This is a genomic window from Streptomyces sp. NPDC031497 (assembly GCF_055580905.1).
This window is the reverse complement of the sequence record NZ_JBVIKO010000034.1, coordinates 56,546-97,752: the sequence shown is the minus strand read 5'-3', so window position 1 is coordinate 97,752 and position 41,207 is coordinate 56,546. Positions and strand designations below refer to the sequence as shown.

Genomic DNA, 41,207 nt, shown 5'->3' with positions numbered 1-41,207 from the left:
GAGGTCGCCCGTGACGCCGAAGATGACCAGACCGGACGGTCCCGCGATACGCGGGAGCCGTCGGTCTGCGGGGTCACGCAGCGGGTTGCTGCTCGACAATTTAGCCCTCCGAGGGGGCCAGGCGCTCCAGCTCCGCCTGGGTCGACTTGAGCAGGTCGTTCCAGGAGGCCTCGAACTTCTCGACGCCCTCGTCCTCCAGAACCTGGACCACGTCGTCGTACGAGATGCCCAGCCGCTCGACGGCGTCGAGGTCGGCGCGGGCCTGCTCGTAGGTACCGGTGATCGTGTCGCCGGTGATGCCGCCGTGGTCCTCGACCGCGAAGAGGGTGGCCTCCGGCATGGTGTTCACGGTGTTCGGCGCGACCAGGTCGTCGACGTACATGGTGTCCTTGTACGACGGGTCCTTCACACCGGTCGACGCCCACAGCGGACGCTGCTTGTTGGCGCCGGCGCTCTCCAGAGCGGTCCAGCGGGGGGTCGAGAAGACCTCCTCGTACGCCTGGTAGGCGAGCCGGGCGTTGGCGACGGCGGCCTTGCCGCGCAGCGCCTTGGCCTCGTCGGTGCCCAGGTCGTTCAGGCGCTTGTCGATCTCGGTGTCCACACGGGACACGAAGAACGACGCCACCGAACGGATGAGCGAGAGGTCCAGGCCGCGCTCCTTGGCCTTCTCCAGGCCGGAGAGGTACGCGTCCATGACCTCGCGGTAGCGCTCCAGCGAGAAGATCAGCGTGACGTTGACGCTGATACCGCGGCCGATGACCTCGGTGATCGCCGGCAGACCCGCCTTGGTGGCCGGGATCTTGATGAGCGTGTTGGGGCGGTCCACCAGCCAGGCCAGCTGCTTGGCCTCGGCGACGGTCGCCTTGGTGTTGTGCGCCAGGCGCGGGTCGACCTCGATCGACACCCGGCCGTCCTGGCCGTCGGTCGCGTCGTACACCGGGCGCAGGATGTCGGCGGCGTCGCGGACGTCCGCCGTGGTGATCATGCGGACGGCCTCTTCGACGGTGACCTTGCGGGCGGCGAGGTCCGACAGCTGCTGGTCGTAGCCGTCGCCCTGCGAGATCGCCTTCTGGAAGATCGTCGGGTTGGTGGTGACGCCCACGACGTGCTGCTGGTCGATCAGCTCGGCGAGGTTGCCGGACGTGATCCGCTTGCGCGACAGGTCGTCCAGCCAGATCGCGACGCCCTCCTCGGAGAGGCGCTTGAGTGCGTCTGTCATGGAATTACATCTCCTACGTGTCGTATATGAGCGTCAGCGCTGGGCGGCGGCGATGGATTCCCGGGCCTTGGCGGCCACGTTCTCGGCAGTGAAGCCGAACTCGCGGAAGAGCACCTTGCCGTCGGCGGAAGCACCGAAGTGCTCCAGGGAAACGATGCGGCCGGCGTCCCCGACGTACTTGTGCCACGTGAGGCCGATACCCGCCTCGACCGACACCCGCGCCCTGACGGACGGCGGCAGCACGCTGTCCCGGTACCCCTGGTCCTGCTCCTCGAACCACTCCACGCACGGCATGGAGACGACCCGGGTGGGCACGCCGTCGGCCTCCAGCTGCTCGCGCGCCTCGACGGCGACGTGCACCTCGGAACCGGTGGCGATGAGGATGACCTCGGGGGTGCCGTTCGACGCCTCGAAGAGGACGTAACCGCCCTTGACCGTGTCCTCGTTGGACTCGTACACCGGCACGCCCTGGCGGGTCAGCGCCAGGCCGTGCGGGGCGCCCTTGCCGAAGACCTTGGTGTAGCGCCGGAGGATCTCGCGCCAGGCGATCGCGGTCTCGTTGGCGTCCGCCGGGCGGACCACGTTCAGACCGGGGATGGCGCGCAGCGAGGCGAGGTGCTCGACCGGCTGGTGCGTCGGGCCGTCCTCGCCGAGACCGATGGAATCGTGCGTCCACACGTACGTCACCGGCAGGTGCATCAGCGCCGACAGCCGCACGGCGTTGCGCATGTAGTCGGAGAAGACGAGGAACGTACCGCCGTAGACACGGGTGTTGCCGTGCAGGGTGATGCCGTTCATCTCCGCGGCCATGGAGTGCTCGCGGATACCGAAGTGGATGGTGCGGCCGTAGGGGTTCGCACCCGGCAGCGGGTTGTCCGCCGGCAGGAACGAGCTGTCCTTGTCGATGGTCGTGTTGTTCGACCCGGCCAGGTCGGCGGAGCCGCCCCACAGCTCGGGGATCACGGCACCGAGCGCCTGGAGCACCTTGCCGGAGGCCGCGCGGGTGGCGACGCCCTTGCCGGGCTCGAAGACCGGGATCTTCTCCTCCCAGCCCTTGGGCAGCTCGGCCGCGGCGATGCGGTCGAACTCGGCGGCCCGCTCGGCGTTGCTGTCACGCCACAGCTGGAACGACTTCTCCCACTCGGCCTTCGCGGCGGCACCGCGCTCACCGGCCGCGCGGGTGTGGGCGAGGACCTCCTCGGCGACGTCGAAGGACTTCTCCGGGTCGAAGCCGAGGACGCGCTTGGTGGCCGCGACCTCGTCCTCGCCGAGCGCCGAGCCGTGGGCGGCCTCGGTGTTCTGCGCGTGCGGGGCGGGCCAGGCGATGATCGAGCGCATCGCGATGAAGGACGGCTTGTCCGTCACCTTCTTCGCGGCCTCGATCGCGTTGTAGATGGCGTGCGGGTCCAGGTCGCCGTCCGGCTTCGGGGCGATGCGCTGCACATGCCAGCCGTACGCCTCGAACCGCTTGACGGTGTCCTCGGAGACGGCCGTCTCGGTGTCGCCCTCGATCGAGATGTGGTTGTCGTCCCACAGCAGGACCAGGTTGCCGAGCTTCTGGTGACCGGCCATCGAGGACGCCTCGGCGGAGATGCCCTCCTGGAGGCAGCCGTCACCGGCGATGCAGTAGATGTAGTGGTCGAAGGGGGACTCGCCCTGCGGCGCGTCCGGGTCGAACAGGCCGCGCTCGTAGCGGGAGGCCATGGCCATGCCGACCGCGTTGGCGACACCCTGGCCGAGCGGTCCCGTGGTGGTCTCCACGCCCCTGGTGTGGCCGTACTCCGGGTGGCCCGGCGTCTTGGAGCCCCAGGTGCGGAAGGCTTCGAGGTCTTCCAGCTCCAGGCCGAAGCCGGCCAGGTAGAGCTGCGTGTAGAGGGTCAGCGACGAGTGACCGGCGGACAGCACGAAACGGTCGCGGCCCACCCAGTCGGGGTCGGACGGGTCGTGCCGCATCACCTTCTGGAAGAGGGTGTACGCGGCCGGCGCCAGGCTCATCGCCGTACCCGGATGGCCGTTGCCGACCTTCTGTACGGCGTCGGCGGCCAGGACGCGGGCGGTGTCGACGGCCCGCTGGTCCAACTCGGTCCAGTCGAGGTCTGTGGTGGTCGGCTTGGTGCTCACCCTGGGTCAGGGCTCCTCTCCACATGTTCGGTTACCGGTCCACGGGCACACGCCCGCACCGGCTGCCGGTGTACTGGGTGCCCACCGGCCGCTGTCGAGCCTACCCCCGTAAGGACGTGCGTTTTTTCGAGTGTTTCCAGACTGCCGGGCCTTGCGGGGATCCGCCTCCCGACTGGCCGGGAAGGCGTGTCGGCACGTGAATCCAGTTGAATACGCAGCCGCTCATCTGACTGCTCAACCGAGCCCCCTCCCGGCTCTCCCGAGACGCCTGCCAACACGACCCCACCCCCGCGAAGGTCGAGGTATGGGCAACGTCTAAAGTGGCGTGGTACGCGCGAGCCTTTACCGGGACTTCACACGGGGAGGCTTGCTGGGATGTCTCTGTCAGGGGTGTGCGTGACGGCCGTCGAATCCCGTCCAGCGGGGGTACTCGGTGCGAGCGAGAGCCCGAGTCACCGGCCGTTCGGGGCCCGTGTCAAAGCTTTCGTGGCGCTGACCAAGCCGCGGATCATCGAGCTGCTGCTCATCACCACCGTTCCGGTGATGTTCCTGGCGCAGCAAGGCGTGCCCGACATGACGCTGGTCCTGCTCACCTGCGTCGGCGGGTACCTCTCCGCGGGCGGCGCCAACGCGCTCAACATGTACATCGACCGGGACATCGACGCGCTGATGGACCGCACCTCGCAGCGGCCCCTGGTGACCGGCATGGTCAGTCCGCGCGAGTGCCTCGCCTTCGGCATCACCCTGGCGGTCGTCTCCACCCTGTTGTTCGGTTTCACCGTCAACTGGCTGAGCGCCTGGCTGTCACTCGGAGCGCTCCTCTTCTACGTCGTCGTCTACACGATGATCCTCAAGCGGCGTACCTCGCAGAACATCGTGTGGGGCGGCATCGCCGGCTGTCTGCCGGTGCTGATCGGCTGGTCGGCCGTCAAGGACTCCATGTCGTGGGCGCCGGTCATCCTCTTCCTCGTCATGTTCTTCTGGACACCGCCGCACTACTGGCCGCTGTCCATGAAGGTGAAGGACGACTACGCGCGCGTGGGCGTGCCGATGCTGCCGGTGGTCGCCTCCAACAAGGTGGTCGCCAAGCAGATCGTCATCTACAGCTGGGTGATGGTCGCGGTGTCGCTGCTCCTCACCCCCCTCGGCTACACCGGCTGGTTCTACACGCTGGTCGCCCTGGTGGCGGGCGGCTGGTGGCTGTGGGAGGCGCACGCGCTCCAGAACCGCGCGAAGGCCGAGGTGACGGGCGGGAAGCTCAAGGAGATGCGCCTGTTCCACTGGTCCATCACCTATGTGTCGCTGCTGTTCGTGGCGGTGGCCGTGGACCCCTTCCTGCGCTGACCGCGCACCGACCCGTGCGGGCCCACGTCACACCGCCCTGCCCTCGCCAGTCGATCTACTCGTGAGTAGCATCCTGCTCATGGCAGACACGCAGCAGGTTGACCAGAAGGCCGAGCGCAAGGTCGCGCGCCTCGCCAAGCAGATCAGCACCTTCGCCAGGGCCCACGGCGGCGCCGAGGGCCAGGTGGCCTACATCGGCGAACGCGGCGCCCGCATCGTCCTCGTCGGCGAGGACGGCGGCTGGGGTGACCTGGTGGCCCCGAGCACCGAGGTCGCCCGGCAGGCGCTGGAGAAGGCGGGCATCACCGTCCACGAGTCCTTCGACGGCGAGTTCGCGGCGAAGGTCCAGACGGGGCCTTACGAGTGGAAGCGGATGGCCGGCATTCAGATCGGCGGCTGAACAGCTGTTCCAGGGGCGCGGGTCCGTATCAGTGTGCGGCTCCGCCGGGTGGGCGCGACCAGCCACATGCGGTCCGCAGTCGCCGTACAGCCGGTACCACCCACCCCCGCCCGCGACCTCCATCCCCGTTCACCCGTTAAGACGGACATGCAGCCGTCCACACGGGAGCCCGGATGATCGAAACGCCGTCCCTGGTGGACCAGTACTGCCACGGAGTGCTGCGTACGGAGCTCGGCCTCGGCACCTTCGAGACCCAGCTCGCCCGCACCGAAGGCCCCCCGGCCGCCGGCACCACCCTCTTCGACACCCAGACCGGTTTCGCGGTACGGCGCTGGTGTCCCCCGCTCCTCGGCCTGGAACCCCACTGCCCGCCCGCCCGCTACCTCGCCCGGCGCCGTGAACTCGGCGTCCTGGAGGCGGGCCGGCGCCTGCTGCGCGGCAGCGGCATCACCACCTACCTCGTCGACACCGGCCTCCCCGGCGACCTCACCGGCCCCGCGGAGCTGGCGTCCACCGGTGCCGCCCAGGCCAGGGAGATCGTCCGGCTGGAGCTGCTGGCCGAGCAGGTCGCCGACACCTCCGGGACCGTCGAGTCCTTCCTCGCCAACCTCGCCGAGTCGGTGCACGGCGCGGCGGCGAACGCGGTCGCCTTCACCTCCGTCGCCGGCCTGCGGCACGGTCTCGCGCTGGCCCCCGAGCCGCCCGGACCCGGTGAGGTGAGAGGCGCCGCGGGCCGTTGGCTGGCGGCCCGCCGGGTCGGCGGCGAGCTGACCGACCCGGTTCTCCTACGGCACCTGCTGTGGATCGCCGTGGCCTCCGGTCTCCCGCTCCAGCTGCACGCGGGCCTCGGCGAGCCCGGCGCCCGGATCGACCGTACCGACCCGGTCCTGCTGACCGACTTCGTCCGGGCCACCGCGGGCCTCGGCACCGACCTGGTCCTGCTGCACGGCTACCCCTACCACCGCCACGCCGCCCACCTGGCCGGCGTCTTCCCGCACGTCTACGCCGACTCGGGCGCGGCCCTGGTGCGCACCGGCGCCCGGGCCGGGACGATCCTCGCCGAGATCCTGGAACTGGCCCCCTTCGGCAAGATCCTCTTCTCCAGCGGCGCCCACGGCCTGCCCGAACTGCACGTCGTCGGCGCCCGCCTCTTCCGCGAGTCCCTCGACCGGGTGCTCGGCACCTGGGTCGCCGAGGGCGCCTGGTCACTCGGCGACGCACAGCGCGTGGCCAAGCTGATCGCGGCGGGGAACGCGAGGCGGGTGTACGGCCTGGACTGAGCCGCAGGGACCGGGCGCGTACCGACCGGCTGCCCGGGATCAGGGCGCCCGCACAGGCCGCCGAGGACATCCGGGCCGTCGCCACGACGACCCCGCGCCGCCCACCGGGGAGCGGACGGCGCGCAGGGCCCGGGGCTACTGGGGGCCGGCCACCGACGCGCTCACGGCGTCGTACGTCTGAGCGGGCACCTCGGCCGTCACCTCGGCGCGCTCCCGCAGCGAGAGCAGGACGCGCAGCACGCCGATCCACACCAGGCAGGAGCCGAACATGTGGAGGCCCACCAGGACCGTGGGCAGATGCGTGAAGTACTGGACGTAACCGATCACGCCCTGGCCGAGCAGGATCAGGAAGAGGTCACGGACGCGGTCCCGCGGTCCCTGGGGCGCGCCGACGCCCTTGAGGAAGAACCACAGGGCGAAGGTCAGTGACACCACGATCCAGGCGAACACCGCGTGCAGCTCGGCGACGCCCGACCAGCTGACGTCGATGCGCTCGACGTCGCCGGAGTCGCCCGGGTGCGGCCCCGCGCCGGTCACCACCGTGCCCGCGGCGATGAGCAGCAGCGTCACGACCACCAGGGCCCACACCAGCTGCTGCACGGCCTTGCCGACCAGCGGGCGCGGCTCACCGTCGCCCTCGCGGGTGCGCTGCCACATCAGGGCGGCGACCGTGATGAGCGCCGTCGCCAGCAGGAAGTGCGCGGCGACGGTGTACGGGTTGAGGCCGACGAGCACCACGATGCCGCCCAGGATCGCGTTGCTCATCACGAGCCAGAACTGCGCCCAGCCCAGCCGGGTCAGGCCGCGCCGGTACGGCTTCTGGGACCGGGCGGCGATGATCGCCCACCCGACCGCCGCGCACAGCACATAGGTCAGCATGCGGTTCGTGAACTCGATGGCGCTGTGGTAGCTCAGCGCGGTCGTCGGGGTCAGCGAGCCGTCGGTGCACTCGGGCCAGGTCGGGCAGCCGAGGCCGGAGCCGGTGAGCCGGACCGCGCCGCCGGTGACCACGATGACCACCGACATCACGAGTGCGGCGAGGGCCGCGCGCCGGACGGTCCGGGGATCCGGGGTCCAGCGGTCGGCGATGAAGGCGAGCGGGTTGCGCACGGCAGCTACGGCATCGGCGGGGGTCAGCTTTGGCACGTCCACCATCGTAGGGCGCCGCTTGTGCACGAATTCACGTGGGTGCCCGCTGTCGCGTTCAGGCCGGTCAGCCGTCGGAGCGTGGCGTCTCCCGCAGGCGCAGCGGGCACGCACGGTGAGGACGTGGTCGGCGCCGTACGACGCTCATTCCCAGCGGAAGAACCGCCCCGCCGCCCCCAGCCCCGCCACCGCCCACACCGCGAGGATCCCCAGGTCCCCCCAGGGCATCCCGGCGCCGTGCTGGAGTACGTCGCGGAGTCCGTCCGACAGGGCGGAGATGGGCAGCAGGCCCAGGATCTCCTGTCCGGTCGAGCCGAACCTGTCCAGCGGGACGATGACCCCGCCGCCCACGAGGAGCAGCAGGAACACCAGGTTGGCGGCGGCCAGGGTCGCCTCCGCCTTCAGGGTGCCCGCCATCAGGAGGCCGAGGCCGGAGAAGGCGGCGGTGCCGAGGACCAGCAGGAGCAGGACGGCGAGGGGGTTGCCGTGCGGGGACCAGCCGAGGGCCAGGGCGATCAGCGTCAGCAGGATCACCTGGAGGATCTCGGTGACCAGGACCGACGCCGTCTTCGCCGTCATCAGGCCCCAGCGCGGCAGCGGGGAGGAGGCGAGGCGCTTCAGGACGCCGTAGCGGCGCTCGAAGCCGGTCGCGATGGCCTGGCCGGTGAAGGCCGTGGACATGACGGCGAGGGCGAGGATGCCGGGGGCGAGGAAGTCGACCGCCTTGCCGGATCCGGTGTCGACGACGTCCACCGAGCTGAAGAGCACGAGGAGGAGGGTGGGGATCACGACCGTCAGCAGGAGCTGCTCGCCGTTGCGGAGCAGCATCCTGGTCTCCAGGGCCGCCTGCGCCGCGATCATGCGGGGGAGCGGGGCGGCACCCGGCTTCGGGGTGTAGGTGCCCGTCGCGGTGGTCATGAGCGCAGCTCCTTGCCGGTCAGCTCCAGGAAGACGTCCTCCAGCGTGTGGCGTTCGACCGAGATGCGGTCCGGCATCACGCCGTGCTGGGCGCACCACGAGGTCACCGTCGCCAGCAGCTGGGGATTGACCTTGCCCATGACCCGGTAGGAACCCGGCGTCAGCTCGGCGGCCGCGGAGTCGGCCGGGAGCGCCTTGAGCAGCGAGCCGACGTCGAGGCCGGGGCGGCCGGTGAACCGCAGGGTGTTCTCGGCGCCGCCCTTGCACAGCTCCTCGGGGGAGCCCTGGGCGATCACCCGGCCGGCGTCGATGATGGCGACGTCGTCGGCGAGCTGCTCGGCCTCTTCCATGTAGTGGGTGGTGAGAATGACCGAAACGCCGTCGGTGCGCAGGTCCCGCACCAGGTCCCAGGTGGCCCGGCGGGCCTGCGGGTCGAGCCCGGCGGTCGGCTCGTCGAGGAAGACCAGTTCCGGGCGTCCGACCACGGCCATGGCGAGCGCCAGGCGCTGCTGCTGGCCGCCGGAGAGCCGGCGGTACGAGGTACGCCCGCAGCCGCCGAGGCCCAGCCGCTCGATCAGCGCGTCCACGTCCAGCGGATCCGCGTGCAGCTTCGCCACGTGCCGCAGCATCTCGTCCGCGCGGGCGCCGGAGTAGACCCCGCCGGACTGGAGCATCACGCCCACTCTGGGGCGCAGCTCGGCGGACTGACGTACGGGGTCGAGGCCGAGGACGCGTACCGAGCCGGAGTCCGGTCTGCGGTATCCCTCGCAGGTCTCGATCGTCGTCGTCTTGCCCGCGCCGTTGGGTCCGAGTACGGCGGTCACACCCGGCCGGGCCACCAGGTCGAGGCCGTCCATGGCGGTTTTCGTGCCGTACCGCTTCACCAGGTCCCGCACCTGGACCACGGGCTCACTTCGCATGGGGACAGAGTCTAGGTACGGCTGCCGTCACCCGGACGGCCGGGTGCTAGATCTCCTCCTCACGGGGTCGATGTACGGCCAGCCATCGCTCGGCGTAGGCCACCGCCTCACGCACCGGGAAGAGCCGCGCCTCGGCCGCGCCGACCGTCCCGCGGACGACGACGGGCCGGTCGCGTTCGAAGTCGTAGCCCAGTTCGTCGAAGCGGTCGGAGGTGATCGACACCTCGGTCACCACCTCCCAGCCGCCGCCCGGGGCGGGCCGGCCGACCGGGACCCGGGGCGAGGGTATGCGGTATTCGGCGAGGTGGAAGCCGGTGCAGGTGGCATAGCCGGTGCCGAGCATGAGCACGCGCGCGTCCAGTTCCTCCAGGCGGGCCAGTGGGCTGCGCTCGCCGAGCCGGCAGTCGGGGGCGTGGCCGTCGACGATCTCGGCGGCGCGGGGACCGACGGCCGCGAAGGAGGTCTGCGGGTGCGCGCTGCGCAGCGCGCCCGGCCAGGTCCGCACGGTCTCCGGGATCACGCCGACCCCGCGCGCGGGGGTGATCCGGGGGTCGTACGGGGGCATGGTCGCCCGGATGTCCGCCCACCACTCCTCCGGTACCGGCGGGTCGCGCCACACCGACGGGTCCGAGAGGTCGCCGGTCTGGGTGGGGACCACCAGGGTGCCGTTCTGGCCGAGCGCGTCGAGAAGACTTTCGACGACCGCCACGGCTCCGCCGTTGACCCAGCCGAGGGAACTGAGCGAGGTGTGCGCGAGGAGGGTTTCGCCGGTCTTGACACCGAGCAGCCGAAGCTGCTTCGCGAGGGTGTCCCGGGTGACAAGAGGGCCGGTCGGAGGGGGTGTGGGCATGGTTGGGGAGTGTTCCGGACGAGGCCGCCGACCGCCAGTGGATTGCGTGCGGGATGATCGATCAAAGATCGTTTGCGCAGGTCGGATTAGGTAAGCCTAAGTGACGCAGGGCACCGTCCGGCGGTCCGGACGCCGCTTGCCTGGTTCTGAGGAATTACGCAACAATGGCGTTGTGAAAAACGTCGGCGAGGCTCGGGAGACCCCCACGGGTACCCCGCAGGAGGAACTCGCGACCGGTGAGCGTTCGACGCGCAACCGGGTCGCGCGGTCGATCCTGGACCACGGCCCGTCGACCGTCACCGAGCTGGCCGGACGCCTGGGCCTGACCCCGGCGGCCGTACGCCGGCACCTGGACGCCCTGGTCGCCGACGATGTCGTGGAGGCGCGCGAGCAGCGGGTGTACGGCGCGCGGACCCGCGGCCGTCCCGCCAAGGTCTTCGCTCTCACCGACTGCGGCCGCGACGCCTTCGACCAGTCCTACGACACGCTGGCCGCCGACGCGCTGCGCTGGATCGCCGAGCAGGGGGGCGGTCAGGAGGCGGTCGCCGCCTTCGCGCGGGCCCGGATCGCCGCACAGGCGAGCGGCTACCGCAAGGCGATCGAGGCCGTGAGCCCCGACGACCGCACGGAAGCGCTGGCCAAGGCCCTGAGCAGGGACGGGTACGCTGCAACGGCGCGCAGCGCACCGGTCGGCGAACAGCTGTGCCAGCACCACTGCCCGGTCGCCCACGTCGCGGAGCAGTTCCCGCAGCTGTGCGAGGCGGAGACGGAGATCTTCGCCGAACTGCTCGGAACGCACGTCCAGCGACTGGCGACCATCGCGCACGGCGACGGCGTCTGCACGACGTTCATCCCCAAGATTTCCACTGACGCATCTGCTAGCACGGCCGGGAGGAACCCCGCATGACTCTCCCCACGGAGACTGCCCACCCCGAACTCGAGGGCCTGGGCAAGTACGAATACGGCTGGGCCGACTCCGACACGGCCGGCGCCTCCGCCAAGCGCGGCATCAACGAGGACGTCGTCCGGGACATCTCCGAGAAGAAGTCCGAGCCGGAGTGGATGACCAAGCTCCGTCTCAAGGGCCTGCGCCTCTTCGAGAAGAAGCCGATGCCGAACTGGGGTTCCGACCTGTCGGGAATCGACTTCGACAACATCAAGTACTTCGTGCGCTCCACGGAGAAGCAGGCGGAGTCCTGGGAGGACCTGCCCGAGGACATCAAGAACACCTACGACAAGCTGGGCATCCCGGAGGCGGAGAAGCAGCGCCTGGTCGCCGGTGTCGCCGCCCAGTACGAGTCCGAGGTCGTCTACCACCAGATCCGCGAGGACCTGGAGGAGCAGGGCGTCATCTTCCTCGACACCGACACCGCGCTGAAGGAGCACCCGGAGCTCTTCAAGGAGTACTTCGGGACCGTCATCCCGGTCGGTGACAACAAGTTCGCCTCCCTGAACACGGCCGTGTGGTCGGGCGGCTCCTTCATCTACGTGCCGAAGGGCGTGCACGTCGAGATCCCGCTCCAGGCCTACTTCCGGATCAACACCGAGAACATGGGCCAGTTCGAGCGGACCCTGATCATCGTCGACGAGGGTGCCTACGTGCACTACGTCGAGGGCTGCACCGCCCCGATCTACAAGTCGGACTCGCTGCACTCCGCGGTCGTCGAGATCATCGTCAAGAAGAACGCCCGCTGCCGCTACACGACCATCCAGAACTGGTCGAACAACGTCTACAACCTGGTCACCAAGCGCGCCGTCGCCTACGAGGGCGCGACCATGGAGTGGATCGACGGCAACATCGGCTCCAAGGTGACGATGAAGTACCCGGCCGTCTACCTGATGGGCGAGCACGCCAAGGGCGAGACCCTCTCCATCGCCTTCGCGGGCGAGGGCCAGCACCAGGACGCCGGCTCCAAGATGGTCCACATGGCGCCGAACACGTCGTCCAACATCGTGTCCAAGTCCGTGGCGCGCGGCGGCGGCCGTACCTCCTACCGCGGCCTGGTCGAGATCGGCGAAGGCGCCCACGGCTCCAAGTCGAACGTGCTGTGCGACGCGCTGCTCGTCGACACCATCTCCCGTTCCGACACGTACCCGTACGTCGACGTCCGCGAGGACGACGTGTCCATGGGCCACGAGGCGACCGTCTCCAAGGTCTCCGAGGACCAGCTCTTCTACCTGATGAGCCGCGGTCTGACCGAGTTCGAGGCGATGGCGATGATCGTGCGCGGCTTCGTCGAGCCGATCGCCAAGGAACTGCCGATGGAGTACGCCCTCGAACTCAACCGGCTGATCGAGCTCCAGATGGAAGGCGCGGTCGGCTAAGCGACCGCCGTCACCGTCAAGCCACTCACGTAAGAAAGCGAGCAGACCGACAGCCATGGCTGAGGCTCAGAACATCCCCGTGGGCTCGACCACCGCGGGCCAGATCGCGGTGGCCGCCGAATCGACCGTCGCCACGCGCATGAGCGCGCCCCCGTCCTTCGACGTCGCGGACTTCCCGGTCCCGCACGGCCGCGAGGAGGAGTGGCGGTTCACCCCGCTGGAGCGCCTGCGCGGGCTGCACGACGGCACGGCGGTCGCCACCGGCGACGGCCTGAAGGTCGCGGTGGAGGCCCCCGAGGGCGTCACCGTCGAGCTGGTCGGCCGCGACGACCCCCGGCTCGGCCGGGCCGGCACCCCGGTGGACCGGGTCGCCGCCCAGGCGTACTCCGCCTTCGAGCAGGCCGGCGTGGTCACCGTCCCCAAGGACACGGTGCTCACCGAGCCGATCCGGATCGCCGTGCACGGCCAGGGCGGGGTCTCCTACGGCCACCAGATCATCGAGCTGGGCGCCTTCGCCGAGGCCGTCGTCGTCATCGACCACACCGGTGACGTGGTCACCGCCGCCAACGTCGAGTACGTCCTGGGCGACGGCGCCAAGCTCACCGTCGTCTCCGTCCAGGACTGGGACGACAAGGCCGTGCACGTGGCCCAGCACAACGCCCTGGTCGGCCGGGACGCCTCCTTCAAGTCGGTCGTCGTCACCTTCGGCGGCGACGTCGTACGACTGCACCCGCGCGTCTCCTACGCCGGCACCGGCGGCGAGGCCGAGCTGTACGGCCTGTACTTCACGGACGCCGGGCAGCACCAGGAGCACCGGCTGCTCGTCGACCACAACACCCCGCACTGCAAGTCGAACGTGGCCTACAAGGGCGCCCTCCAGGGCGAGCAGGCGCACGCGGTCTGGATCGGCGACGTCCTGATCGAGGCCAAGGCCGAGGGCACCGACACCTACGAGATGAACCGCAACCTGGTCCTCACGGACGGCGCGCGGGTCGACTCGGTGCCGAACCTGGAGATCGAGACCGGCGAGATCGTCGGCGCCGGCCACGCCTCCGCCACCGGCCGCTTCGACGACGAGCAGCTCTTCTACCTGATGGCCCGCGGCATCCCGCAGCACGAGGCCCGCCGACTGGTGGTCCGCGGCTTCTTCGCCGAGCTGGTCCAGCAGATCGGCGTCGCCGACATCGAGGAGCGGCTGCTCGCCAAGATCGAGGAGGAGCTGGAGGCCTCGGTCGCATGACAGCACCGACAGCGTTCGTACGCGCCTGCGGCCTGAGCGAGCTGGAGGACGACACCCCGAAACGGGTGGAGCTCGACGGCACGCCGGTCTCGGTCGTCCGCACCGAGGGAGAGGTGTTCGCGATCTACGACATCTGCTCCCACGCCAACGTCTCGCTCTCCGAGGGCGAGGTGGAGGACTGTCAGATCGAGTGCTGGCTGCACGGCTCCAGCTTCGACCTGCGCACCGGCAAGCCGTCCGGCCTCCCGGCCACCCGCCCCGTTCCCGTATACCCCGTAAAGATCGAAGGGGACGACGTGCTCGTCTCCCTCACCCAGGAGTCCTGAGGCACCCATGGCAACGCTTGAAATCCGAGACCTGCACGTCACCGTCGAGGCCGACAACGCCACGAAGGAGATCCTCAAGGGCGTCGACCTCACCGTGAAGCAGGGCGAGACGCACGCCATCATGGGCCCCAACGGCTCCGGCAAGTCGACCCTCGCCTACTCGCTCGCGGGTCACCCGAAGTACACGATCACCGGCGGCACCGTCACCCTCGACGGCGAGGACGTCCTGGAGATGTCCGTCGACGAGCGCGCCCGCGCCGGCCTGTTCCTGGCGATGCAGTACCCGGTCGAGGTCCCCGGTGTCTCGGTCTCCAACTTCCTGCGCACCTCCGCCACCGCCGTCCGCGGCGAGGCCCCCAAGCTGCGCACCTGGGTGAAGGAGGTCAAGGAGACCATGGAGCGCCTCGCCATGGACCCCGCCTTCGCCGAGCGCAACGTCAACGAGGGCTTCTCCGGCGGTGAGAAGAAGCGCCACGAGATCCTCCAGCTGGAACTGCTCAAGCCGAAGATCGCGATCCTCGACGAGACCGACTCCGGCCTGGACGTCGACGCCCTGCGCGTCGTCTCCGAGGGCGTCAACCGCGTCCGTGAGACCGGCGAGGTGGGCACCCTGCTCATCACGCACTACACGCGCATTCTGCGCTACATCAAGCCCGACTTCGTCCACGTCTTCTCCGCCGGACGCATCGTCGAGTCCGGCGGTGCCGAGCTCGCCGACAAGCTGGAGAACGAGGGCTACGAGGCTTACACGAAGGGTGGCGTATCCGCGTGACGCAGCTGCCGGGCCTCCTCGACACCGAGGCGATCCGCAAGGACTTCCCCATCCTGGACCGGCTGGTCCACGACGACCGGAAGCTCGTGTACCTGGACAACGCGGCGACCTCGCAGAAGCCGCGCCAGGTACTGGACGCACTCAGTGAGTACTACGAGCGCTACAACGCCAACGTCCACCGCGGTGTGCATGTGCTCGCCGAGGAGGCCACGGCGCTGTACGAGGGCGCGCGCGACAAGGTCGCCGAGTTCATCAACGCGCCCAGCCGCGACGAGGTGATCTTCACCAAGAACGCCTCCGAGTCGCTGAACCTCGTGGCGAACATGCTCGGCTGGGCCGACGAGCCCTACCGGGTGGACCACGAGACCGAGATCGTCATCACGGAGATGGAGCACCACTCCAACATCGTGCCGTGGCAGCTGCTGGCGCAGCGCACGGGCGCGAAGCTGAAGTGGTTCGGCCTCACCGACGACGGCCGCCTCGACCTGTCCAACATCAACGAGATCATCACCGAGAAGACGAAGATCGTCTCCTTCGTGCTGGTGTCGAACATCCTGGGCACGATCAACCCGGTCGAGGCGATAGTCCGCCGCGCCCAGGAGGTCGGCGCGCTGGTCTGCATCGACGCCTCCCAGGCGGCTCCCCACATGCCGCTGGACGTCCAGGCACTCCAGGCCGACTTCGTCGCCTTCACCGGGCACAAGATGTGTGGCCCGACGGGCATCGGCGTCCTCTGGGGCCGCCAGGAGCTCCTGGAGGACCTGCCCCCCTTCCTGGGCGGCGGCGAGATGATCGAGACCGTGTCGATGCACTCCTCGACCTATGCCCCGGCGCCCCACAAGTTCGAGGCGGGCACCCCCCCGATCGCCCAGGCGGTCGGCCTCGGCGCGGCGATCGACTACCTGAACTCCATCGGCATGGACAAGATCCTCGCCCATGAGCACGCGCTGACCGAGTACGCGGTACGGCGGCTCACCGAGGTCCCCGATCTGAAGATCATCGGCCCCACCACGGCCGAGGACCGGGGCGCCGCGATCTCCTTCACCCTCGGGGACATCCACCCGCACGACGTGGGCCAGGTCCTCGACGAGCAGGGCATCGCGGTCCGGGTCGGCCACCACTGCGCCCGTCCGGTCTGCCTGCGGTACGGAATTCCTGCGACCACGCGAGCGTCGTTCTATCTGTACTCCACGCCGGCCGAGATCGACGCACTGGTCGAGGGCCTGGAGCACGTACGGAACTTCTTCGGCTGAAGGGCGTGAGCTGAAACCGTGAAGCTGGACTCGATGTACCAGGAAGTCATCCTCGACCACTACAAGCACCCGCACGGGCGTGGTCTCAGGGACGGTGACGCCGAGGTACACCATGTGAACCCGACCTGCGGCGACGAGATCACCCTCCGAGTGAAGTACGACGGCACGACGATCGAGGACGTCTCGTACGAGGGCCAGGGCTGCTCGATCAGCCAGGCGAGCGCCTCCGTGCTGAACGACCTCCTGGTCGGCAAGGAGCTGGCCGACGCGCGGCAGATCCAGGAGACCTTCCTGGAGCTGATGCAGTCCAAGGGCAGGCTCGAACCCGACGACGAGATGGAGGAGGTGCTGGAGGACGCGGTCGCGTTCGCCGGTGTCTCCAAGTACCCGGCCCGGGTCAAGTGCGCCCTCCTGAGCTGGATGGCGTGGAAGGACGCGACGGCTCAGGCGCTGGGTGGCGCGGCCGACGTCGAAAGGAAGACGGCATGACCGACACCGTTGAGATGAAGCCGGCCTCGGAGGACGAACTCCGCGAGGCGCTGTACGACGTCGTCGACCCCGAGCTGGGCATCGACGTCGTCAACCTCGGCCTGATCTACGGAATCCACATCGACGACGCGAACATCGCGACGATCGACATGACCCTGACCTCGGCGGCCTGCCCGCTGACGGACGTCATCGAGGACCAGGCCAAGTCCGCCACGGACGGCCTCGTCAACGAACTGCGCATCAACTGGGTCTGGATGCCCCCGTGGGGCCCCGACAAGATCACCGACGACGGCCGCGAGCAGCTGCGGGCGCTCGGGTTCAACGTCTGACCCTGCGTTCCGTCGAACCTGTGAAGGGGCCCTGGCCATGTGCCGGGCCCCTTCGCACGTTACCGCCGACGCCGCAGAGCCTCGGCGAAAGCTCGAAATGCCGCGACGCGGTGGCCGCCTCGCAGACCCCGCAGGGTGGCGAGGTGGCCGACGAGCAGGATGAGGGTCATGGCCACCGGGACGCCTGCGAGGAGCAGGAGTTCAGGAGCTGGCTGCATGGGACCGGGCCTTTCCGGAGAGCTGACGGTTGTCGCGATCGCGTGCCACCACGGAAGCGGATCACGGACGCGGCGGCCGTTGCCCCAGCGGCGGTCTTCATCGACGTCCCAGGTCAGAACCTGTAGGCGGGTTTTCCCGGCGGGAAGTGGTCACCGGCGGAATCCGCGGTCCGGATCGCGTGCCCGGTCTCCGTAAAAGGGCACGAACCAATCCTCGACCTCGAGGTTGGCGAAGCCCATGAAGCTGTTGAGGTGGTGATCGGAGTCCTCGATGCCCTGGGCCCAGGGCTCGTAGAGGAACAGGACGTCCGTGTCCTCCAGGAAGGCATCGAGGCAGAGGCCCCAGTCCCAGTCGTCGTGGTGAGGCGGGACGTCCTCGACGAACGACGTGACCAGTTCCGGGTCGTCGACCACCATGGACGACGCGTGGTCGACGGCCATGTGGAGGGCCATCTCCTCGCCGGTACAGGTGGGCACGGGCCGCTTTCCCGCCCTGATGTCCCGGGCCAAGTCGTCGAAGCAGCGGACCAGTTGGCGACGCCATCGCGCGTCCTGCCGCCAGGTGTGCACCGGCATGTGGCTGAAGATGTAGGCGTAGTTGTCGCGGAGGTCGACCGGGCGGCCTCCGATTTCCTCGAGGACGTCGTAGGCCATGTCGGCCGCGATCTCGAGCGTGGCTTCCAGGACGCGCAAAGTGCGCGCGGTCGGGCCCCACTCCCGGTCTTCGTCCCACTCGTCCTCGTCAAGCGCCTCCGACTCGGGCGCTTCGGGCGGGGCCAGTTCGTCCGGGACCGGACGCCTGTCCACGCCCGGAGAGGTGTAGTACGACTCCGATACTTCGTCACCTGCCTCTGCCGCCCGCCGGTACCAGAGGCCGGCCGCCCGACGGTCCTGTTTCCTGAAGTGCAGATTGCCCATGAGCCGGATGGAGAGGACGTCTCCGGCATCGATCGCCCGCTGGAGCCAGCGGATCGCCTCCTCGGTGTCGGACCGCTCGTAGAGCAGTCCCAGGGTGCGGAAGGTGTCGACGTCCTCGGCGTCCGCGAGCGGCTGCAACGCCCGTCGGGCCACATCCATGCGGTCGTTCGCGTGGGCGGCCAGAGCGATGCTGAATCGGTGATGCTTCTTCAAGGCGTGTGCAAGGACGACTTCCCAGATCTCATCAGGGATCAGGTCTGCCGAAGGACCCCGATCCCGCAGATGGGCGTCGAGAAGATAGTCGAACGGCCTCAGCCCGTCACCCTCCGGGACGAGCAGCCGTGTCACGGCGTCTCGTGGGCTCGTGGCCCAGGACAGCGCGGCGTCGAATGACTCGGGGCCGATCAACTGCTTGTTGCGGCCTGGCAGATACCGTTCGTGCAGTGTTCTGAGCAGGTCGCAGGGTTGTGGTTCCGTGAGCCCCGCAAGGGCCAGGTCGATCGCCGTCCAGACCAGGGCGGCACCGCGCGGATGGCCGTCCACCACCGAGGCATGGAGAAGTTCCCTCCACAGCTGAGGGCCTGTCGCCAGCGTTTCCGCGATGCCGAAATCCTCGGCCTGCTCCAGCGCGAGCCGCAGCCGTGCGTCGGGGCGTGATCGCAGATGGTCCCGGACACGCCCGACTTCCTGCTGTGACCAGAGCCGTACGACTTCGAACTCCTCGGCCAGCCTGATGAGTTCGTGGGACGGATGACCGTCACGGATCCTGGAGCGCATGGTGCCGAGCACCACGGTGTGCGCCGCCCGCAGGGCACGGATGTCGGCGAGCGTCAGCCCGTCCGGGCTCAGGTACTGCTCCATGTCATTGAGCCACAGGACGCAGCGTGTGCCCGAGCGCGCGGCTCGTACAGCCTCGGTCACGGCGTCTGCCAGGTCCGTGATGTGCGGGGGCACGACGAGCAGGTGATCGGGCAGAACCGTGGTCATCGCCTCGTAGGCGCAGCGGGTCTTGCCGGCCGTTGACGCCCCGGTGAGGAGGACCACGCCGCCTGCGTCGCTGATGCGGGAAAGAGCTTTCCTGACCTCTGGGTCTATGTCGCGGGGTATGTACTCAGGCAGAGCGGTGCCGTCTTCCAGGGTGCGTGCCCGGTGCACTTTGAGTTCGAGAGGGTCGGCGTCCCGCACCGGAAACACCGTCACCCGTGAATCGCGGGCGCCCGCAGGCGTGCTCTGCGCGCGTTCGTAGAGTCGCTTCCACGAGGACCGGTCGAGCTTGCCGCGGGGGAGCGCGGCGGCTCGCTCCAGCGCCCCGAGGAACGAATCCAAGGCCGACCAGGATGACGGGACGCGATCCCCCTTGCGCCAGGCGCTGATCGTCGTGGTGCTCAGGGCTACCTGGCCCTTGGCCTTCGATGCCCTGCAGATCTGGGACAGCGTCGGCTTGGTGGCACCGTCCCGGGCTGCTTCGGACAGGGCGGCCCCGATGGCCCGGGCGAACTCGGCCCGCGCGTCGGAGTCGTGTGCGGCATGGCTCATGCACCGATGGTGCCGGAGGGCACTGACAACGGGGTGTGCCAGGGCGCTGCTGGACACGACACACCACAAGTCGAGCGAATCGGCATGCCCGTGCACACGGCGAGGTCCGTCGAACCTCGCCGTGTGTCGCCCGGGCGAGGAGGCTCAGGCCAGCGGGTCCACCAGGCGGAACGCCGAGTCCGCGCGGTACAGGTCGCTGTTCTGGTAGGAGACCAGTCGCAGCTGGAAGTTCTGGTGGCGCAGGAAACGGCCGGGGTAGTTCACCGACTCCAGCATGACCGCGCCCGAGGATGACGAGGTCCGGGCGCAGAAGGTGGCGTCCTGCTTGAAGAGGGACGAGCCGTCGTTGCCGTCGGCGCGCAGCAGGAAGTTGCGGTGCCGCAGATACTTTCCGTCGGACGTCCGGAACGAGTAACAGGAGCTGTTCGCAAGGCCCTTGACCACGGTGAACGTCGAGTCCTCACGGGACTCCGAGCCGCGGACCGGGTCGAGCTTCACATAGCCGTCGCTCACGTGCCAGTAGCGGTCCGGGTAGTTGACCGAGCGGACCGACCTGTGGGTGGGGGACTGCTGCGTGGAGCCGCCCGAACCACTCGAGCCCCCCGAACTTCCCTTGGCCGGCGAGGACTTGGAAGGCTTCGCGCTGGACGGCGAGGTCTTCGGGGTGGTGCCCGGTGCCGCGGCAGACGCCGTGGCGGAGGAGGACGAGGTCGGCGAAGTCGTCAGCATGCCTGACTTGTCCTTCGCGGGAGTGGCCGGTCCCGTCGCCGTCGGCGAGGCGAAGGAGAGCAGGCCGGGGCCGTGGTCGAGGGCCGCGTCGGTCGGCGGGGGAGGCGTCGCCGACGCCTGGTCAGGGGTGGTGCGGCTGACGGCTATCGCGGTGACGCAGGCGACGACCGTGGCGATCGCCAGCGTGCCGGCCAGCCAGAGTCTTCGGGTTCCGGGAGCCCGGGAGGTGTCGGGGACCCAGCCGTTCTCCCAGGAGGGGTGCGGCGGGGGTTGGGGGGTGGTTTCTGGCATGCGCATTTCCTCCAGCGGCGCCAAGGCAGCGGCAGCCGGGGGTGTGAGGGTGAGGTGGGTGAGGTGTGAAGCAATGATGGATCACAGAGGTGCACACACTAGTGGAGTCGCGCGGCCGCGGGGAGCCGTTTCAGCTAGCGGTTTCTATGAGAATTAAACATCTTCGTGTGGGCGCGGGGGAGTTCGGGCGCGGATCTCGGCGGCCTCCCGCGGACGCGCTGCGCCACGGCTGTTGTGTACGGTCGTACACAACGTTGCGTACACTCGTACACATGGGATACCTGACGCTCGCCGGCGCCATAGCCGCCGAGGTCGCCGCGACGACGGCGATGAAGTACAGCGAGGGCTTCAGCAGACTCTGGCCCTCGCTGGTGACGGCACTGGGATACGTGGTGTCGTTCCTGCTCCTGGCCGCGACGCTGAAGACCGTGTCGATCGGCACGGCGTACGCGATCTGGTCCGGAGTCGGCACCGCGGCCATCGCCGTGCTCGGCCTGCTGCTGTTCGGGGAGGGACTGAGCCTGGTGAAGGTCGCCGGGATCGTGCTCATCATCGGCGGAGTCGTGGTCCTGAACCTGGGAGGCGCGCACTGATGCCACGCCGTTACGACCCCGAGCGCCGGCAGCGGATCATCGAGGCGGCGATCCGCGTGGTGGGGGAGAAGGGGCTCGCCGGGCTCTCCCATCGCTCCGTCGCCGCCGCGGCGGACGTACCGCTCGGCTCGACGACGTACCACTTCAAGACCCTCGACGAGCTGATGGTCGCCGCGCTGCGGCAGGCCAACGAGGGCTTCGCCAAGGCGATCGCCTCGCGCGGCGGACTGGACGACTCCTCGGCGGACCTCGCCACCTCCCTCGCCCGGATTCTCGGCGACTGGCTGAGCGGGGACCGTACCGCCGTGGAGCTGGAGTACGAGCTGTACCTCGCCGCCCTGCGCCGCCCGGCCCTGCGCCCCGTCGCCGCCGAGTGGGCCGACGACCTCGCCGAACGGCTGGCACGGCGCACCGACCCGGTCACGGCGCGGGCCCTGGTCGCGCTGATGGACGGGATCTGCCTCCAGGTGCTGCTGACCGGGACGCCGTATGACGAGGGGTACGCACGGGAGGTGCTGGGGCGCGTGATTCCCTGAGCGGAACGCGTCTGCCGTTCCCCTTCCCGGCGAGTCGGCCGAGGCACCGTGAACCCTCCGGCGGGCATCGGGGAACAGGGGGCGACACACACGCACCGACGAACCAGGGGGAGCCCTCGTGAGCGGACCGCCGCCGGCCACGGCACAGGCGGGGGACGACGCGGAGACCGTCGCCCAGTCACTGGAGCAACCGGAGCTCTTCGCCCGGCTCTACGATCGCTACGCGCCCGACATCCACCGGTACGCGGCGCGCAGGCTCGGCGACACCGCGGCCGACGACATCACCGCCGACACCTTCCTCGTCGCCTTCCGGATCCGCTCCCGCTACGACCTCGCACGCCCCAACGCGCGCCCGTGGCTCTACGGCATAGCGGGCAACCTGATCGGCAAGCAACGCCGGGCCGAGGTACGGGCACTCAAGGCGCTGGCCCGCACCGGGCACGACCCGGTCGCCGCGTCCTGGAGCGAGTCCTGGGTCGAGCACACCGACAACCGGATCGACGCGCAGGGCCCGCTCGCCGGCGCCCTCGCCGCACTGACGGCGGGCGACCGGCACGTCCTGCTCCTCGTCGCCTGGGCCGACCTCACCTACCAGGAGGTCGCCGAGGCACTGGACATCCCGGTCGGCACGGTCCGCTCCCGGCTCAACCGGGCCCGGCGCAAGGTACGTACGGCGCTGGGCGCCGATCCGGCATTCGTGGGCGACACCGCGGAGGTGGCATAGCGATGGACGAGATGACCGAGGTGCGCGCGCTGCGTGCCCACGCGCCGGTACCGGACCGGGCCCGGCTGGCGGCGGGACGCGATCGGCTGACCGACGCGGCACGGGAGCGCCGCCCGGCCCGGTGGCGGCGGCGGGAGTTCGCAGTCGTCGTCGCGGTCGTCGCCGCGGTGACCGCCGTCGCCGTCACGGCGGCCCTGCTGGCCGGCGGGGCCGGCACCGGACGCCGGGTGCAGCCCGCGACGCCGGACATCGACCTGAAGGGGCTGAGCGCGCGCGACTTCCTGGAGCGGGCGGCCGACGCGCTGGACAGGGAGCCGGCGGGAACCGAACCCACCGGGAAGCAGTGGATCTACACGCACGTGGTGTCGACCCCCGGCGATGAGACGAGCGAGCGCTGGGCCCGCTACGACGGCGAACTGCGGGCCCGTTACGAGACGGCCGACGGTCGCAGGCTCACCGTCGAACCGGCACGTCCGGGGGGCGAGAAGCTGGACGTCTACGACTCGCCGCGTGCCGTGTACCGTTTCGTGGCCACGCTGCCGGCCGACGGCGAGGGGACGTTGCGGGCACTCCGTGCCTGGAACGCCCTCAGCGACGACGGGCTGAAGGGGCCTGGAGGCCAGGCGTGGGACGACTACATGGAGGTCAGCACCCTCCTCCGGTACCGCTTCATGCCGCCCGCGGGGCAGGCCTCGCTGTACCGCGCCCTCGCGCTGCTGGTCAAAGGGGACGTCGCCAACCACCTGGTCGGCACGGTCACCGGCCGCAAGGCCGTCGCCGTGGCCAACTACTTCGTCGTGGAAGACCCGCAACTGCCCCCGTACAGGACCGGGCGCCTGCCCAGCATGGTGCAACAGGTACTGATCGACCCCCGGACCTACCACGTCGTGGGCTGGCGCCAGTTTATGGCCGGCAAGGTCGTCGACAGCGAGGAATTGATCACGATGGCGGTGGTGGACAAGGCCGGCGAGCGTCCCTGACGCCACCGCCGGATCCGGGACGGCCCGCACCGCAGGGGAGTTGCGGGCCGCTCGGACGATCTTCACGGCCCGGCTGCCGAGACGCCCCGCACGCTGGTTCGCCTCCCCGGCCCCCGGCCGGTTAGGTTGCCCTCATGACCGACACGACTGCTCTTCGTCCCACCGGCGCCGTGGCCGCCGGGCTCGCCACCATCGCCGCCGACGGCACCGTTCTCGACACCTGGTTCCCCGCTCCCGCGCTGGTCGCCGAGCCCGGCCCGGCCGGCACCGAGACGCTCTCCGCCGAGCAGGCCGTGGAACTCCTCGGCGAGGGAGCGGCCAAGGCGATCGGCCCGGACCCCCGCCGCAACGTCGAGGTCCTCGCGGTCCGCACGGTCATCGCCTCGATCGACGAGAAGCCGATCGACGCGCACGACGTCTACCTGCGTCTGCACCTGCTCTCGCACCGCCTGGTCAAGCCGCACGGCCTGAGCCTGGAGGGCCAGTTCGGCTTCCTCGCCAACGTCGCCTGGACCTCCCTCGGCCCGGTCGCTGTCGACGAGATCGAGCAGGTCCGGCTGAACGCCCGCGCCGAGGGCCTGCACCTCCAGGTGACCTCGATCGACAAGTTCCCGCGGATGACGGACTACGTCGTCCCGAAGGGCGTGCGCATCGCCGACGCCGACCGGGTACGCCTCGGTGCGCACCTCTCCGAGGGCACGACCGTCATGCACGAGGGCTTCGTCAACTTCAACGCCGGAACGCTCGGCACCTCGATGGTCGAGGGCCGTATCTCGGCCGGTGTCGTGGTCGGCAACGGCTCGGACATCGGCGGCGGCGCCTCCACCATGGGCACGCTGTCCGGCGGCGGCAACGTGATCATCGCCATCGGCGAGCGCTGCCTGGTCGGCGCCGAGGCGGGCGTCGGCATCGCGCTCGGCGACGAGTGCGTGGTCGAGGCCGGCCTGTACGTCACCGCGGGCACCCGGGTCACCATGCCCGACGGCCAGATCGTCAAGGCCCGCGAGCTGAGCGGCGCCTCCAACATCCTCTTCCGCCGCAACTCGGTCACCGGCGCGGTCGAGGCCCGCCCGAACAACGCGGTCTGGGACGGCCTGAACGAGATCCTGCACAGCCACAACTGACCCACGGCGGCCGTGACGTGCGGCCGCCTAATCGATCACCGCTCTGACCTGCTGCTGAGCTGTCGGCAGTTGTCGACGTTGGTCATCATTGAGCGCCCTTCCACGGCCCCAGGACGACCCGGGAGGGCGCTCATGCGTTGGTGACATCCGCCTTGTAAGTTCGATCGCAGCGCGGTGCCGCGTGCAGGAACGGGGTCCGCTGGTCGCTCGCCGATCCGGCTGTGGCCGCTGCGGTGCGCCATCGTTCGCCGCGGTTGATGTCAGCTGGTGATGTCAGCCCAACGGGCTATGCGCTGACGGCCAACTCCCGTGCTCGCTGGCGGGCTTGGGATCTCAGTTCCTTGAGGCGGCTGTGGAACCGGTTGTGGCGGTTCTGGTCGAGGTTCAGAGGCAGGTCGAGTTGAGAGATGAGCTCCGACTCCATGGTCCACGGTTCGTCACGCTCGATCCAGCACACTCGGGCGTTCTCTGCCATCCACTGACTGAGGGTGGCTTCCCCGGCCTTGCCGAAGGTCATGCGCTTCCCGCTGCCTACGCGACGCAGCTCAATCCCGAGCAGGCAACCGAGGGTGAGGCGAAGCGTTGATCCGGCCGCGTTGCCCCGGTAGTGATACCGCACGCGCTTGCGCAGGTTCTGCGTGCTGGTCCGGTTCGCCATGTACCGCGGGGCTATACCGACGTAGAGCAGGCGCCCGGCATCGAGGTCTGGGCAGGGAGCCTTCTCGAAGTGCCACCCGTAGACCCCGGCCGCCGCCGGCACCGGACTGGGACGCAACAAGACCTCCTGCGCCGACCACAGCCGATCCGGTTCGGTGAGAGCAGCATGGACCACGGAGCCTCCAAGGTCGGCAAAGACTATTGGCCGCAGGCTACTGACTGACTGACTGATTACGTGGGCCCCAGCCGCAGACCGGACACCGCGGCTTTGTAAGGGCGGCCGCACGGGGCGGCGAAGGTACGCAGGTCACCCTGGGATCGGAGAGCCCCCAGCTCGGCGGCGCTTCTCGACTGCGGTGAACCGTCGTTGACCGTGGCTGACCCCTGCATCTGGCACGGCTGTGGCACGCACTTCTGTGCCGAAAACGCCGGCGAGTCGTTCCATGCTCTGGCTGGGTGTTCGTTGTGCTGGCCAAATGGAGCAACGCAGCGGGCCGAGGAATGCGATCGTGGCCAGGGTAGGAGCATGATCGACAGTGATGAGGGGGCGACGTCGTCCCGGAGAAGTCGTTTCGATGCCGTGCACAAGTGGACTGCTACAGCAGCCGGGGTCGCCGCCCTAGCTCTTTCACTCTATAACTTCGCTCAACTCCAAAAGAAGCCCGAAATCGATGTAGCACTTCCTCATCTCTTGCGTATCGGGTTTGAGGGGAAGGACACCCATTTCTACATCCAGCCGACAGTGTCCACCAGGGTCAAAACTCAGGATGTCGAGGTCATCCGTGATGCGCGCTTCCAACTCACTCCCACTGGCTCGATTGCGCCTTCGAAGAAGCCGGTTTTCTACTGGAAAGAGGTCGGCACGTGGGACTTCGACCCCGCTGCCGAATGGCTCTCGTATAAATGGTCTGGCGACCCCGCCCCATTCCTGGTCAGTCAGGACAAACCCCAGCAGCCGATTTTTTTGTTCCAGGCTGACAACTGGAGCTTCCAGCCCGGCCGGTATGAGGGATCGCTTCAGTTGAGCCGGTCCGGGAACCTTAATCCATTGACCGAGAATTTCTGTCTGATTATTTCAGACAAAGCCGCTAATGAAATCCGCAGTGGAGCAAACCAACGGGGGATCTATTTTTTCCGCAACGACCTGCCCAAGTTCACCTCGTCCAACAAATATTCAGACTGCTACGTAAGGGAAACGGACTAAAGTGCTGGCCAGCCACCAGTTACGGCATACACTTCGAGTGAGGCCGGGCCGACGGGTCGTGGGCCCCTGTTTCGAAAAATGCTTCCCCCAGACACCTGGAGAGAAGAAGTCGACCAGGACTTGCGGCCTGACGAACTCTGTTAAAACAGTTCGCAACTGTTCTGATTCTGTGGCATTGGCCGCATTCTCGCCAATCGCAAGAATAATCATCAAATGTTTTTTGTCGTGGCGATTGAAACGCTGATCGGCAAGTGCGAGCCCCGACTCCCTAATTCCACTCCGCCGGCTCACCGTCGGGGATCTGATAGTAAGACAGGAATGCGAGAGGTGGGTTTTCCGTAGCCCTACCGGCGAACCCGAAGAGGACAGGCGCTGCAGGTTCAATCTCGGTTTCCGGAAAGCGCACTGATTGAACTTTTTGAGTATGCATTCTCAGGCGGCGAAAATCACTGTCGATCGGCCACTGGACGGTGAAAATCCTAATATTGTTACGCACGTCCAGTTCATAGAGAAGCGAACCGATGAGCCGCTCCGTCTCATCTTCAAGCTCATCGGATTCCATCGGCCGCCCAAATGACTTTCATGCTGTGGCTGAACTTGGGCCTGGAGTGGTATCTGCCACCACTTGCGAGAGCGTGACAAGCAGGCGAGGTGGAAGAAATTTCAATGCATGCGTCATGCCCAACCAGATGGATCGGCATCGCGCAAGGTCAAGCCGTGGTCCGTCGACCGCGTCATGGCCATGCATGAGGCGGTGCCGGATGTCTGGGGGCAGGCTGCGGACTTCGGCAGGGCGAGATCTTCGGGCTCGCCCTTGAGGACGTCGACTTTCTCGGCGGAACGGTTCGCGTCGTCCGGCAGACCAGACTCATCCGGGGCGTACAGGCGATCTACGGCCCGCCCAAGGGCGGCAAGGAGCGTCACGTGCCGCTTCCCGAGACGGTCTCCTTCACGCTGGCGGCACACATCACGAAGCACCCGCCGGTAGAGGTCACGTTGCCTTGGAAGACCCCTGACGGCCCACCGGTCACGGCGTCGCCGTTGTTCGTCAACGCCCGGAGTCAATCTCTCCACCGGTTCCGCTTCAACCGGTCCATATGGCGTCCGGCGCTGACTTCCGCCGGCGTACCCCTCGGCCGCGAGAACGGCATGCACGCCCTCCGCCACTTCTACGCCTCTGTACTCCTGGACGCGGGGGAGAGCATCAAAGCCCTGAGCGAGTACCTCGGTCACCACGACCCAAGCTTCACACTCCGGACGTACACGCACCTGATGCCGAACAGCGAGGCACACACTCGGGCCGCCGTCGACCAGGTCTTCCGAGACCCGGAGAGCACCGGAGACGGCCCCGATACGGCCCACCGGGCAAGCTGACCCTTGACCTGCGTCGCAATCAGAACAGCCACAACTGACCCACCCGGTTCTCGGGAAGAGCGCTCTCCGGCTCCGGGGCGGGAGGGCGCTCAGCCGTCCTGTGGCAGGGACCCCCGGAACTCCGTCAGCGCGGCGAAGTCGCCCTCCCGCAGACCGATCCGGGGATCGACGTGGTGCAGCAGGGCGGGGCCGGGGTGGTGGGTGCGGACGTACCGCGTGTCCGCCGGGCTCTGCTCGTCGTCCACCCAGGCGAACGGCCGCCCCTCGGCGTACGCCACGATCGCCTCCGTCTTCCAGTGGACCCCGTCCGGCCGCTCCGCCAGCAGGCCCCGACCGAAGTCGACGTAGGGCAGCTCGGGCAGGCCGACGACCGGGGCGATCCAGTGGTTCGCCTCGGCCATCCAGGTGGTCGCCCAGCACAGGTCGTAGCCGAGGGCGAGCAGCCCGGGGCCGTGGGACGGGTTCAGCCACACCCGCAGGGGGTGCCCGGGGCGGACGGTCGCCCGGATCGTCGTATAGCCCTCGGGGCGCCGCTCGGGCTGCGCCGCGTACGGGTTGAGGGGGCCGTCGACGTCCAGGAACAGCAGAGGGCGGCTCACGGGGCCAACGTACGGCAGCGTGCGCGCAGAGCGCGGGTGAATATTCTCGCGCCGGACAGGCATAGTGGCGCCGCTCCGCACGCGTCACCACGGGTACAGGGCCCGGACACGAGGTGGGCCCGGGGGAAGAGAAGGTGACGATGGATGCGGAACTGGACGAGAGCTTCCGGGAGTTCGTGGACGGCCGGTCCTCGGCGCTGCTGAGGACCGCCGTGCTGCTCGCCGGCGGCGACCGCCACGCGGCCGAGGACCTGCTGCAGAACGCCCTGATCAAGGCGGCGGGCCGCTGGCACCGCATCGACGAGCCCGAGGCCTATGTCCGGCAGGTCCTCTACCGGCAGCAGATCGGCCGCTGGCGCCTGAAGTGGCGCCGGCGTGAACTCAGCGTCGCCGAACTCCCGGAGAGCCCGCCGGCCCCCGACACCGCGTCCGCCGCCGAACTGCGCCTCGTCCTGCGGACAGCCCTGTCCCGGCTCACCGCCCGCCAGCGGACCGTGCTGGTCCTGCGCTACTTCGAGGACCTGCCGGAGGCCGACGTGGCCGGGCTGCTCGGCTGCTCCGTCGGCACCGTACGGTCCACCACTCATCGCTCCCTGGCCCGGCTGCGCACCCTCGCACCCGAACTGGCCGCCCTCGACCCGGATCCCGGCCGCGCACAGCCGCCGTCCCGTGACTACTCGCCCGTGGAGGTGCGGCCGTGAACGTCGAGGAACTCCTCCGAGACGCCCTGCGCGAACAGGCCGCCGAACAGCCGTCGGCGGGACCGGGCTTCGCCGACCGGGTGCTGACCGTCCGCAGGCGCCGCCGTACCCGCAGGCTCGCCGCCGTGGCCGCCGCGACGACCGCCGCGGTCGCCGTCGCGTTGGCGGTGCCGTTGCTGGACTCCGGGAAGAGTGATGTGCGTCCGTCCGGGGTCGTGCAGCAAAACGGGATCACCGGCCACCCGGACCAGTCACCGCCGCGCGAGCTCATCGCGGCCGGTCAGACGGCGCTCGCCGCGTACTACACCTGGCGAACGGTGCCGCAGACGGACGACAAGGGCATCGGCGTCCGCACGTACCGGCTGCTCGACCCGGGGACCGGCACCTACGTGAAGGACTCCCGGTGGTCCTTCGTCGTCGTCGCGCCGGGTCTGCGGACGGCCGCCGTGCTGGAGCAGACGCTGCCCGTCCGCCGGATCGGCCTGCTCGACCTCGCGACGAGGAAGGTCGAGCGGTGGATCCCGGTCGAGCACGGGGTCGGCGGACTCACCTTCTCGTACGACGGGACCAGGCTGCTGGCGACGACGTACGACGAGAACCCCGATGCGCGCGCCAAGGTCCAGAACGCCAAGGGCGGCTGGGACTGGGGACCCGCGTTCGCCACGTCCAGCCGGACCGGTTTCTACGACCTCGACGTGACCTCCGGCAAGGGCACCTGGACCGGGGTCGCGTCCGACCGCGACACCCCCACGCGCGGGGACTTTTCCTACAGCCGCACCGGCGGTCAGGTGTACGCGCAGGTCATCGGCGACCGGGACGGGAAGCAGCAGTTCTACGACCTCGACGGCGGCCGGATCGCCGCCCCGGCGGACGAGCGGTACCTGCGTACGGACGTCGATGCACGGCTGTCCCCGAACGGCCGGCTCGCCGCGCTCGGTCTGACCAAGGAGGTCGCCCCCGGGAAGTCGTACTCCTCGATCCGCGACCCCCGCACCGGCAAGGAGATCACCAAGGTGCGCGGCGGCGACCTGCTCGCCTGGGCCGACGACCGGCGGCTCATCGCCTGGGAGCGGGCCAGCGGCCTGGACGAGCCGTACCGGGCCAGGCTCGTGCTGGTGACGATCGGCAGCGACAAGATCGTGCCGCTGAGCGGGGTCCAGAAGCAGATGTACGACTACCTCAAGGCGTGGCAGCCCGTCTTCGCCCGCCGCTGATCAGCCGGCCGCGAGCTCCTCGTACACCGCCCGCAGCCCGTCGGCAGCCTCCCGGCCGGCGGGCCGCAGCGGCGCCCGCACCGGTCCCGCCGGACGGCCGAGCGCGGTCAGCAGCGCCTTCGACGTGACCGTGCCCGGCAGCCCCGCGGCCGTCATCGCCTCGATCAACGGCGTGGCCCGCAGCTGCAGTTCGGCGGCGCGAGCGGTGTCCCCGGCGTCGAACGCGTCCAGGATCGCCGCGATGCGGGACGGGACGACATTGGCCACCGTGCTCACACAGCCCGCCGCGCCCACCGCGTACAGGGCGAGGATGTGCTCGTCGCAGCCCGTGTAGTAGGCCAGTCCCGTGCGCGCCAGCACCTTCTGGGCGCCGAGGAAGTCGTACGAGCAGTCCTTGACCGCCACGATCCGGGGGTGCGCGGCGAGCCGGATCAGCGTCTCCGGCTCGATACGGGTCCCGGTGCGGCCCGGGATGTCGTACAGCATGACCGGCAGCCCGCTCGCCTCCGCCACTTCCAGGAAGTGCGCCTCCAGCGCGTCCTGCGGCGGCCTGCTGTAGTACGGCGACACCACCAGGACGCCGTCCGCGCCCGCCTTCTCGGCCGCGCGCGTGAGTTCGACGGTGTGCAGGGTGTCCGCGGTGCCCACGCCCGCCACGACGGAGGCGCGCTCGCCCACCGCCTCCCGGACGGCCGTGATCAACTCCGCCTTCTCCGTGTCCGTGGTGGTCGGCGACTCTCCCGTGGTGCCGTTCAGCACCAGACCGTCACAGCCCTCCGCCACCAGCCGCGCGGCCAGCCACCGGGCGCCGTCGAGGTCGAGCGCCCCCGCCCGGGTGAACGGCGTGACCATCGCGCAGAGGGTGCGGCCGAAGGGGCGGGGAGGGCGGGGCGAGCGGACGGTGTCGTGTGGGTTCGTCATGGGGGTAGTCTCGGCAGCTCGACAGCTTAGCTCCACTTAATTCTTCTACGACATATATCTTAGAAACGCTAAGTTATCGCTCTCTCGGGACGCCGAGGCCCTATGTCCAACTCGGCCCCTCATGGGCCACTATGGGCCGGACGGTCACCGACGGCAGGTCATGGGAGGCGTCATGAAGCTCGGCAGGGCACTGGCCACCGGGGTCGCTCAGGAGCGGCCGCTCGTCCACGACGAAGAACCCGAGATCCCCGAAGAGAGCCACGAGCCCCAGACCGTGTCGGTGCCCGAAGAGGCCCCGGCCGCCCGATGAGGCTGCGGCTCCCGGCGGAACGCCCGACGGAGCCGCCGACCGGCTACAAGATCGCCCACCCGGTGCTGTCCCAGGACGGCGCCCGGGCCGGGTTCACCGGCGTGTCGCTGGGCGGCGCGCTGCCGTACGGCGTGCTGGACGACGCGTCCTGCGTCTACGGCCGACGGCACCGCCCGCCCGCGCGGCTGTGCGACTGCGGCTTTCACTGCGTGCACGGACGCGACGCCGCCGAGGCCCTGCTGTGCACCGCCGAGCACCGGGCGGCCGTGCTGCTGGAGGTCTCCGTGCTCGGCGCCTACATCCGCTTCGAACGCGGCTTCCGCTACGCCCGGCAGCGGGTGCGCACGGCCACCGTCGGCCCGTGCGCCTGCGGCGCGCCGGCCGTGGCGCTCGCCGACGCGGGCTGGGGCAGGCCCGGTTGGCGCGCCCTGGCGGCCGCCTGCGGGGGCTGTGTACGCGCGCGTACGTCCGTCTCGCTCGCCGGGTTCGCCCGGCTGGCCGGAGAGGGGCTGCGGGTGGCCGCCGGGGTCGCGGGGGCGGTCGCCGCCGAGCCGGTACCGGTGCCCGGCGAGGGCTTCGGGGTGCCCGAACTGGTCGCGGAGGCGGCCCTGTTGCAGGCCCGCCTCGACTGGTTCCAGAGCCAGCTCGCGCGGCTCGGTGAGCGAGGGGAACGGGGCTGACGGACCGGTCGCCCCGCCTGACCGTCGGCGACCTGGGTACTCGGAAGGTCCGAGGGCACAAGCGGACGCCGACGAGACCTGGAGAGGCAGTACCGATGACGAAGAGGACCGCACACGGAACGGGGGCCCGAATCGCCGACACCGCGGGCTCCTTGGCGGCCAAGGCCGACCTCAAGGGACGCACCCAGGCCCGCGCCGCCGATCTCAAGGACAAGGCCGGCGCCCTGACCGTCCAGCTGCGCCAGACGGCCACCCGGGCCGGCCATCAGGCCCAGGGCCGGGCGGCGAAGGGCGGCCACACGACCCAGGAGCACATGGCGAAGGCGCGGCACACGCTGTTGGAGCGGGCGCTCAGGACTGGACACGCCGTCCAGGAGCAGGCGTTCCGGACCGGACACGCCGTCCAGGAGCGGGCGGGACGGGCGGGCCATCTGGCGTCCGAAAAGGCCGTCGAGGCGAGCCACGCCGCCGAGGGACGCGTCCCTCGGTCCGCGCGCACGGCCCTCCGAGGGGCGCAGCGGCACGCCCGCCCGGTGCTGGTCGCGGGCGCCGCCCTCGCCGTCGCCGGTGCCGCCGCCATGGGCGCCCGTCGCCGGGGCCGGCGCGACTGAAACCGGCCCAGGGGCCTTCACTCCACCGTCCCACCGAAAGTCTGAACCGTCTGGACAAAAAAAGTTTTCGGTGAGACGGTGGAGCCATGCTGGACGTGACCGTGATCGAGGACCCCGAGGCCGCGGCGGTGTCGCTGGACCCCATACGGGCCAGGCTGCTCGCCGAACTGGCCGCCGCACCCGCGTCGGCCGCGATGCTGGCCGGCAAGGTCGGGCTGCCCCGGCAGAAGGTGAATTATCACCTCAAGGCGCTGGAGCGGCACGGCCTGGTCGAACTGGCCGGGGAGCGGCGCAAGGGCAATGTCAACGAACGCCTGATGCGCGCGACCGCCGCGTCGTACGTCATCTCGCCGGCCGCCCTGCCCGCCGTACAGCCGGACCCGGACCGCTTCCGCGACCAGCTCTCCGCACGCTGGCTGCTCGCGCTCGGCGCCCGCCTGGTGCGCGACGTCGGCACGCTGATCAACGGTGCCGCCAAGGCCCGCAGGCAGCTGGCGACCTACGCGCTGGACGGCGAGGTGCGCTTCGCCTCCGCCGCCGACCGCGCGGCGTTCGTGCAGGAGCTGACGGCGGGCGTGAGCGCGCTCATCCGCAAGTACGACACACCCGACACGGCGGACGGCCGGGACCACCGGATCGTCGTCGCCCTCCACCCCACGGTCAAGGCCGACCCCCAGCCGACGGCGGACACCCGCCCGACGGCGGAGACTCACCCGACGACCGTGCACCCCACGGCCGAGACCCGTCCGGCGGCCGAGGGCCGGCCCGGGGTCTCGGACCGGACCACCCCCGAACTGGATCAGTAGGCAGCAGGAGCCCCGACATGTCCAAGGAATTCGAGATGCCCGCGAGTTCGAGGTCGACGCCACGCCCCAGGAGGTGTGGGAGGCGATCACCAACGCCTCCGGCGCCTACCTGTGGCCGATGGAGCCGCCCGAGCCCCGGGTGGGCGGCGCGGCGGCCTTCGGCTCGACCGTGACCGCCTACGAGCCCCCGCACCACCTGATCGTCCGCAGTGAGAACGTCGGCTTCCCGGTCCAGAGCGTCAACCAGCTGGAGCACGTCATCGAGCCGCGGGACGGCGGCCGCCGGGCCTGGGTGCGCTATGTGCACAGCGGGATCTTCACCGACGACTGGGACAACCAGTACGACGGCGCGAGCCGGCACACCGACTTCTATCTGCACACGCTGCGCGAGTACCTGGTCCACTTCGCGCCCCGCCCGGTCACCTTCGCACAGCTCAACGGCCCCGAGGCGGCCCAGGCGCCGGACGCCTTCGACGCCGTGGGCCGCGCCCTGGGCCTGCCGGACGACCTGGCAGAGGGCGCGAAGGCGAGTGTCCGGGGGCCCGGCGGGCGGACCCTGGAGGCGGTGGTCGACTACCGCAACCCGTACTTCATCGGGCTGCGCACCGACGACGCCCTCGTCCGGTTCTTCGGACGCAACCACTGGGGCGCCCCGGTCGGCATCAGCATCCACGACTTCGCGCCGGACGCCGACGCCCAGGCCAACGAGAACGCCTGGCAGGGCTGGCTGGACGGGGTGTTCAGCCAGCCCTGAAACGAGGGCCTCAGGGGCGGAAGCGCAGCACCTGCGGGTCGTGGTCGCTGATCTGGTCGTGGAACTCCGAGTTGACGTGCACGCTGTCGTACTCGAAGTCGCCGTCGCGGCGGATCTCCTTGCTGATCAGGATCTGGTCCAGGACCTGCTCGTTGCCCTGGTAGTCGTAGGTGTAGCGCTCCTTCGTCGGCAGCGACTGGATCGCCGACCAGAGCGCCCCGTGGCTCTCCAGGATCTTGGTGGTGCCGGAGAAGTCGAAGTCGTTCATGTCGCCGAGCGCGATGACGTTCGCGTCCTTCTGGACGTCGAGGATGCTCTTGACGAACGCGTTGACCAGCGTCGCCTGCGCGTGGCGCTGGACCTCCGAGCTGCGCGCCACCGGCTGGTACTGCGCGGTCAGGCCCTGGTCGCCGCCCTTGGAGTTCAGGTGGTTGGCGATCACGAAGACCGTCTTGCCACGGAACACGAACTCGCCGGCCAGCGGCTTGCGGCTGGACGTCCAGGCGGAGTTCGCCGGGTCGACCCGGCCGGGGGAGGCGGTCAGCTGGGCCTCGCCGTGCACCTTGGTGACGCCCACCGCGGTGGTGGAGTCGCCGCCCGCGCGGTCGACGAAGGACACCCGCTCGGGGTTGAAGAGGAAGACCTGGCGGATGTTGCCACCGGGCTCGCCGCCGTCCTGGTCGTTGACCGGGTTGACGGAACGCCAGTCGTACTTCGGGCCGCCGGCCGCGACGATCGCGTCGATCAGCTTGTTCACCGTCACGTCGGCGGCGACCGTGCCGTCGTCCGTCGCGCCGTTGTTGTCCTGGATCTCCTCCAGGGACACGATGTCGGGCGACTGGAGGTTGTTCACGATCGCGGCGGCGTGCGCGGCGAAGGTGCCGTCGGAGGGGTCGAGGTTCTCGACGTTGTACGTGGCGACGGCCAGCTCGCTCTTCGACTGCTTCTTCGTCGTCTCGCGCTGCAGGCCGCCGCTCTTCAGCGTGCCCAGCCGGCTCGCGACGAGGGTGTAGCCGCCGAACTGGTTGTAGTCCATCGGGCCGGTCGTGGCGCCGGTCAGCGTGTCGCCGACGTTGGCCACCGGGAAGTCGGCGGTCGAGCCCAGCGACTGGATCTGGAGGCGGCCGGTGTTCTGGTCGTCGTAGGAGCGGTACAGCGTGCCGCCGCGGACGGTGCGGTTCTCGTGCGGCTTCACCGTGACCCACAGCTCGGCGTACGGGTCGGTGGCGGTGACCACGCGGGTGTCGCGGACCTGGACGTTCATGCCCTCCAAGGACTCGTAGTAGTCCAGGGCGTACTTCTTCGGCTGGAGCGTCAGGCCGTTGATCGAACCGGCCGCGGCCGTGTCACCCGCCGGGGTGTACTTGGCCGGCACCGACTTCTTGTCGATCACGACCGGCGCCGGGACCGCGTTGCCGGTGGAGACCGTGGTGACCGTCGGCTTGGTGATCTCGGTCAGCGACTGGTTGCCGGTGGAGGCGCCGCCCGGGACGTACTCGGAGACCGTGCCGGTGACCGTGACGGAGTCACCGACCGCGACCTTCGGGGTGGAGCTGGTGAAGACGAAGACGCCCTCACTGGTGGCGGGGTCGGCGTCCGGCGTCGGGTCCTGGAGCCAGAAACCCCGCGAGGAGCCGTAGGTGCGCGTGGCCGTGACGATGCCGGGGACGTCCGTCACCTTCTGGCCCGCGTACGGCGATATGCGCGTGGCGCCCTGGACGTCGTGGATGCGCAGCCCGTCGGCCTGGGCGGGCGAGGTGAGGGCGACGGTGGACGCCGCGCTGCAGACGGCGGCGACGGTGAGCGCGGCGAGACGCGCGGAAGACCTGCTCGGCAAGGAAATCCCTCCGGGGACATAAACGGTGCCGGGACGAGGGTGCGTCATGGAGTGGGCATGACACGCGTAGACAAGGAGTGCACACTTGTCCCCCCTGATTTCTACGCGCGTCAATCTCGTCCTTGCGCAGGGGAGTTGTCAAGGTTTCGGCCATGTACGGAGCCCGGCGAGGAGATGAACCGGGCGGCATGGGTCGAAATCCGTCTAGGCTGAGCGGCTGAGGCGTACGGCGTCCCGATGGTCGTACGGCCGTCGTACGGAGTCCATGTCGTCGTACGACCGTAGAGGCGTCCGAGGAGAACCACCCGATGTCAGACAGCTCCCCCCTGCCGCCGGTGCGGTTGCGTCCCGAAGCGGAGCTGGCACGCGCCGCGCTGGCCACGCCGCTGCTCTCCCGGGCCGCCCGGCTCGCCCGCTGGGCCGGCCCCGACACCCGCGTCGACGCAGGTGGCGGACTGGCCGAGGAGCAGCTCCCGGCCGCCCTCGAGCTGCTCGGGCTCACCGGGGACGACGCCGCCGCGTACGCCGCCGAGGCTTGGCGGGTCGCCCTGGACACCGGGCTCGTCGAGATCGTCGACGAGGAGGCCGGGACCGTGGCCGCGGGGGAGGAGCTGGCGCTGCTCACCGGGGGCTCGCCGCACGACGTCCTCGCGGTCTGGCTGGCCGCCCTGGAGGCCGTGATCGGCGACGCGAGCGTGCCCGACCTGGACGGAATTGTCGACGCGCTCGGCGAGGGCGGCGAGGTCGATTTCTCGTCACTCGGGTGGGACCCCGAGGCGGAGGGGGAATTCCTCGACGGCGTCCTCGGCAACCTGTACCTGCTGACGGTGAGCGAAGGCGGTCCCGGCGAGGCGCCGGTGCCGCTGCCCGCGCTCGCCGCGTCGATGATCGTCCCCAGCGACATGGGGGAGCCGACCAACGACGTCCTCGAGCAGGTCTCCGACGCGATGATGCGGCTCGACGACCAGTTCCGGATGCTGGAGCCGGTCGGACTCGTCGCGTACCAGCCGGTCGACGAGGCGCTCATGGCCGACGCCGAGGAGGAGCCGGCGGCGGGGCCGGTCGACGAGAGCGACGTCAGCCGGTACGGCATGGTGCGGCTCACCCCGCTCGGCGCGTACGGGCTGCGGGCGCGGCTGCTGGAGGCCGGGTTCGAGGCGCCGGCGGTCGGGGAGCTCGCCGACAAGGGCGCGGACGCGCTGCTCGACGGTATGGCCGCGTTTCCGCAGGCAGCCGCGCAGGCGGAGACCGAGCAGTGGCTGGCGCGCCGCGAATCCCTCGCCGCCGCCGAGGAGTTGCTGGCCGCCGCGCGTGGCGAGGACGCGGGCGCGCCACTGCGCCGGCTGCGCTGCCAGCAGGCGCTGTCCCTGGTCGGCACCGAGGCCGAGCCGGCGCTCCGCGAGGTCCTCGACGACCCCGAACTGGGCGGCCTGGCCAGGGTCTGGCTGACCGAGCGCGGCGCCGCCGACGTGCCGGCGCCCTCGCCGGACATGATCTTCTGGCTGACCATCGACACGGTCGCCGCCCAGCTGGCCGCCGAAGGGAACTCCGAGGAACTGCAGGCCCTGGTCGAGGGGCTGGCCCAGCAGCACGCCGGATTCTTCGCCGAGGCCTGGCGGGTCGACCACCCGGACACGGCCGACGTCCTGGAGGCGATGGGACGCCTGCACCCGGACAAGAAGGTCGCGAAGGAGGCCCGGAAGGCGGCGTTCAAGGCGCGGTCGCAGCACGGGGGGTAGCGGCTGAAGGGGCGGGGCCGCGCGGGGGATAGCGGCCGAAGGGGCGGGGCCGCGCGGGGGTCGGGCACCGCCGGACGCTTCGTGTGCGGCTGAGCGCCGTCGCGGCGGAAGAGAAGATCCCAGGCGGCCGGTTCTTGGGTGTGGCTTTTGGTGGCCGTGGGGCGGCACATACGGATTCATGGAACACACGAAGCGGATGTCGCCCTGAGTTCAGGCGGAGTTCAGATGTGGCCGGGAGCGTGTGCGCCGACTTGAGGTCCGCCACCCTCCACGGCACTTCGACCGTCACAGGAGACACCATGTCGCTCACCCGCAGGGACTTCGCCAGGAAATCCGCGATCACCGGTGCCGGTGTCGCGCTGGCGGGCAGCGTCGGCGCCCTCGCCACCGCCCCGAACGCCCTCGCCTCCACCGAGACCGAGGCGTCCGACGCGGCCGAGTCGGGGCACGGACACGGCAGCGTCGGCTACGGGCCGCTGCTCCCCGACCCCGACGGCATCCTCGCCCTCCCCGCCGGCTTCAAGTACCGCGTCATCACCTACAGCGGCAAGACCCGGCTGGAGTCCGGCGAGTTCACCCCCTCCAACCACGACGGCACCTCCACCTTCGACGGCCCCCGCGGCGCCACCCTCCTCGTCAACAACCACGAGCTGGCCGGACCCCGCGCCAACTGGACCCACCCGGTGCCGCTCACCGAGGGCCTCGTCTACGACCCCGCGGCCGCCGGCGGCTGCACGGTCGTCGAGGTACGCCACGACAAGGTCGCCGAGTGGGTCGGCATCGCCGGCACCGCCACCAACTGCGCGGGCGGCAACACCCCTTGGGGCACCTGGCTCACCTGCGAGGAGACCGAGGACAAGGCCGGCACCAACGGCTTCACCAAGGACCACGGCTATGTCTTCGAGGTCGACCCCGAGGACCGCCGGGCCAACCGGGACCCCAAGCCGATCAAGGCGCTGGGCCGGTACGCGCACGAGGCCGTCGTCGTCGACCCCAAGCGCGGCCACCTGTACCTGACGGAGGACGCCTCCAACCCGAACGGCCTGCTCTACCGCTGGACCCCGCCCGAGCACTTCCACCACGGCCGCGGCCGGCTGCGCACCCTCGCCGACGACGCGGGCACGCTCCAGGCCTTCAAGTGCTTCGACTCCGGCGGCGTCTTCGTCGACGACCTCTCCCGCGCCACGAAGATCGGCACGGTGTACGGCGTCGACTGGGCGGACGTCCCGGACCGCGACGCGAGGACCACCTCGGTCCGCAAGCAGTTCACCGCCGGCCAGGTCACCCGCGCCCGCAAGCTGGAGGGCATGTGGTGGGGCGACGGGGGCGTGTACATCGTCTCCTCATACGCCCGTGCGGAGAGCCCCGTCCAGCACGACGGCGCCGTCTGGTTCTACGACCCCAAGCGCCGCACCCTCACCCTGAAGGTCCTCATCGGCGTCAACCCGGACCCGTCCGTGGACGGCGCCTTCGACGGCCCGGACAACATCACCGTCTCCCCGTACGGCGGCCTGGTCATCGCCGAGGACGGCGAGGGCATCCAGCACCTGTTCGGCGCCACCGACAGCGGCCGCACCTACCCGATCGCCCGCAACGAACTGAACGCCGGCACCGAAGAGGAGCCGGAATACAGCGAGTTCACCGGCGTCACCTTCTCGCCCGACGGCAAGACCCTGTACGCGAACATCCAGACGCCGGGCATCATGCTCGCGATCACGGGGCCCTGGAAGCGGCAGAAGCGCGGGTAGTTAATTCGCTCGCTCGATCCGCGGCCCGCCTCTTAAAGTGATGAACGTCCAGGTGCGAAGGCAGGACTTACTTCCACTCTAAATGGGGAGGCCGCGGGTTCGAGTCCCGCCACCGGTACGACGTGCCGGTGTAGCTCAGGGGCTAGAGCACCTATGTCGGTTCCGCCGGCCATGAACTCTGGACACCAAAAACTTCATGCACCTCCCGGTGCGTGCGTTCTGATCTCGGGAGGCGCAGCTCATGGTGGGTGTCCGGTGCGCAGGCAGCGGATACTTCGGGGACTGGTGGGGGAAATCCCTCATGCGGGTTCGAATCCCGTCATCGACCCGGCGTCGATGTGGCGGAACGGAAGACGCGCCAGTTTATAAGCAACCGCAGTCGACTTCGACCTCGGACACCCTCCTTCTGCTGTGCCTCCTCCGAAACTCCAATGAATTCGGGGGAATTCACCATGGCGCGATTCAACACCAAGGCGGCCCGGGCGCAGCCCACTTCGCGGGTCACCTCGACCGGACGCGTGCTCCGCACCTACCAGGGCGGGCGCGGCCAGGAGCGGGACACGCGCTCCGAGCTCTTTCTGCTCGCCGTCGCCAACTTCGTCTCGCAGGAGACCTTCTACGAGACCGGCGCCGACCGCGACGACCGGTACGCGAAGCTCGTGCGCGAGCTCGCCGTCACCGACCCGGCTTGGACCGCCGGCCTGCTCGGCTGGCTGCGCTGCGAGGGCAACATGCGGACCGCCTCCCTCGTGGGCGCCGCCGAGTACGTGCACGCACGCCTGACCGCGGGTGCCACCGAGGGCCCCTCGAACCGGCAGGTCGTCGCCTCCGTTCTCCAGCGGCCCGACGAGCCCGGCGAACTGCTCGCCTACTGGACGGCGACCTACGGCCGTGCCGTCCCCAAGCCCGTCAAGCGGGGGATCGCCGATGCCGTACGGCGCCTCTACCACGGCAGGTCGCTGCTCAAGTACGACACCGCGTCCAAGGGTTACCGCTTCGGCGACATCCTCAACCTGGTGCACGCGGCGCCGGACCCGGACAAGCCGTGGCAGGGCGAGCTGTTCCAGTACGCACTGGACCGGCGGCACCACCCGGACACGGCCGTACCGCCCGCGTCGAGCCCGGTGCTCGCCGCGCACCGCGAGCTGATGGCGCTGCCCGTCGCCCGGCGGCGTGCGGTCGTCACCGAGCCCGGTGGCGCCGAGCGGCTCGCGGCGGCCGGCCTCACCTGGGAGGCGCTGGCCGGATGGCTCCAGGGGCCGATGGACAAGGCGGCCTGGGAGGCCGTGATCCCCTCCATGGGGGCCATGGCGCTCATCCGCAACCTGCGGAACTTCGACGAGGCGGGGGTCTCCGACGAGGTCGCCGCACAGGTGGCGGCCCGGATCAGCGATCCGGCGGAGGTGGCGCGGTCGCGGCAGTTCCCGTTCCGGTACCTCGCCGCATACCAGCACGCCCCGTCGCTGCGCTG

At 69.8% G+C, this 41,207-nt stretch carries 41 protein-coding genes, 1 tRNA gene and 1 pseudogene (1 of these 43 cut by a window edge); 29 read left to right on the top strand and 14 right to left on the bottom strand.

What is annotated here, in order from left to right; all coding sequences use genetic code 11:
- Nucleotides 1-100: 100 nt before the first annotated feature.
- Nucleotides 101-1,219, bottom strand: a complete 1,119-nt coding sequence (gene tal / locus ACZ5K7_RS42980) for a transaldolase (protein WP_351694895.1) — start codon at nt 1,217-1,219, stop codon at nt 101-103.
- A 33-nt stretch (nt 1,220-1,252) separates the two neighbouring features.
- Nucleotides 1,253-3,340 carry a transketolase gene (tkt, locus tag ACZ5K7_RS42975; protein WP_450971685.1) on the bottom strand — a complete coding sequence of 696 codons (2,088 nt, stop codon included), beginning with the start codon at nt 3,338-3,340 and terminating at the stop codon, nt 1,253-1,255.
- A gap of 390 nt (nt 3,341-3,730) precedes the next feature.
- Here tkt and ACZ5K7_RS42970 point away from each other — a divergent pair, with 390 nt between their 5' ends.
- From ACZ5K7_RS42970 to ACZ5K7_RS42960, 3 genes are all read left to right on the top strand, one after another.
- The gene (locus tag ACZ5K7_RS42970) at nt 3,731-4,684 is read left to right on the top strand and encodes a heme o synthase (RefSeq protein ID WP_351695440.1); all 954 of its coding nucleotides are present in this window, start codon (nt 3,731-3,733) and stop codon (nt 4,682-4,684) included.
- Nucleotides 4,685-4,763: 79 nt separating this feature from the next.
- Nucleotides 4,764-5,084: a hypothetical protein gene (locus tag ACZ5K7_RS42965; protein ID WP_351694890.1), complete on the top strand. Its 321-nt coding sequence runs from the start codon at nt 4,764-4,766 to the stop codon at nt 5,082-5,084.
- A 173-nt stretch (nt 5,085-5,257) separates the two neighbouring features.
- Entirely contained in the window at nt 5,258-6,364 is a 1,107-nt protein-coding gene (locus ACZ5K7_RS42960) for an amidohydrolase family protein (protein WP_468922924.1), read from the top strand.
- Nucleotides 6,365-6,499: 135 nt separating this feature from the next.
- On the opposite strand, the gene ACZ5K7_RS42955 is transcribed toward ACZ5K7_RS42960, so the two are convergent.
- The 4 genes from ACZ5K7_RS42955 to ACZ5K7_RS42940 all read right to left on the bottom strand — a co-directional run bounded on the left by ACZ5K7_RS42955 (nt 6,500) and on the right by ACZ5K7_RS42940 (nt 10,198).
- A complete protein-coding gene (locus tag ACZ5K7_RS42955) occupies nt 6,500-7,519 on the bottom strand; it encodes a COX15/CtaA family protein (RefSeq protein ID WP_468922921.1) in 1,020 nt (339 codons plus the stop codon).
- A gap of 135 nt (nt 7,520-7,654) precedes the next feature.
- Complete coding sequence (locus ACZ5K7_RS42950; RefSeq protein ID WP_468922918.1) at nt 7,655-8,428, bottom strand: ABC transporter permease; 774 nt, start codon at nt 8,426-8,428, stop codon at nt 7,655-7,657.
- Nucleotides 8,425-9,348, bottom strand: a complete 924-nt coding sequence (locus tag ACZ5K7_RS42945) for an ABC transporter ATP-binding protein (RefSeq protein ID WP_468922915.1) — start codon at nt 9,346-9,348, stop codon at nt 8,425-8,427. Before ACZ5K7_RS42945 ends, ACZ5K7_RS42950 begins: the two co-directional genes overlap by 4 nt.
- Nucleotides 9,349-9,394: 46 nt before the next feature.
- Nucleotides 9,395-10,198 (bottom strand): AAC(3) family N-acetyltransferase, encoded by an 804-nt coding sequence (locus tag ACZ5K7_RS42940; protein WP_468922912.1) that lies wholly within the window; start codon nt 10,196-10,198, stop codon nt 9,395-9,397.
- Nucleotides 10,199-10,370: 172 nt separating this feature from the next.
- Here ACZ5K7_RS42940 and ACZ5K7_RS42935 point away from each other — a divergent pair, with 172 nt between their 5' ends.
- The 8 genes from ACZ5K7_RS42935 to ACZ5K7_RS42900 are packed head-to-tail and all read left to right on the top strand — an operon-like array spanning nt 10,371 to nt 16,932.
- Nucleotides 10,371-11,105 carry a helix-turn-helix transcriptional regulator gene (locus ACZ5K7_RS42935; RefSeq protein WP_351694878.1) on the top strand — a complete coding sequence of 245 codons (735 nt, stop codon included), beginning with the start codon at nt 10,371-10,373 and terminating at the stop codon, nt 11,103-11,105.
- The gene (sufB, locus tag ACZ5K7_RS42930) at nt 11,102-12,523 is read left to right on the top strand and encodes a Fe-S cluster assembly protein SufB (RefSeq protein WP_351694876.1); all 1,422 of its coding nucleotides are present in this window, start codon (nt 11,102-11,104) and stop codon (nt 12,521-12,523) included. The genes ACZ5K7_RS42935 and sufB overlap by 4 nt, the downstream gene beginning before the upstream one ends.
- A 55-nt stretch (nt 12,524-12,578) precedes the next feature.
- Nucleotides 12,579-13,763: a Fe-S cluster assembly protein SufD gene (gene sufD / locus ACZ5K7_RS42925; RefSeq protein ID WP_351694874.1), complete on the top strand. Its 1,185-nt coding sequence runs from the start codon at nt 12,579-12,581 to the stop codon at nt 13,761-13,763.
- Nucleotides 13,760-14,089, top strand: coding sequence for a non-heme iron oxygenase ferredoxin subunit (locus ACZ5K7_RS42920; protein ID WP_351326261.1), 330 nt, complete (start codon nt 13,760-13,762; stop codon nt 14,087-14,089). Before sufD ends, ACZ5K7_RS42920 begins: the two co-directional genes overlap by 4 nt.
- A 7-nt stretch (nt 14,090-14,096) precedes the next feature.
- Nucleotides 14,097-14,861 (top strand): Fe-S cluster assembly ATPase SufC, encoded by a 765-nt coding sequence (sufC, locus tag ACZ5K7_RS42915; RefSeq protein WP_351694872.1) that lies wholly within the window; start codon nt 14,097-14,099, stop codon nt 14,859-14,861.
- On the top strand, nt 14,858-16,114 hold the full coding sequence (locus ACZ5K7_RS42910; protein WP_351694870.1) for a cysteine desulfurase: 1,257 nt from the start codon (nt 14,858-14,860) through the stop codon (nt 16,112-16,114). Before sufC ends, ACZ5K7_RS42910 begins: the two co-directional genes overlap by 4 nt.
- 18 nt (nt 16,115-16,132) lie before the next feature.
- The gene (gene sufU, locus ACZ5K7_RS42905) at nt 16,133-16,603 is read left to right on the top strand and encodes a Fe-S cluster assembly sulfur transfer protein SufU (protein WP_351694868.1); all 471 of its coding nucleotides are present in this window, start codon (nt 16,133-16,135) and stop codon (nt 16,601-16,603) included.
- Nucleotides 16,600-16,932 (top strand): metal-sulfur cluster assembly factor, encoded by a 333-nt coding sequence (locus ACZ5K7_RS42900; RefSeq protein WP_351694866.1) that lies wholly within the window; start codon nt 16,600-16,602, stop codon nt 16,930-16,932. Before sufU ends, ACZ5K7_RS42900 begins: the two co-directional genes overlap by 4 nt.
- Nucleotides 16,933-16,991: 59 nt before the next feature.
- On the opposite strand, the gene ACZ5K7_RS42895 is transcribed toward ACZ5K7_RS42900, so the two are convergent.
- The 3 genes from ACZ5K7_RS42895 to ACZ5K7_RS42885 form a co-directional block, all read right to left on the bottom strand.
- Complete coding sequence (locus tag ACZ5K7_RS42895) at nt 16,992-17,150, bottom strand: hypothetical protein (protein ID WP_468922903.1); 159 nt, start codon at nt 17,148-17,150, stop codon at nt 16,992-16,994.
- A 150-nt stretch (nt 17,151-17,300) separates the two neighbouring features.
- Nucleotides 17,301-19,604, bottom strand: a complete 2,304-nt coding sequence (locus ACZ5K7_RS42890; RefSeq protein ID WP_468922900.1) for a tetratricopeptide repeat protein — start codon at nt 19,602-19,604, stop codon at nt 17,301-17,303.
- 144 nt (nt 19,605-19,748) lie between these two features.
- The gene (locus ACZ5K7_RS42885; protein WP_468922897.1) at nt 19,749-20,624 is read right to left on the bottom strand and encodes an AbfB domain-containing protein; all 876 of its coding nucleotides are present in this window, start codon (nt 20,622-20,624) and stop codon (nt 19,749-19,751) included.
- Nucleotides 20,625-20,896: 272 nt separating this feature from the next.
- Between ACZ5K7_RS42885 and ACZ5K7_RS42880 the strand changes: the two genes are divergently transcribed.
- The 5 genes from ACZ5K7_RS42880 to dapD all read left to right on the top strand — a co-directional run bounded on the left by ACZ5K7_RS42880 (nt 20,897) and on the right by dapD (nt 24,581).
- Nucleotides 20,897-21,217, top strand: a complete 321-nt coding sequence (locus ACZ5K7_RS42880) for a DMT family transporter (RefSeq protein ID WP_351694858.1) — start codon at nt 20,897-20,899, stop codon at nt 21,215-21,217.
- Entirely contained in the window at nt 21,217-21,753 is a 537-nt protein-coding gene (locus ACZ5K7_RS42875) for a TetR/AcrR family transcriptional regulator (RefSeq protein ID WP_351694856.1), read from the top strand. The genes ACZ5K7_RS42880 and ACZ5K7_RS42875 overlap by 1 nt, the downstream gene beginning before the upstream one ends.
- 118 nt (nt 21,754-21,871) lie before the next feature.
- Entirely contained in the window at nt 21,872-22,477 is a 606-nt protein-coding gene (locus ACZ5K7_RS42870; RefSeq protein WP_351694854.1) for an RNA polymerase sigma factor, read from the top strand.
- Between the two features lie 2 nt (nt 22,478-22,479).
- Entirely contained in the window at nt 22,480-23,457 is a 978-nt protein-coding gene (locus ACZ5K7_RS42865) for a CU044_5270 family protein (RefSeq protein WP_468922892.1), read from the top strand.
- A gap of 134 nt (nt 23,458-23,591) precedes the next feature.
- Entirely contained in the window at nt 23,592-24,581 is a 990-nt protein-coding gene (dapD, locus tag ACZ5K7_RS42860) for a 2,3,4,5-tetrahydropyridine-2,6-dicarboxylate N-succinyltransferase (protein ID WP_468922889.1), read from the top strand.
- Between the two features lie 286 nt (nt 24,582-24,867).
- Here the strand turns inward: dapD and ACZ5K7_RS42855 are convergent, their stop codons facing one another.
- Complete coding sequence (locus tag ACZ5K7_RS42855; protein ID WP_468922886.1) at nt 24,868-25,413, bottom strand: GIY-YIG nuclease family protein; 546 nt, start codon at nt 25,411-25,413, stop codon at nt 24,868-24,870.
- 351 nt (nt 25,414-25,764) lie between these two features.
- On the opposite strand from ACZ5K7_RS42855, the gene ACZ5K7_RS42850 reads away from it, so the two are divergent.
- Nucleotides 25,765-26,442, top strand: coding sequence for a hypothetical protein (locus ACZ5K7_RS42850; RefSeq protein WP_468922883.1), 678 nt, complete (start codon nt 25,765-25,767; stop codon nt 26,440-26,442).
- 268 nt (nt 26,443-26,710) lie between these two features.
- Here the strand turns inward: ACZ5K7_RS42850 and ACZ5K7_RS42845 are convergent, their stop codons facing one another.
- Entirely contained in the window at nt 26,711-27,004 is a 294-nt protein-coding gene (locus tag ACZ5K7_RS42845; RefSeq protein WP_468922881.1) for a hypothetical protein, read from the bottom strand.
- Between the two features lie 203 nt (nt 27,005-27,207).
- Here ACZ5K7_RS42845 and ACZ5K7_RS42840 point away from each other — a divergent pair, with 203 nt between their 5' ends.
- Entirely contained in the window at nt 27,208-27,816 is a 609-nt protein-coding gene (locus tag ACZ5K7_RS42840) for a tyrosine-type recombinase/integrase (RefSeq protein WP_468922935.1), read from the top strand.
- Between the two features lie 89 nt (nt 27,817-27,905).
- Here ACZ5K7_RS42840 and ACZ5K7_RS42835 read toward each other — a convergent pair whose 3' ends face one another.
- Nucleotides 27,906-28,415, bottom strand: a complete 510-nt coding sequence (locus ACZ5K7_RS42835) for a hypothetical protein (RefSeq protein WP_468922878.1) — start codon at nt 28,413-28,415, stop codon at nt 27,906-27,908.
- A gap of 140 nt (nt 28,416-28,555) precedes the next feature.
- Here ACZ5K7_RS42835 and ACZ5K7_RS42830 point away from each other — a divergent pair, with 140 nt between their 5' ends.
- The gene (locus ACZ5K7_RS42830; RefSeq protein ID WP_468922932.1) at nt 28,556-29,116 is read left to right on the top strand and encodes a SigE family RNA polymerase sigma factor; all 561 of its coding nucleotides are present in this window, start codon (nt 28,556-28,558) and stop codon (nt 29,114-29,116) included.
- Nucleotides 29,113-30,330, top strand: a complete 1,218-nt coding sequence (locus ACZ5K7_RS42825) for a WD40 repeat domain-containing protein (protein WP_468922875.1) — start codon at nt 29,113-29,115, stop codon at nt 30,328-30,330. Before ACZ5K7_RS42830 ends, ACZ5K7_RS42825 begins: the two co-directional genes overlap by 4 nt.
- Here ACZ5K7_RS42825 and dapA read toward each other — a convergent pair whose 3' ends face one another.
- Nucleotides 30,331-31,251 (bottom strand): 4-hydroxy-tetrahydrodipicolinate synthase, encoded by a 921-nt coding sequence (dapA, locus tag ACZ5K7_RS42820; protein WP_468922872.1) that lies wholly within the window; start codon nt 31,249-31,251, stop codon nt 30,331-30,333. It abuts the gene before it with no gap.
- Between the two features lie 172 nt (nt 31,252-31,423).
- Here dapA and ACZ5K7_RS42815 point away from each other — a divergent pair, with 172 nt between their 5' ends.
- From ACZ5K7_RS42815 to ACZ5K7_RS42795, 5 genes and pseudogenes are all read left to right on the top strand, one after another.
- Nucleotides 31,424-31,561, top strand: coding sequence for a hypothetical protein (locus ACZ5K7_RS42815; protein ID WP_382531781.1), 138 nt, complete (start codon nt 31,424-31,426; stop codon nt 31,559-31,561).
- Complete coding sequence (locus tag ACZ5K7_RS42810) at nt 31,558-32,241, top strand: hypothetical protein (RefSeq protein WP_468922869.1); 684 nt, start codon at nt 31,558-31,560, stop codon at nt 32,239-32,241. The genes ACZ5K7_RS42815 and ACZ5K7_RS42810 overlap by 4 nt, the downstream gene beginning before the upstream one ends.
- Nucleotides 32,242-32,336: 95 nt before the next feature.
- Complete coding sequence (locus ACZ5K7_RS42805; RefSeq protein WP_351694838.1) at nt 32,337-32,852, top strand: circumsporozoite protein; 516 nt, start codon at nt 32,337-32,339, stop codon at nt 32,850-32,852.
- Between the two features lie 86 nt (nt 32,853-32,938).
- On the top strand, nt 32,939-33,658 hold the full coding sequence (locus ACZ5K7_RS42800) for a helix-turn-helix domain-containing protein (protein ID WP_468922866.1): 720 nt from the start codon (nt 32,939-32,941) through the stop codon (nt 33,656-33,658).
- Nucleotides 33,659-33,675: 17 nt separating this feature from the next.
- Nucleotides 33,676-34,412: pseudogene (locus tag ACZ5K7_RS42795) on the top strand (SRPBCC family protein).
- A gap of 10 nt (nt 34,413-34,422) precedes the next feature.
- Here the strand turns inward: ACZ5K7_RS42795 and ACZ5K7_RS42790 are convergent.
- Complete coding sequence (locus ACZ5K7_RS42790; protein ID WP_468922863.1) at nt 34,423-36,249, bottom strand: endonuclease/exonuclease/phosphatase family protein; 1,827 nt, start codon at nt 36,247-36,249, stop codon at nt 34,423-34,425.
- Nucleotides 36,250-36,557: 308 nt separating this feature from the next.
- On the opposite strand from ACZ5K7_RS42790, the gene ACZ5K7_RS42785 reads away from it, so the two are divergent.
- From ACZ5K7_RS42785 to ACZ5K7_RS42770, 4 genes are all read left to right on the top strand, one after another.
- A complete protein-coding gene (locus ACZ5K7_RS42785; protein ID WP_468922860.1) occupies nt 36,558-37,988 on the top strand; it encodes a hypothetical protein in 1,431 nt (476 codons plus the stop codon).
- Nucleotides 37,989-38,287: 299 nt separating this feature from the next.
- Nucleotides 38,288-39,736 carry an alkaline phosphatase PhoX gene (locus tag ACZ5K7_RS42780; protein ID WP_468922857.1) on the top strand — a complete coding sequence of 483 codons (1,449 nt, stop codon included), beginning with the start codon at nt 38,288-38,290 and terminating at the stop codon, nt 39,734-39,736.
- Between the two features lie 48 nt (nt 39,737-39,784).
- Nucleotides 39,785-39,854, top strand: a tRNA-Ser gene (locus ACZ5K7_RS42775).
- A gap of 334 nt (nt 39,855-40,188) precedes the next feature.
- Nucleotides 40,189-41,207: the 5' portion of a TROVE domain-containing protein gene (locus ACZ5K7_RS42770; protein WP_468922854.1), read on the top strand. 571 nt of this gene lie beyond the right edge of the window; 1,019 of the gene's 1,590 nt are visible here — the first part of the coding sequence; the start codon lies at nt 40,189-40,191; the stop codon falls past the right edge of the window.

Bases quoted from the DNA above. Each gene is read 5' to 3' on its own strand.
- ACZ5K7_RS42880 (WP_351694858.1), top strand. From the start codon at position 20,897: ATGGGATACCTGACGCTCGCCGGCGCCATAGCCGCCGAGGTCGCCGCG.
- ACZ5K7_RS42800 (WP_468922866.1), top strand. From the start codon at position 32,939: ATGCTGGACGTGACCGTGATCGAGGACCCCGAGGCCGCGGCGGTGTCG.
- sufC (WP_351694872.1), top strand. From the start codon at position 14,097: ATGGCAACGCTTGAAATCCGAGACCTGCACGTCACCGTCGAGGCCGAC.
- ACZ5K7_RS42940 (WP_468922912.1), bottom strand. From the start codon at position 10,198: ATGCCCACACCCCCTCCGACCGGCCCTCTTGTCACCCGGGACACCCTC.
- ACZ5K7_RS42805 (WP_351694838.1), top strand. From the start codon at position 32,337: ATGACGAAGAGGACCGCACACGGAACGGGGGCCCGAATCGCCGACACC.
- dapD (WP_468922889.1), top strand. From the start codon at position 23,592: ATGACCGACACGACTGCTCTTCGTCCCACCGGCGCCGTGGCCGCCGGG.
- tal (WP_351694895.1), bottom strand. From the start codon at position 1,219: ATGACAGACGCACTCAAGCGCCTCTCCGAGGAGGGCGTCGCGATCTGG.
- ACZ5K7_RS42965 (WP_351694890.1), top strand. From the start codon at position 4,764: ATGGCAGACACGCAGCAGGTTGACCAGAAGGCCGAGCGCAAGGTCGCG.
- ACZ5K7_RS42950 (WP_468922918.1), bottom strand. From the start codon at position 8,428: ATGACCACCGCGACGGGCACCTACACCCCGAAGCCGGGTGCCGCCCCG.
- ACZ5K7_RS42850 (WP_468922883.1), top strand. From the start codon at position 25,765: ATGATCGACAGTGATGAGGGGGCGACGTCGTCCCGGAGAAGTCGTTTC.
- sufD (WP_351694874.1), top strand. From the start codon at position 12,579: ATGGCTGAGGCTCAGAACATCCCCGTGGGCTCGACCACCGCGGGCCAG.
- ACZ5K7_RS42920 (WP_351326261.1), top strand. From the start codon at position 13,760: ATGACAGCACCGACAGCGTTCGTACGCGCCTGCGGCCTGAGCGAGCTG.
- ACZ5K7_RS42955 (WP_468922921.1), bottom strand. From the start codon at position 7,519: ATGGTGGACGTGCCAAAGCTGACCCCCGCCGATGCCGTAGCTGCCGTG.
- ACZ5K7_RS42810 (WP_468922869.1), top strand. From the start codon at position 31,558: ATGAGGCTGCGGCTCCCGGCGGAACGCCCGACGGAGCCGCCGACCGGC.
- ACZ5K7_RS42780 (WP_468922857.1), top strand. From the start codon at position 38,288: ATGTCGCTCACCCGCAGGGACTTCGCCAGGAAATCCGCGATCACCGGT.
- sufB (WP_351694876.1), top strand. From the start codon at position 11,102: ATGACTCTCCCCACGGAGACTGCCCACCCCGAACTCGAGGGCCTGGGC.
- ACZ5K7_RS42960 (WP_468922924.1), top strand. From the start codon at position 5,258: ATGATCGAAACGCCGTCCCTGGTGGACCAGTACTGCCACGGAGTGCTG.
- ACZ5K7_RS42890 (WP_468922900.1), bottom strand. From the start codon at position 19,604: ATGAGCCATGCCGCACACGACTCCGACGCGCGGGCCGAGTTCGCCCGG.
- ACZ5K7_RS42945 (WP_468922915.1), bottom strand. From the start codon at position 9,348: ATGCGAAGTGAGCCCGTGGTCCAGGTGCGGGACCTGGTGAAGCGGTAC.
- ACZ5K7_RS42895 (WP_468922903.1), bottom strand. From the start codon at position 17,150: ATGCAGCCAGCTCCTGAACTCCTGCTCCTCGCAGGCGTCCCGGTGGCC.
- ACZ5K7_RS42885 (WP_468922897.1), bottom strand. From the start codon at position 20,624: ATGCCAGAAACCACCCCCCAACCCCCGCCGCACCCCTCCTGGGAGAAC.
- ACZ5K7_RS42900 (WP_351694866.1), top strand. From the start codon at position 16,600: ATGACCGACACCGTTGAGATGAAGCCGGCCTCGGAGGACGAACTCCGC.
- ACZ5K7_RS42815 (WP_382531781.1), top strand. From the start codon at position 31,424: ATGAAGCTCGGCAGGGCACTGGCCACCGGGGTCGCTCAGGAGCGGCCG.
- ACZ5K7_RS42845 (WP_468922881.1), bottom strand. From the start codon at position 27,004: ATGGAATCCGATGAGCTTGAAGATGAGACGGAGCGGCTCATCGGTTCG.
- ACZ5K7_RS42875 (WP_351694856.1), top strand. From the start codon at position 21,217: ATGCCACGCCGTTACGACCCCGAGCGCCGGCAGCGGATCATCGAGGCG.
- ACZ5K7_RS42830 (WP_468922932.1), top strand. From the start codon at position 28,556: ATGGATGCGGAACTGGACGAGAGCTTCCGGGAGTTCGTGGACGGCCGG.
- dapA (WP_468922872.1), bottom strand. From the start codon at position 31,251: ATGACGAACCCACACGACACCGTCCGCTCGCCCCGCCCTCCCCGCCCC.
- ACZ5K7_RS42785 (WP_468922860.1), top strand. From the start codon at position 36,558: ATGTCAGACAGCTCCCCCCTGCCGCCGGTGCGGTTGCGTCCCGAAGCG.
- ACZ5K7_RS42865 (WP_468922892.1), top strand. From the start codon at position 22,480: ATGGACGAGATGACCGAGGTGCGCGCGCTGCGTGCCCACGCGCCGGTA.